Source organism: Streptomyces sp. NPDC050617, assembly GCF_040654795.1.
Lineage (GTDB): Bacteria > Actinomycetota > Actinomycetes > Streptomycetales > Streptomycetaceae > Streptomyces.
The window spans coordinates 111125-167636 of the sequence record NZ_JBFAIS010000012.1 but is presented as its reverse complement, the minus strand read 5'-3'; the positions used below and the strand labels follow the sequence as shown (position 1 = coordinate 167636).

47 protein-coding genes and 1 pseudogene (2 of these 48 cut by a window edge) are annotated in these 56512 nt (G+C 73.2%); 23 read left to right on the top strand and 25 right to left on the bottom strand.

The window, feature by feature from the left end; genetic code table 11:
• The 3 genes from AB0I49_RS18640 to AB0I49_RS18630 all read right to left on the bottom strand — a co-directional run.
• Positions 1–149, bottom strand: the 5' end (the start) of a protein-coding gene (locus AB0I49_RS18640) for an MFS transporter (protein WP_363228129.1). 1105 nt of this gene lie to the left of the window's left edge; 149 of the gene's 1254 nt are visible here — the first part of the coding sequence; its start codon is at positions 147–149; its stop codon lies off the left edge, out of view.
• A 394-nt stretch (positions 150–543) separates the two neighbouring features.
• Positions 544–738, bottom strand: a complete 195-nt coding sequence (locus AB0I49_RS18635) for a ferredoxin (protein WP_363129501.1) — start codon at positions 736–738, stop codon at positions 544–546.
• A gap of 20 nt (positions 739–758) precedes the next feature.
• A complete protein-coding gene (locus AB0I49_RS18630; RefSeq protein ID WP_363228038.1) occupies positions 759–1982 on the bottom strand; it encodes a cytochrome P450 in 1224 nt (407 codons plus the stop codon).
• A gap of 105 nt (positions 1983–2087) precedes the next feature.
• Here AB0I49_RS18630 and AB0I49_RS18625 point away from each other — a divergent pair, with 105 nt between their 5' ends.
• From AB0I49_RS18625 to AB0I49_RS18615, 3 genes are all read left to right on the top strand, one after another.
• Positions 2088–2729 (top strand): TetR/AcrR family transcriptional regulator, encoded by a 642-nt coding sequence (locus AB0I49_RS18625; RefSeq protein ID WP_363228037.1) that lies wholly within the window; start codon positions 2088–2090, stop codon positions 2727–2729.
• Between the two features lie 295 nt (positions 2730–3024).
• Positions 3025–4341 (top strand): serine-threonine protein kinase, encoded by a 1317-nt coding sequence (locus AB0I49_RS18620; RefSeq protein WP_363228036.1) that lies wholly within the window; start codon positions 3025–3027, stop codon positions 4339–4341.
• A gap of 359 nt (positions 4342–4700) precedes the next feature.
• Positions 4701–5258, top strand: coding sequence for a DUF3291 domain-containing protein (locus AB0I49_RS18615; RefSeq protein WP_363228035.1), 558 nt, complete (start codon positions 4701–4703; stop codon positions 5256–5258).
• Between the two features lie 110 nt (positions 5259–5368).
• Here the strand turns inward: AB0I49_RS18615 and AB0I49_RS18610 are convergent, their stop codons facing one another.
• On the bottom strand, positions 5369–6019 hold the full coding sequence (locus AB0I49_RS18610; protein WP_363228034.1) for a DUF4232 domain-containing protein: 651 nt from the start codon (positions 6017–6019) through the stop codon (positions 5369–5371).
• A gap of 158 nt (positions 6020–6177) precedes the next feature.
• Here AB0I49_RS18610 and AB0I49_RS18605 point away from each other — a divergent pair.
• Positions 6178–6708: pseudogene (locus AB0I49_RS18605) on the top strand (VWA-like domain-containing protein); the annotation flags it as partial.
• A 98-nt stretch (positions 6709–6806) separates the two neighbouring features.
• On the opposite strand, the gene AB0I49_RS18600 reads toward AB0I49_RS18605, so the two are convergent.
• The 3 genes from AB0I49_RS18600 to AB0I49_RS18590 all read right to left on the bottom strand — a co-directional run bounded on the left by AB0I49_RS18600 (position 6807) and on the right by AB0I49_RS18590 (position 10734).
• The gene (locus tag AB0I49_RS18600; protein ID WP_363228033.1) at positions 6807–8156 is read right to left on the bottom strand and encodes an MFS transporter; all 1350 of its coding nucleotides are present in this window, start codon (positions 8154–8156) and stop codon (positions 6807–6809) included.
• The gene (locus AB0I49_RS18595; protein WP_363228032.1) at positions 8153–9796 is read right to left on the bottom strand and encodes an AMP-binding protein; all 1644 of its coding nucleotides are present in this window, start codon (positions 9794–9796) and stop codon (positions 8153–8155) included. Before AB0I49_RS18595 ends, AB0I49_RS18600 begins: the two co-directional genes overlap by 4 nt.
• A 131-nt stretch (positions 9797–9927) precedes the next feature.
• On the bottom strand, positions 9928–10734 hold the full coding sequence (locus AB0I49_RS18590) for an enoyl-CoA hydratase/isomerase family protein (protein ID WP_363228031.1): 807 nt from the start codon (positions 10732–10734) through the stop codon (positions 9928–9930).
• Between the two features lie 181 nt (positions 10735–10915).
• Here AB0I49_RS18590 and AB0I49_RS18585 point away from each other — a divergent pair, with 181 nt between their 5' ends.
• Positions 10916–11851 carry a LysR substrate-binding domain-containing protein gene (locus tag AB0I49_RS18585; RefSeq protein WP_363228030.1) on the top strand — a complete coding sequence of 312 codons (936 nt, stop codon included), beginning with the start codon at positions 10916–10918 and terminating at the stop codon, positions 11849–11851.
• Between the two features lie 109 nt (positions 11852–11960).
• On the opposite strand, the gene AB0I49_RS18580 is transcribed toward AB0I49_RS18585, so the two are convergent.
• Positions 11961–14774 carry a penicillin acylase family protein gene (locus AB0I49_RS18580; RefSeq protein WP_363228029.1) on the bottom strand — a complete coding sequence of 938 codons (2814 nt, stop codon included), beginning with the start codon at positions 14772–14774 and terminating at the stop codon, positions 11961–11963.
• 183 nt (positions 14775–14957) lie between these two features.
• Here AB0I49_RS18580 and AB0I49_RS18575 point away from each other — a divergent pair, with 183 nt between their 5' ends.
• A complete protein-coding gene (locus AB0I49_RS18575; protein WP_363228028.1) occupies positions 14958–15569 on the top strand; it encodes a hypothetical protein in 612 nt (203 codons plus the stop codon).
• 212 nt (positions 15570–15781) lie between these two features.
• Here the strand turns inward: AB0I49_RS18575 and AB0I49_RS18570 are convergent, their stop codons facing one another.
• On the bottom strand, positions 15782–16198 hold the full coding sequence (locus AB0I49_RS18570) for a DUF4190 domain-containing protein (RefSeq protein WP_363228027.1): 417 nt from the start codon (positions 16196–16198) through the stop codon (positions 15782–15784).
• Positions 16199–16439: 241 nt separating this feature from the next.
• Here AB0I49_RS18570 and AB0I49_RS18565 point away from each other — a divergent pair, with 241 nt between their 5' ends.
• Complete coding sequence (locus tag AB0I49_RS18565) at positions 16440–16901, top strand: MaoC family dehydratase (RefSeq protein ID WP_363228026.1); 462 nt, start codon at positions 16440–16442, stop codon at positions 16899–16901.
• Here the strand turns inward: AB0I49_RS18565 and AB0I49_RS18560 are convergent.
• On the bottom strand, positions 16882–17586 hold the full coding sequence (locus tag AB0I49_RS18560; protein WP_363228025.1) for a TetR/AcrR family transcriptional regulator: 705 nt from the start codon (positions 17584–17586) through the stop codon (positions 16882–16884). The two genes, AB0I49_RS18565 and AB0I49_RS18560, sit on opposite strands and share 20 nt — an antisense overlap.
• Before the next feature lie 258 nt (positions 17587–17844).
• Here AB0I49_RS18560 and AB0I49_RS18555 point away from each other — a divergent pair, with 258 nt between their 5' ends.
• Positions 17845–18804 carry an urea transporter gene (locus tag AB0I49_RS18555; protein WP_363228024.1) on the top strand — a complete coding sequence of 320 codons (960 nt, stop codon included), beginning with the start codon at positions 17845–17847 and terminating at the stop codon, positions 18802–18804.
• A 336-nt stretch (positions 18805–19140) separates the two neighbouring features.
• Here AB0I49_RS18555 and AB0I49_RS18550 read toward each other — a convergent pair whose 3' ends face one another.
• Positions 19141–20559: an aldehyde dehydrogenase family protein gene (locus AB0I49_RS18550; protein WP_363228023.1), complete on the bottom strand. Its 1419-nt coding sequence runs from the start codon at positions 20557–20559 to the stop codon at positions 19141–19143.
• A gap of 223 nt (positions 20560–20782) precedes the next feature.
• Positions 20783–21409, bottom strand: coding sequence for a TetR/AcrR family transcriptional regulator (locus AB0I49_RS18545; protein WP_363228022.1), 627 nt, complete (start codon positions 21407–21409; stop codon positions 20783–20785).
• 126 nt (positions 21410–21535) lie between these two features.
• Between AB0I49_RS18545 and hmgA the strand changes: the two genes are divergently transcribed.
• From hmgA to AB0I49_RS18530, 3 genes are all read left to right on the top strand, one after another.
• Entirely contained in the window at positions 21536–22879 is a 1344-nt protein-coding gene (gene hmgA / locus AB0I49_RS18540; protein ID WP_363228021.1) for a homogentisate 1,2-dioxygenase, read from the top strand.
• 11 nt (positions 22880–22890) lie between these two features.
• The gene (locus AB0I49_RS18535; RefSeq protein WP_363228020.1) at positions 22891–23640 is read left to right on the top strand and encodes a GntR family transcriptional regulator; all 750 of its coding nucleotides are present in this window, start codon (positions 22891–22893) and stop codon (positions 23638–23640) included.
• A 128-nt stretch (positions 23641–23768) separates the two neighbouring features.
• The gene (locus AB0I49_RS18530; RefSeq protein ID WP_363228019.1) at positions 23769–24989 is read left to right on the top strand and encodes a type ISP restriction/modification enzyme; all 1221 of its coding nucleotides are present in this window, start codon (positions 23769–23771) and stop codon (positions 24987–24989) included.
• Positions 24990–25068: 79 nt separating this feature from the next.
• Here AB0I49_RS18530 and AB0I49_RS18525 read toward each other — a convergent pair whose 3' ends face one another.
• Positions 25069–25806, bottom strand: coding sequence for a TetR/AcrR family transcriptional regulator C-terminal domain-containing protein (locus tag AB0I49_RS18525; RefSeq protein ID WP_363228018.1), 738 nt, complete (start codon positions 25804–25806; stop codon positions 25069–25071).
• Positions 25807–25870: 64 nt separating this feature from the next.
• Between AB0I49_RS18525 and AB0I49_RS18520 the strand changes: the two genes are divergently transcribed.
• Both AB0I49_RS18520 and AB0I49_RS18515 read left to right on the top strand, forming a co-directional pair.
• The gene (locus AB0I49_RS18520; RefSeq protein ID WP_363228017.1) at positions 25871–26842 is read left to right on the top strand and encodes an ATP-binding cassette domain-containing protein; all 972 of its coding nucleotides are present in this window, start codon (positions 25871–25873) and stop codon (positions 26840–26842) included.
• Positions 26839–27648, top strand: a complete 810-nt coding sequence (locus AB0I49_RS18515; RefSeq protein ID WP_363228016.1) for an ABC transporter permease — start codon at positions 26839–26841, stop codon at positions 27646–27648. Before AB0I49_RS18520 ends, AB0I49_RS18515 begins: the two co-directional genes overlap by 4 nt.
• A gap of 160 nt (positions 27649–27808) precedes the next feature.
• Here the strand turns inward: AB0I49_RS18515 and AB0I49_RS18510 are convergent, their stop codons facing one another.
• The gene (locus AB0I49_RS18510) at positions 27809–28072 is read right to left on the bottom strand and encodes a hypothetical protein (RefSeq protein WP_363228015.1); all 264 of its coding nucleotides are present in this window, start codon (positions 28070–28072) and stop codon (positions 27809–27811) included.
• A gap of 328 nt (positions 28073–28400) precedes the next feature.
• On the opposite strand from AB0I49_RS18510, the gene AB0I49_RS18505 reads away from it, so the two are divergent.
• Entirely contained in the window at positions 28401–30119 is a 1719-nt protein-coding gene (locus AB0I49_RS18505; protein WP_363228014.1) for a serine/threonine-protein kinase, read from the top strand.
• Here AB0I49_RS18505 and AB0I49_RS18500 read toward each other — a convergent pair.
• On the bottom strand, positions 30108–30914 hold the full coding sequence (locus AB0I49_RS18500) for an SGNH/GDSL hydrolase family protein (protein WP_363228013.1): 807 nt from the start codon (positions 30912–30914) through the stop codon (positions 30108–30110). The genes AB0I49_RS18505 and AB0I49_RS18500 overlap by 12 nt on opposite strands.
• 357 nt (positions 30915–31271) lie before the next feature.
• On the opposite strand from AB0I49_RS18500, the gene AB0I49_RS18495 reads away from it, so the two are divergent.
• From AB0I49_RS18495 to AB0I49_RS18470, 6 genes are all read left to right on the top strand, one after another.
• On the top strand, positions 31272–31688 hold the full coding sequence (locus AB0I49_RS18495) for a hypothetical protein (protein WP_363228012.1): 417 nt from the start codon (positions 31272–31274) through the stop codon (positions 31686–31688).
• Position 31689: 1 nt separating this feature from the next.
• A complete protein-coding gene (locus AB0I49_RS18490; RefSeq protein ID WP_363228011.1) occupies positions 31690–32784 on the top strand; it encodes a GNAT family N-acetyltransferase in 1095 nt (364 codons plus the stop codon).
• A 394-nt stretch (positions 32785–33178) separates the two neighbouring features.
• Positions 33179–33994 carry a glycosyltransferase family 2 protein gene (locus tag AB0I49_RS18485; RefSeq protein ID WP_363228010.1) on the top strand — a complete coding sequence of 272 codons (816 nt, stop codon included), beginning with the start codon at positions 33179–33181 and terminating at the stop codon, positions 33992–33994.
• A complete protein-coding gene (locus tag AB0I49_RS18480) occupies positions 33991–35112 on the top strand; it encodes a glycosyltransferase family 2 protein (protein WP_363228009.1) in 1122 nt (373 codons plus the stop codon). The genes AB0I49_RS18485 and AB0I49_RS18480 overlap by 4 nt, the downstream gene beginning before the upstream one ends.
• 125 nt (positions 35113–35237) lie before the next feature.
• The gene (locus AB0I49_RS18475) at positions 35238–36020 is read left to right on the top strand and encodes a polysaccharide deacetylase family protein (RefSeq protein ID WP_363228127.1); all 783 of its coding nucleotides are present in this window, start codon (positions 35238–35240) and stop codon (positions 36018–36020) included.
• A gap of 88 nt (positions 36021–36108) precedes the next feature.
• Entirely contained in the window at positions 36109–40185 is a 4077-nt protein-coding gene (locus tag AB0I49_RS18470) for a lipopolysaccharide biosynthesis protein (protein ID WP_363228008.1), read from the top strand.
• Positions 40186–40264: 79 nt separating this feature from the next.
• Here AB0I49_RS18470 and AB0I49_RS18465 read toward each other — a convergent pair whose 3' ends face one another.
• A complete protein-coding gene (locus tag AB0I49_RS18465) occupies positions 40265–41686 on the bottom strand; it encodes a xylan 1,4-beta-xylosidase (protein WP_363228007.1) in 1422 nt (473 codons plus the stop codon).
• A gap of 167 nt (positions 41687–41853) precedes the next feature.
• Between AB0I49_RS18465 and AB0I49_RS18460 the strand changes: the two genes are divergently transcribed.
• Together AB0I49_RS18460 and AB0I49_RS18455 are read left to right on the top strand one after the other, a co-directional pair.
• Positions 41854–42990, top strand: coding sequence for a DUF5925 domain-containing protein (locus AB0I49_RS18460; RefSeq protein ID WP_363228006.1), 1137 nt, complete (start codon positions 41854–41856; stop codon positions 42988–42990).
• 48 nt (positions 42991–43038) lie between these two features.
• The gene (locus tag AB0I49_RS18455) at positions 43039–43845 is read left to right on the top strand and encodes an alpha/beta fold hydrolase (protein ID WP_363228005.1); all 807 of its coding nucleotides are present in this window, start codon (positions 43039–43041) and stop codon (positions 43843–43845) included.
• Between the two features lie 65 nt (positions 43846–43910).
• On the opposite strand, the gene AB0I49_RS18450 is transcribed toward AB0I49_RS18455, so the two are convergent.
• On the bottom strand, positions 43911–44288 hold the full coding sequence (locus AB0I49_RS18450) for a GntR family transcriptional regulator (RefSeq protein ID WP_363228004.1): 378 nt from the start codon (positions 44286–44288) through the stop codon (positions 43911–43913).
• Between the two features lie 109 nt (positions 44289–44397).
• The gene (gene asnB, locus AB0I49_RS18445; RefSeq protein WP_363228003.1) at positions 44398–46257 is read right to left on the bottom strand and encodes an asparagine synthase (glutamine-hydrolyzing); all 1860 of its coding nucleotides are present in this window, start codon (positions 46255–46257) and stop codon (positions 44398–44400) included.
• 193 nt (positions 46258–46450) lie between these two features.
• Between asnB and AB0I49_RS18440 the strand changes: the two genes are divergently transcribed.
• Positions 46451–47404: a GNAT family N-acetyltransferase gene (locus AB0I49_RS18440; RefSeq protein WP_363228002.1), complete on the top strand. Its 954-nt coding sequence runs from the start codon at positions 46451–46453 to the stop codon at positions 47402–47404.
• Here the strand turns inward: AB0I49_RS18440 and AB0I49_RS18435 are convergent.
• The 7 genes from AB0I49_RS18435 to AB0I49_RS18405 all read right to left on the bottom strand — a co-directional run.
• Positions 47347–48459: a methyltransferase domain-containing protein gene (locus AB0I49_RS18435; protein WP_363228001.1), complete on the bottom strand. Its 1113-nt coding sequence runs from the start codon at positions 48457–48459 to the stop codon at positions 47347–47349. The genes AB0I49_RS18440 and AB0I49_RS18435 overlap by 58 nt on opposite strands.
• A gap of 55 nt (positions 48460–48514) precedes the next feature.
• Complete coding sequence (locus tag AB0I49_RS18430) at positions 48515–49690, bottom strand: type III PLP-dependent enzyme (protein ID WP_363228000.1); 1176 nt, start codon at positions 49688–49690, stop codon at positions 48515–48517.
• Positions 49687–51477: an IucA/IucC family protein gene (locus AB0I49_RS18425; protein WP_363227999.1), complete on the bottom strand. Its 1791-nt coding sequence runs from the start codon at positions 51475–51477 to the stop codon at positions 49687–49689. Before AB0I49_RS18425 ends, AB0I49_RS18430 begins: the two co-directional genes overlap by 4 nt.
• Before the next feature lie 184 nt (positions 51478–51661).
• Entirely contained in the window at positions 51662–53569 is a 1908-nt protein-coding gene (locus AB0I49_RS18420) for an IucA/IucC family siderophore biosynthesis protein (protein ID WP_363227998.1), read from the bottom strand.
• Positions 53566–54801 carry a siderophore biosynthesis protein gene (locus tag AB0I49_RS18415; protein ID WP_363227997.1) on the bottom strand — a complete coding sequence of 412 codons (1236 nt, stop codon included), beginning with the start codon at positions 54799–54801 and terminating at the stop codon, positions 53566–53568. Before AB0I49_RS18415 ends, AB0I49_RS18420 begins: the two co-directional genes overlap by 4 nt.
• 136 nt (positions 54802–54937) lie before the next feature.
• Complete coding sequence (locus tag AB0I49_RS18410) at positions 54938–55267, bottom strand: hypothetical protein (RefSeq protein ID WP_363227996.1); 330 nt, start codon at positions 55265–55267, stop codon at positions 54938–54940.
• Between the two features lie 78 nt (positions 55268–55345).
• Positions 55346–56512: the 3' portion of a carboxyl transferase domain-containing protein gene (locus AB0I49_RS18405; RefSeq protein ID WP_363227995.1), read on the bottom strand. 456 nt of this gene lie beyond the right edge of the window; the window shows 1167 of its 1623 coding nt (coding positions 457–1623); its start codon lies beyond the right edge, outside the window; it ends in the stop codon at positions 55346–55348.

Below are 56512 nucleotides of genomic sequence, written 5' to 3'. Positions count from 1 at the left end.
GTGGAGAACGAGGCGAGCGTCGCGTTGACCGGCGTCAGCGTCGGGAAGAACGCGTCGTTGAGCACGAGGGCGGCGGCGGTGCCGTAGATGTAGAAGTCGTAGAACTCGATGGCCGTGCCGATGAAGCTGGCCACGGCCACCCGCCGCAGGCTCTCCGGACTCTCGGGGTGCTCCGGACCCGTTGCCGGGGCGCCCGAGCCTGTCGCGTCCGCCGGGCCCGCGCCGGGGCGGCCGTCGCTTTTCTCTTCCGCCGTCGCCGGCGTCGCATCGTTGAGCACGACCGGAACTCTCACGTCAGCGCCGTGTCCGCGTCAATACTCGCCCCGCGGCGTCTTGTCCGTTGAGACGCGCCGGGCGGTGCGTGGACACGCCCCGCGTCCTCCGGGCGGGCCGGACGGTGCGTGAACATGCCCCCGTCCTCCGGGCGGGCCGGACGGTGCGTGAACATGCCCCCGTCCTCCGGGCGGGCCGGGCGGCGCGTGGACACGCCCCGCGTCCTCCGGGCGGGCCGGCCCCGGGGGTGGGCCGGCCCCTCGGGACGGACTACTCGGCGATGCGCACGGCGCCGGACGGGCAGATGTTGCCCGCCTGGCGGGCGGCGGACAGTTCGGCCGCGCCCTCCGGCTCCTTCTTGAGTACGTCCACGAGCCCGTCGTCATCCTGGTCGAAGACGGTCGGGGCGGTCAGGGCGCACAGTCCGGCGCCGACGCAGACGTCCCGGTCGGCGGTCACTCGCATGGTCACTCCTTTCGCGGCGGTCACCAGGTGACCGGCAGTTCGTTGACGCCCTGGATCGTATGCCCCGGACGGAGGGTCAGCTCCTCCACCGGAACCGCCAGCCGCAGCGTCGGGATGCGGTCGAAGAGGGCCGTGAGGATGATTTCGAGCTCCAGGCGGGCCAGGTTCTGGCCGAGGCACTGGTGGACGCCGTAGCCGAAGGCGATGTGGTGCCGGGCCGGGCGGCGCACGTCGAAGTCGTCCGGGGCCTCGAAGACCGAACCGTCGCGGTTGGCTATCGAGTTGGAGATGATCACGCCCTCGTCGGCGCGGATCAGCTGCCCGTCGATCTCGATGTCGGCCGTCGCCACGCGGCCGCCCGCGATGTCGGCGATGGCCAGATAGCGCAGCAGCTCCTCGACGGCGCCCGGGATCAGGCTCGGGTCCTCGCGCAGCGCGGCGTGCTGGTCCGGGTGTTCCAGCAGGGTGATCACGCTCAGCGAGGTCATCGAGGCGGTCGTCTCGTGGCCCGCGACGAGCAGCAGGATCGCGTCCGAGACCAGGCCGTCGCGGTCGACGTCGCCCTTCGACAGCTGTTCGTTGGCCAGGTTGCTGAGCAGCCCGGTGCCGGGCTCGGCCACGAACTTGTCGACCAGCTCGCCCAGGTAGTCCGCGAGCTCCCGGCGCGCGGCGAGCGCGGCGTCCGCGTCCTCCCCCTGGATCATGCGCTGGGAGGCGCTCTGGAAGAAGTCGTGGTCGGCGTAGGGCACGCCCAGCAGCCGGCAGATCACCAGGGACGGCACCGGCAGCGCGAACTGCTTGACCAGGTCGGCCGTCGGGCCCGCGGCGAGCATGTCGTCGATGAAGCCGTTGACGATCTGCTCGATGTCCGGGCGCATGCCCTTGATGCGCTTGAGCGTGAACTCGCTGATCATCATCCGCCGCTTCGGCCCGTGCTCCGGCGGGTCCAGGCCGATGAACGCCTGCGGCGAGGTACGGAACGCGGCGAACCGCGGGGACGTGGCGGGGAAGTTGTCGTCCTGCCGGTTGGACGAGATGCGGGGGTCGGCGAGCAGCTTCCGGGCCGCCTCGTGCTTGGTCACCACCCACGCCTGGCGGCCGTCGAAGAGGGTCACCTTGCGGAGCGCGTCACCCGAGTCCCTTAACTCGGTGTACTCCTTGGGCAGTTGGTAGGGGCAGGTGCGGTTGCTCGGGAAGGCTGGTGCGTCTTCTTGGTGGATGGGAGCGGTAGTCGTCTCAGTCATCGATCTCCTCGAAGTCCCTGACGCATAAAGAACGACCAGTTCTCTAAGTGAGAGGCTAGGTCGCCCAGTTAGAGAACGCAATGACCCCTGAGTAAACTCTGTGGAATGACGCTGTCACCCAACGCCGATCCGGCCGCGGAACCGGCCCCTGACCACCGCAAAGGCCCCCGCCGACGCGGTCAGGAACTGGAACACGCCATTTTGAAGGCGACGTTGGAGGAGCTGGTCGAGGCCGGCTACGCCGGGATGACGATGGAGCGGGTCGCCGCCCGCGCCCGTACGAGCAAGGCCGCCCTCTACCGCCGCTGGCCCGGCCGCCCCGAGCTCGTCATGGACGCGATTCAGAAGTTCGGCGTCTCCGAGATGACCGTCCCGGACACCGGCGCGCTGCGTACGGACGTGATCGAGGCGCTGCGGCAGATGGCCGCGAAGATGTGCACCCCGTTCGGCGGCGTCATGCGCGGCCTGCTCGCCGAGGCGGCGCGCGAGCCCGAGTTCGCCAAGCTCATCCGGGAACGGGTGCACCCCGCCGGCCCGGCGGTGATCAGAACCGTCCTGGAACGGGCGGTCGAGAGCGGCGAGGTCGAGCCCTGGGTCCTCGGATCCCGCCGGGTCACGGTCGCCACGGACCTCCTGCGCAACGAGTTCCTGCTGTTCGGCGCGCCCATCGAGGAGGAGACGATCACGGACATCGTCGACGAGGTGTATCTGCCGCTCATCCTCAGCCCGGCGCCGCGCCGTCAGTGAGGTCTGGCGGCCGGGGGGCGGTGGGGCGCGCCCGGTCCGTACGTGGGCCGCGGGCTGTACGTGCGTCCCAGGGCTGTACGAGAGGCTGTACGAGGCCCCCGTACGCGCGCCCAGTCCGCACAAGTCCCGCCCCCCTGACCGTACGAGCTCCGCCCCGTACGCGTACGAGATACGGCATTCGGGATAAGGGATACGGGATACGGGCCCCTCCCCGGCAATTCACTTTCCCGGCGTATGGCCGGGCCCCCCGTGCGGCGGGAGGATGCGGCACATCGGACCGCTGAGGGGAACCGCCATGGCCGGATTCAGTGTGAAGCCGTTCTGGGAGCTCACATTCGACGCCGACGGGGATGTGAACGCCGGCCAGCGCGACGCGCTGACGCGGGACGTCGCCCGCGCGAACCTCACCGACCTGGTGCTGTTCGCGCACGGCTGGAACAACGACCGGTCGATGGCGACGCGGCTGTACGACCGGTTCTTCGCCGTCTTCCCCAAGCTGCTCGCCGACACGCAGGGCGTGCGCGTCGGCTACGTCGGGGTGTTCTGGCCGTCGATGCGCTTCACGGACGAGCCCGTCCCCGACTTCCCGTCCCAGGCCGCCGCGGCGGCGTCCGCCCCCGCCCGCCCCGGACTCGACAAGGACACCCGGCGCGCGCTCAACACCGCCTTCCCCGGCAAGGTCATGACCGTGGCGCGGCTGGCCGAACTGCTGGAGAAGCAGCCGGACACACGGGCGCGCTTCGAGGAGTTCGGCTCTCTGGTACGCCAGTTGACGGAGGTGCCGACGGATGGGCCGGCCGCGAGGTTCGCGGCGGACATGGACCACGACGGGCCGTCGGGCGCCGTACCGACGATGCTCACGGAAGACCCGGTCAAGGTCTGCGAGCGGTTCACCGAAGCCCTGGCGGAGGCCGGGGACACGCGGCCGGAACTGTTCGGCGGCGGGCTGAAGCGGCTGTGGAACGGGGCCCGCGAAATGCTGCGCCAAGCCTCGTACTACGGCATGAAGCGACGCGCGGGCACCGTAGGACAGCTGGGCCTCGGCCCGGTGCTGGGCCGGCTGGCCCGCTCCTCCCCCACCCTGCGCGTCCACCTGATCGGCCACAGCTTCGGCGCCCGCCTGATGTCCTTCGCGCTGCGCGGCCTGCCGGAGGGCGTGGGCAGCGTCAAGTCCCTGACGCTCCTCCAAGGCGCCTTCTCCCACTACGCGTTCGCCGAACGCCTGCCGTGGGCGGCCGGCCGGGGCGGGGTGCTGCGCGGGGCGCCGAGCCGGGTGGACGGCCCGGTGGTGTCCTGCCACTCCAGCCATGACACGGCGCTGAGCATCCTCTACCCGGCCGCCTCGAAACTGGCCGACGACGCCGAGTCGATCATGGGCATCGGCGACGAGCGCTGGGGCGCGATGGGCTTCAACGGCATCAAGGCCGTGGACCCCTGCGAGGAACTCACCCTGGCGGACGCCCTGCGCGGCCCCTTCCCCGCCTCGGGCTGCGTCAGCGTGGACGCCTCGGCGGTGGTGGCCCGCGGCCTCCCCCCGGCGGGCGCCCACAGCGACATCTGCCACGAGGAACTGGCCCGAGTAGCCCTGACAGCGGGCCGCGTCCTGTCCTGAGAACCTGATTTCGCCAGTCTCTGCCATCTTTCGTCCCGATGTGACCTGTTGTGCCGCTTGGAGGGGGTGGCGCCGGGGGACGTAAGCGGGCCCGTAGGCGAGCCGGGCCACCGCGCTTACCGGCCTGAGCCGGCCTGCCCCGCCCCTCCCGTCCCAGTCCCCGCAAGGGCCTGTGCCGGAGGCCACTTGGGCAGGGAAAACGCAACTTCGACACGGCCCGCGGAGGCGGCTACCTTCACCTGGTCTTCGGCGGTCGCCCACGGCCGCACCGGGGTTCCTTCAGGCTGAGCCGGCCGTGACGGGGATCGAGCAGGCCGATCAGGTCCATCAGGTCAGTCAGGTCAATCAGGGAGAGACGTATGCCCCATCTCGCGCTGTACACATTCGGCGTCCTGAAGTCGCCTCTCGCCGATCGCGCGCCTCTCACGCGCGAGTTCCTCGACAGCGCCGACGCCGTCTACCAGAAGATCAGCCAGAGCCCCGGATACGTCGCTCATGCCGAAGCGGCGGACGGCGGACGGGGCACGCACTTCGACTTGGACTGGGGCGCGTGGGGAGAGTTCGCCGTACCGGCCTGGTACGGCAAGGGCCGCACCGGGGAAACCATCGCCCTGGCCGCGACCCTCTCCCTCTGGACCGGCCTGCGCCCCGCCTTCGACGCCCTCTACACCGGTCTGCACCGTGAGGCGCTGAACAGGCGCTACGACTGGTTCGAGAGGACAGGCCGCCCGAGTCACGTGTTCTGGTGGGTCTCCGACGGCGCGACGCCCACCTGGCAGGACGGGGTTTCCAGGCTGGAGCGCCTCCACGACCACGGCGCCGCGCCGCACGCCTTCACCTTCCGCCACTCGTTCGCCCCGGACGGAACTCCGGCCAGGATCAAGGGCATCGGTCCGCAGAGCGCCCAGGTTCACTGACGACGAAGCCTGAACGCCTCCGCCGGCGCGGAGGAAGGCCCCGGTCGGGACGAGACCGGTGCCGCGCCTGCCGCCGCGCCGTGCGCGCCCCGTGGAGCGGGCGCGGCCTGTCAGTGCTCCTCGAAGACCGGGGTGACTTCCAGGCCCCCCTTGCCCGAGTCGCTCACCGGCAGGTTGACCTCGACCGGGACGGTGGCGTGGTGCGTCTCGTTCGGAGGTGTCACCACGAGGGCGGTGCCGCGGACGCCCGAGCCGCCGGAGTTGTTGACTGGGTAGACGACGTTGGCAGTGGCCGTTTTCCCCGCTTTGAGGGTGAACGGCGTCCCCACCTCCTGCTTGTTGCGGTCCACCGGCTGGGTGCCGTAGTTGGTCTTGAGGTCGACGCCCGGGAACCCGTTCATCCGGCAGTCGCCGCCGTTGTTCGTGAACCTGATGACGATCGAGCCCAGACCCTCGCGGGCCTCGCCCTGGTTCTTCGCCGTGATGCGCAGATTCGCGGTGCGGCACGTCGACGCCTCCTTCGATGAGGTCGAGGACGTCGAGGAGGAGTGCGAGCCGTTCCCCGACGATGCCCCGGACCCGCTGGAGGAGTCGGCCGACGATCCGCCGCGCGACTCCGAGGACGACGCCGCGGTCGAGGAGGAGCCGTCCTTGGCCTTCGAGTCCGAGGAGTCGCCCGCCTCGCACGCGGTGAGCGCGACGGTCGCCGTCAGCGCGACAGCGGTGGCGACAACGGCCCTGCGGACGGATATGCGGTGCATGGTGTGCTCCTCGGTAACTGCGGGCGTGGCGCCCGGCGCAAGTCGGTGTCCGTTGCCGATCCTCTCGCCCCGGACGGCAGCCAATATTCCAGCCCGCGCTGTCGTCCGGCTAACGCGCGCGGGTGCGGGGCCTTTGGCCACAGGCGCAGGCGCTGGGCGCCCGGCTGGCGCGCTGGTTCGACGAGTTCGTGCCCCGGCCCGAGCCGGTGCGCAGCTACTCCCGGCCCGCCCGGCGCCAGGCGTCGACCCCCGACATCCCGCGCGCGGGCCGCTCCTTCCCGCCCGAGGAGGTCGCCCGGTGCACCTTCGGCGTCGTCCTGGACACTTCGGGCTCGATGTCCGGTCCGCTGCTCGCCAAGGCGCTGGGCGCGATCGCCTCCTATGCCGAGGCCCGTGACGTGCCGGCCGCCCGAGTGGTGTTCTGCGACGCCGCCGCCTACGACGCCGGGTATCTGGCGCCGACGGAGATCGCCGGGCGGGTACGGGTCAGGGGGCGTGGCGGCACGGTCCTGCAACCCGGCGTCGACCTGCTGCGGCGGGCCGATGACTTCCCGCCGGCGGCCCCCGTCCTGGTGATCACCGATGGCTGGTGCGACGTGCTGCGGATCCGTCGCGAACACGCCTACCTGATCCCGGAGGGCGCGGGCCTGCCGTTCACTCCGCGCGGACCGGTCTTCCGGGTGCGCTGAGCGGTGCCACCGCGTCATCGACCGCACCGGCCCATGCCGGTCCTCCGGCCCCGCGAGAGCCATGCCTTCTTCGAGCGCGGGCTCCGGGGCCGCCGCCGCTACTTCTCCAGCACGGTCGTCCGCGTCAGCGGCAGTCGCAGGGTCTCCCGGAAGGAGAACAGCACCACCAGGGCCGATACGGCCGCGAGGGCCATCAGGTAGAAGCCGGGGGCGAGCGGGGTGCCTGCCAGGGAGACGAGGCCGGTTGCCGCGAAGGGGGCGGTGCCGCCGAAGAGGACGTACGCGGCCGTGTAGCCGATGGCGGAGCCGCTGGCGCGGAGCTGGCCGGGGAACATCTCGACCATCGCCGCCACATTGGACGTGCCGATGATCGACACCAGCACCGCGAGGACGATCGAGCCGACGGCGGCGCCCGGCAACCCGGTGCCGATGAGCCAGAACGCGGGCAGTGTCAGCACCGCGAAGCCGCCGCACGCCACGAGCAGCATCGGTTTGCGGCCGAACCGGTCGCTGGCGGCTGCTGCCGCCGGACACGCCGCGCTGTAGGCGAGCATGGCCAGCATGCTCGTCAGCATGGCCTGCGATTTGGTGTAGCCGACCTCCTCCGACATGTACGCGATCATGTAGCTGCTCATGAGGTAGTAGCCGACGGCGTTCGTGATGCTGTAGCCGAACAGCGTCAGCACCTGTCTGCGGCAGACCCGCCATGCCTCGCGCAGGGGGGCCTTCTGGACGTTGTCGCGTTCCTCCATCGCCCGGAAGACGGGGGTGTCGTCGATCCGGCGGCGCAGGAACAGGCCGATGGCTCCGAGCGGGCCGGCCAGCAGGAACGGGATGCGCCAGCCCCAGCTCCGCAGCGCCCCGTCGTCGAGCGCCGACGTGATCAGGAGCCCGGTGAGCGCTCCGGCCACGGACGCCAGGCCGACGGTCAGCGGCACCACGCTCGCGTACCGGGCACGGCGGCCCTCCGGCGCGTACTCCATGATGAACGCCGAGGCGCCGGTGTACTCGCCGCCCGTGGAGAAGCCCTGCACGGCCCGCAGCAGGAACAGCAGGATCGGGGCGGCGATGCCGAGCGCGGCGTAGCTGGGCAGCAGGCCGATGAGGAGCGTCGAGCCGCTCATGCACAGCACGCTCAGCGCCAGCATGCGGTTGCGGCCGATCCGGTCGCCGTACCGGCCGAAGAACGCCGCGCCGACCGGTCGGGCGATGAAGCCGCCCGCGAAGACGGCCCAGGTCGCGAGCAGCGCCGCGGTCTTGTCGTACTGCGGGAAGAAGAGCCCGGCGATCGTGGCGGACATGATCGCGTAGGCCCCTGAGTCGAACCACTCCACGAAGTTGCCGACGGCCGTCGCCATGGCCACCTTCCGGTGCACGGACGGCGGTGTGCCGGGGGCCTCCTCGGCGGCGGCGGGCGGCGCCGAGGGCGAGTGGCTGTCGGTGGTCATGTCCGGCCGTCCTTCCGGGGTGGCGTCACGGCCGCGGGGGCGGCGGAGTCGAGGTCGCGGGCGCGCAGGGCGGCCCGCTGGATCTTTCCGGTGGCCGAGCGTGGCAGTTCGTCGACGAACTCGATCAGCCGGGGGTAGGCGAACTTGGAGTGCGCGGCGCGGGCGAAGCCGGTGATGTCCGCGGCCAGGCTCTCATCCGGCTCGTGGCCGGGGTTCAGTTCGATCCACGCCTTGACCGCCTGGCCGCGGACGGGGTCGGGAACGCCCACGACTCCGGCGTCGGCGACGGCGGGGTGGCGTCGCAGTACCGCCTCCACTTCGTACGGGCCGACACGGTACCCGGACGTCTTGATGACGTCGTCGGTGCGGCCGAGGAACCAGAAGTATCCGTCCTCGTCCCTCACGGCCTGGTCCTTGGTCCGGTACCAGGTCCCGCCGAACGACTCGGCGGAAGCCTCGGGCCGCTTCCAGTAGCCGAGCGGGAACTGGGGGTTGGATCCGGCCCGCAGACAGATCTCGCCGGGCTCCCCGGTGGGGACCTCCTGGCCGTCGGCGTCCAGCAGCGCCACCTCCCATCCGGGCAGCGGCCGGCCCATGGAGCCGGGCTTGACGGGTACCCCGGGGAAGTTGCCGAGCAGGGGGTAGGACTCGGTGGAGCCGTAGTAGTCCAGCGGCGTGACGTCGAACTGGGCCTGGAACCAGTCGATCAGATCGGTGGTGAGCGGTTCGTTCGAGCAGCACACCACGCGCAGCGACTGGGGGTACCGGCTGCCCGCGTCCGGGACGTCCTGCTTCATCTTGCGCAGGAAGGTCGGGTTGACCAGGGCCGTGGTGACCTTGTTGCGGGCCATGCTCGCCAGCAGCCCTTCGGGGTCGAAGCCGCGGGCGGGCCGGTACACGAGGTGCACGGCGCCCGCCCGGAGCGGGCCCATGAGCTTGGCCATGGACCAGGCCCAGTCGCCGGCGCCGTAGAAGACGTCGCCGGGCCGCAGGTCGTGGCAGTAGTGGAACTCGTTGTGCCCGAGCAGGGTGCGGTGGGCGTGCACGATGCCCTTGGCCTCGCCGGTCGTGCCGGAGGTGTAGAAGATCAGGGCCGGGTCGTCGGCGGCGGTGTCGGCCGTCTCGTACTCCGCCGGTCGCGCGGCGATCGCCGGGTCGTCGACGTTGACGACGGTGCCGTCGAATCCCTCCGTCCGGTCCAGTGCGGCCGTCTCGGTGATCAGCACCGCGGCGCCGGAGTCGGCGAGCCGGTAGCGGATGGGCTCGTCGGCCCAGAGCAGGGACATCGTCACCAGGACGGCGCCGGTGCGCAGGACGCCGAGGTAGGTGGCCGGGGTGTCGGGGCGCTGCGGCAGCAGGACCGCGACCCGGTCGCCCTTGCGCACGCCGAGCGCGTGGAGGTGGGCGGCGATCTGCCGCGAACGGTCCTGGATCCGCTGCCAGCGGACCTCTTCGCGGTGGCCGGTGTGGTCCTCGAAGACGAGCGCGAGCCGGTCGCCGGGGTGGCGGTCGGCGACGTCCGCCGCCATGTTGTACCGGTCCGGGACCTGCCACTGATGGTCTTCGACGAGGCGGCGGTAGGCCTGATCGCCGTCGCCGGGGAGGGCTGCGCCGGGGTGCGGCGATGCGGTGGTCGTCATGGGAGTTCCTCTTGTACGCGGGAGGGGGTGCCCGAGTGGGAGCACTGCGCCACCCGCATCGAAAGCTGCTCTGGTACGCGGAAGCGGGACGGTCGCGGCGCAGCCCTGCGGCTGCGGCCGATGCGGTGGGTTCAGCGGCGGCGGCCCGCGAGGAATCGGGCCATCTCGCGCTGCGGCTCCCCGGTGGCGTAGGCGGCGATGTGCACCTTCTTGGCGGCGTCGATCGCGTCGTCGAGCCCGGCGTCGTCCAGCTCGCGGAGCCGGCCCTTGGTCAGCGCGAGGGCGCCCGCCGGCAGCTCCGCGAGGCGGGCGGCCTCGGCGAGCGCCTCGGCCCTGACCTGGTCCTCGTCGACGAGGAGGGACAGCAGGCCGAGCCGCTGCGCCTCCGCCCCGCCGACGAGCCGGCCGGTGAGGGCGAACTCGGCGGTCTTGGCCCGGCCGAGGATGCCGCGCATGGCCCAGATGCCGGTGATGCTGGGGATGCCGGAGAGCACCTCGGGCTGCCCCATCCGGACGCCGGCGTGGCCGATGCGCAGGTCGGCGAGGAGAGCGAACTGGAATCCGGAGCCGGCGGCGACTCCGTTGACGGCGGCGATGACCGGCTTGTCCAGGGCGCGCACGGTGCGGAACAGCAGGCCGAAGTCGTCGATCCACGCCTCGGCGGCCGCGTGGTCGTCGGGGTCGATGGCCGCGGTCTCGGCGAGGTCCTGTCCGGCGCAGAAGGCGCGTCCGGCGCCGGTGAGGACGACCGCGCGGCACGCCTCGTCGCGGCCGGTCTCCTCCAGCGCCGCGACGAGACGGGCGCGCATCTCGCCGGTCCACGCGTTGAGCTTGTCGGGGCGGTTGAGGGTGACCTCGGCGACGTGGACGTCGCCGGGCACGGAGGTCACGGGGTGGCGGGAGACGACAACGGTGTCGGCGGTGCTGTTCTCAGTCATGGGGCGGGCCTTTCGGTAGGCATGCGGAGGCCGCCGGTGCGGGTCCGGGGCCGGGGCGGGAGAGTGACGGGTCGGTGTCCGGTGGAGGACGTCCCGTGGGCAGCCATGCAAACAGGCGTTGATGTGATCCAGCCAACACCAATGGGGACTGACGGTGATATCGCAGCGATATGGTGCGCTCATGGAGCTCCGTCACCTGCGGTACTTCGCCGTACTCGCCGACGAACTGCACTTCGGCCGGGCCGCGGCACGCCTGCAAATGGCCCAGCCGCCGCTCTCGCAGCGCATCCAGGACCTGGAACGGGAGTTGAACGTCCGGCTCTTCGACCGCACCCGGCACCGCGTCCAGCTCACCGAGGCCGGCGCCCTGCTCCTGGAGCACGTACGGCCGGTGCTCGCCGGGGTCGAGGACGCCCGGGACGCGATGCGCCGGATCAGGCCCGGCGAGGCGGGCGTGCTGCGGGCCGGCGTGCCGCCGGACACCGAGCCGCGGGTGCTGCGCACTCTGACCGCCGAGTTCGCCCTACGGGCGCCGGATGTGCTGCTCGACATTCACGAGTTCACGACCGACGAGCAGCTGGCGCGGCTGCGGAACGGCGAACTCGACGCCGGTGTCGTGCGCCACCCGTCCGACACCGTGGGCCTCGAATCCGGCCCGGTCGCCCGCCGGGAGCTGGGCGTGGTGCTGCACGCCGACCACGCCGCGGCGGCGGGCGACGGCCCCCTGCGCCTGCGTGACCTGGACGGGGCGCCGCTGGTGATCTTTCCGCGGGCGATGGCGCCGCGCCTGTACGACCACATGCTGACCGTCTGCCGCGACGAGGGCTATCTCCCGGGCTCCATCCGCCACGCGCGCAACCCGAACTTCGTGCACGGACTGGTGCTCGCCGGCCGCGGCATCCACCTCAACGAGGCCCCGTCCGCCCCGCTCACCGAGGGACTGGTATGGCGTCCGCTGAACGGGACGGCGCTGACCTGGCAGACGTCCGTGGTGTGGGTGCCGAGCCGCCACAACGAGTCGATCGCCGCGTTCGCCGAGGCCGTGCCGAAGGGCCTCGCGGAGGCGGGCCACCGCTTCGACCAGGCGGGCGGCGACCAGGGACCCGCGTCGGCCTGAGCCCCCCGCTCCCCGCGACCGCGGCCGGGCGGCCGTACCGCCGTCACTCCGGCGACAGCCGCGGTGACGGCGATACGGACCGCCCGGCCCCGCTCATGTCCTCTCCCGGTCAGCGGTGCGCCGGGAACTCCACCACCTGCTGGTAGGTCGGGCGGTTCTGCCAGGTGATGGATTTGTGGGTGAGGCCGCCGACGGCGCGCTGGATGATGGAGTCGGCGCACCACTGGTCGCCGGCCTTGCAGCTGTCGTCGCCCGGGTAGACCTTCTCGGCGGGCTGGGAGGCGGCTTGGCGGAGGGTGTCGAGGAGGGCGGTGCGGCAGGCGGAGAGGTCGCCGTCGCCGCAGTACTGCTTGGCCAGGGGGCCCTTGACCGGTTGACCCAGTACGGAGCGCAGGTCCTTGTCGACATAGCTCCACCAGCCGGTGAGGAAGGCGGAGCCGGCGTGGGAGCCGGTGGGGCCGTGGCCGGCCGAGGGGGATTCGTCGATGCCGGCATTGGCCTGAAGCGCCTGGTAGAGGTCGCCGCCGAGCCCCGGCTCGTACTCGGCCTTCACCAGCAGGGGCCACCAGGCGTCCATGGTGCGTACGGCGTCGGCGTGCGCGTAGGAGTGCGAACCCGGCGTGGTCTCGCGGCGCTGCGCTCCGTCCGCGCGCCAGGACTCCAACTGCTGGACCACAGAGGAGAGTTGCGGGTCGGGGATGGGCTGCGAGCGCAGCACCTTGATCAGGTCGGGCAGTACGTCCTCGCCCCGCAGGTCCGTGACGGCGGCGTCCTCCATGGCGCGGGTGAGGGACGCGCGCGTCACCCCGCCCTCGGCCACCAGTTTGCGCACCCGGTCATCCAGCAGATTGGCGCGGTGCACCGAGCCCGCCGCGAAGTTGGCGGAGGTGTAGTCGTCAGATTGCTTGTTATTCCACGAAATGTAGTAATCCTGATCGATGTCGTTGGGGTGCTGGGCCGCCGGGGTGTAGTCGGCCGTGTTGCCCGCCGGGTCGAAGCCCTTCCACTCGTACGCCTTGTCCGCTGTGATGGGCAGCGACGGGTCCACGTCCGGGTTGCGCACCGGGTTCAGGCCGCTGTTGAAGTACGCGGTGTGCTTCGAGTCCGCGTAGAACCAGTTGAAGGCGTAGCCGATGTGGTCGGCCGCGCTCTGGAAGGTCTTGGCGTCGCGTACGTAGCCGGGGTCGTTGAGCATCTGGAAGCCGATGATGGAGTCGGCCTCGTGACGGTAGGTCGAGCGCAGCGCGGTGTAGGCGACGGGCTTGCCGCCGACGGTCGCGCGGTGGGTGACCGTGCCGTACTCGGTGCGCAGCACCTGCATGCGGTATGAACCGGCGGCGCTGGAGTCCGCGAGGGTGGGCTTCCAGGAGTTGGTGCGCTCCAGCTTCTCCATGGGGAGGCACGTGCCGTGGAATAGGTAGTGCTCGGAGCGCTCCGTGGGTTTGCCGCCGTTCGGTTCGCAGAGGTCGACGGCGTACGTGTCGGTGATGTCCTGGGCCGCGGAGGTCGCGCTCCACGCGTAGTCCGCTCCGCGCCCCAGCTCGACGTACATGCTCACGCCCGCGAAGGACGCCCCGCGCGCGCTGATGCCGGGGCCCTGGATCTCCTGGAGCATCAGCAGCTGCGGGGCGAAGTAGCCGGTCTGCGGGCCGAATACGGCGACGGGATGGCCACTGGCGGTGTGCTTGCCGGAGACGAGCAGGGCGTTGGACATGCCGTGCCTCTTGCCGAACAGGTCGCCGGGGAGCACGCCCTTGTCGAACATGCCCTGCGCGGGCTTCAGTTTCTCCGGCGCGTCGACCGGGGTCTTGGCGGGTTTCTTGGCCGCCGCCGCGCCCGTACGGTCGTACACCAGCGGTTCTTCCTTGACCGACCCGGCGTCGGGCAGCGCGACGCCCTTGGCGTTCTTCGGCTTGCCCGCGTAGGGGAAGCTCTGGCCGTCGTGCAGGGTCTGCACGGCCTCCGGGTCGTTGCGTTCGCGGAAGGACTCCCAGACCTTGGTGCCCTCGGCGGCGCCGTACCGCTTCTGCGCGGCGAGCAGGGAGAGCGCGGCCTGGACCTCGCCCCCGCCGCCGTTGCCGAAGAGGCCGCCCACCACGGAGGCGAGGGCGATGAGGTCGGTGAGTTTGAAGGGGGCGATCTCGCCCTTGTTGGTGATGGCGTCGATGTGGCCGGTGAGGACGTATTCGCCGGGGAAGTACCGGCCGTCCTTGGACTGCTGGCGGTAGGCGTTGATGCCGTCGACGTACGCCTGCGCGTCCTTCATGGCCTGCTCGCCGCGCGGACCGCTGGCGGCGATCTTGTCGACCTGGGCCTGGAGGTCCTTCTCGGTGTACGGGGCGGTGCGCCAGAACTGCTGCTCAAGCCCCTGGTTGGCGGCGGCGCCGCCCGCGAAGGAGGTGAGTTCGCCGCGGCCGATGTGGCGGAAGAGGTCCATGAGCCAGAGCCGGTCCTGGCCCGCCGCGTAGCCCGCGCCGTACTCGGTTCCGTACCGCGTGGTGCCCTGGATGTGCGGGACGCCGGTCTGCTTGTCGCGGGTGATGGTGACGTCGTCGCGCGGCTTGTCGACCTTGGCGACGTTCTCCTCGGCCACGCCGAAGGAGGAGTCGTTGAAGAAGTCGCGCAGCTTGTCGTCGGTCAGCGACCGGTAGCCGCCGGCCAGGTCGCCGTACGGGCCGAGCTGGTCGGTGCTGTGCTCGGGGTGGGTGCCGAAGGCGCGGTTGCCGAGGATCTGGACGAGGGTGGCGTTGCCGTTCTCGCCGGGCGGCAGGATGTCGCCGCACTGGCCCCGGCAGTAGTCCTCGGCGGGGGCCGACGCCTGCTCGGCCGGGGCCGCCTGCGCCGCCGGGGCGACGAGGGCCGCGCCGAGCGCCAGCAGCGCCGCGGTCGCGGTCGTTCTGAGTTTGCCGATGCGCCGTCGCATTCCTGCTCCTCCCGGTGACCGTCGCGGCGGACGTTACCGCCGGTACGGACGTGCCGGAAGATGAGCATCAGTCACCTTTCCAAATCCTCACAACTGAGTGGGGCGAAAGCCGTGTGGAACGGATCGGCCTCGGTATACGTCCATTCCACAACGGTCCGAGTCCGCTTGTCGGAGGTGGGAGCATTGGCCGGTTTCAGAGCGCTCGCACGAGAAGTGCGCAATCCACGCAACAGCACGGCGCTACGACGGACGTCACTGCGTAAATGCCTCGAACGATTCGCCCCCTACGGACACCGGGCCACCTGGCACCACCTGTGCTCCCGCGCCGGACTGGCCCCCGACGACCGCGGCCCCGACCCGGCCCGGCTGATCATCGCGCTGGAGGAGCTGGAGGAGGCCAGGGCGGTCTGGCTCGCCTACGAGGCCGAGTTCGCGGAGCGGCGGCGGCGCGAGAAGCACGACGGCATCCGGCAGCCGAGCGCCATCGACGAGTGGCACCGCCGCACATGGGGCGGGTGCGACATCGTGCCGTGCGCGACCCCCCTGCACCATCCGACCGCGCGCCTGGCCGACGTGTTGCGGCGCATGATCGCGGCCATGGAGTCGGGTCCGGGCGACGGTTGCCCGGTCTGCTCGCAGGGGCCGCTCGAATGGCACGACGACCTGGAGCGCTACCCGCTGTCGGGCCCTGTCTGCACGGGGTGCGGCGTCGTGGTGCCGCTGCCCGTGCTCACGCCGGAGGCACTGTCGATGGCCCGGCGACCGCAGTTCGAGAGGCGCTACGCGGGGGTCTGACCGATGGAGGCCCGGCCCCGCCCCGGCCGTCGGGTGCGGCGGGGCGGGGCTCCTGTTGCCGCGGAGGGCCGACTGTCGCCGCGGAGGGCCGGCCCGTGCCCGTACGCCCGCTTGAGCCGGTACGCCCGCTTGAGCCGGTACGCCCGCCTGAGCCCGTCAGACGTCAGGAGCCCGTCAAGCGCCAGGAGTCCGTCAAGGCGTCAAGGCGACCGTCAGGCGCTGGTGGCTGCCGAGATCACGATGACGATGATTCCGATCGCCGCGAGGGCGCAGCCGATGATGCCGAGCACGATCCCGGCGACCGCCTGGCCGCGACCGCCCGCCTCGCCCCGGTCCGCCTTGCGGCGCGCGGAGACCCCGAGGCACAGCGCGATGACCGGCAGGATCAACGGCAGGAACAGCAGCCCGAGGATGCCGAGCACCATGGACGCCGTGGCCTGGCCGCTGGGCAGCGGGGCCTGCCAGCCGTAGCCGTAACCGGCCCCGGGTCCGGGCGCGTAGTGCGGCAGTGAGCCGGAACCGCCGTACGGCCGCGCCTCCGGCTGCCCTTCGCCCGGTGCTCCCCAGGGGTCCGCGGGCGCGCCCTCCGCCCCAGGAGTACCGCTGGGCTTGCCTGGCTCGTCAGCCATGTCTTCCTCTCCTCGGAACGAGATGAACGTCCATGCTAGGCGTCCGGTGTCGCTGCGCTCGGCAGCTCTGCCATCGGGTGCCCGCCGTCGGGACATTGATGCCGGGAGCCGCGGCTCCGAGGCAGGTCGGCCGTGCCCTGGCGGCGCGTTGACAGGGGAGCGTCAGCGAACCATGCTGAGCAAGCGCTTAGACATCGTAGAAGAACGCTATGACCCGCACCGCTGCTTGGGAGGCCACGACATGGCAGAGCCCCGGATCTTCACCTCGCTCGACGAACTGCGCGCCGCCGTCGGCGAGGAGCTGGGCACCAGCGACTGGCTGGAGGTCGACCAGAAGCGGATCGATCTGTTCGCGGAGGCCACGGGCGACCACCAGTGGATCCACGTGGACCCGGAGCGGGCGGCGGAGGGCCCGTTCGGGTCCACCATCGCGCACGGCTATCTGACGCTGGCGCTGCTGCCCGCGCTCGTACCGCAGGTGATGCGGGTCGACAACATCAAGATGGGCGTCAACTACGGCACCAACAAGGTCCGCTTCCCCTCCCCCGTACCGGTCGGCTCCCGGCTGCGGGCCTCGGCGCGCGTCGCCGAGGTGACCGAGGTGCCGGGCGGCGTGCAGCTGACGACGACGGTGACGGTGGAGCGCGAGGGAAGCGAGAAGCCGGCCTGCGTCGCGGAGACCGTCAGCCGCTTCTACCTCTAGTGCGGGCAGTGCGGGCAGTGCGGGCAGGCGGGGCCTGATCCGGGCCGCCCGCATCCACATCCGCGTCCGCGTCCGCGTCCGCACCGACCATCCGCAGTGCCAGGCCCGCGTAGAACGCGCCGACCTCGTCCGGGGTGCGCCGGCCCTCGGCGTTGAACCAGCGGGAGACGTCGATGCAGAGCGAGAGCACCGCGAGCGCCGTGCCGGGGATGTCCGGCACATCGAAGTCGCCCGTCCGCACGCCGTCCTCGATGATCGAGCGGACCGCGCCGTCGCTGCCCCGGCGCAGGGCGACGATCTCGGCGTAGTGGTCCTCGGCCAGCGCGCCCAGCTCGTACTGGACGACGCGGGCGGTGGTGTGGTGCTCGGCGTGCCAGCGGACGAAGGAGCGTACGGCCTCGGTGAGCCGCTCGACGGGGGTGCCGCCGCCGTCCCGCGCGGCGGTGAGGAGGTCGAGGGCGAGCCGGTGGCCGACGCTGCTGATCCGGTAGAGCAGCTGCTCCTTGGTCTTGTAGTGGATGTAGAGCGCGGCGGGGCTCATGCCGGCCCGGCCCGCGATGTCGCGGGTGGTCGTCGCGTGGTAGCCGCGTTCGGCGAACGCCTCGACGGCGGCGGTGACCAGCCGTCGGGCCGCGTCGGGCGTGACGTCGGCCCACTCCTCGCCCCGCTGCGCCTCCGCGTCCATCGCTCGCCCCGCTTCTCCGTCCGGCCGGGGACCCTCCACCGGCCGGACGGACACCATACCCCGAAGCTGAGCAAGCGCTTAGGTGTCCGGTCGCGGACGGAGGCGTCGGCCGTACCGACGGCACCCGCCGACAATTTTACTGTCCTATACACACAGTTGACCGGAACGGCCGCGGGACCACCATGATCGTCCGGTATGAAGGGAGTCGCGCGCCGCGATCCCACGGCGGACGACTCCTCGTAACGCCGGAGAAAGAACGTGCAGCAGACAGCCCGAGCGGGCCGGGCGCCGATCCCCCCGTACCGGTTCCTGACCGAGGTCCTCAAGGGCCAGGGCCAGGTCACCTTCATGCCGAGCGCCGTCACCGGCCTCTTCTTCGCCGCGGCCCTCTTCGCCGCCGGCTGGGAGTACGGGCTCTACGGGCTGCTGGGCACCGCCGTCGGCACCGCCACCGCCCGGCTGCTGGGCGTCGACCGGGGGCGGGTGGAGGCCGGGCTCGAAGGGTTCAACGCCTGCCTGGTCTCCACCGGCTGCGCCGTCTTCCTGGGGGCCGACCGGATCTCGTCCGTGCTCCTGGCCATCGGCGGCGCCGTCGTCGTGACGGTCGTCACCGGGGCGCTCACCCACGTACTGGCCTCCTGGAACCTGCCGACCTTCACCCTCCCGTTCTGCCTCGTGGCGAGCGCGACGACGATGGCCGCGCCGGGCTTCCACCGGGTCTGGGAGGGGGCCGCGGGGACCGCCGCGCTCACCCGTCCGGCGACCGGGGCCACGTCGCTGAGCTGGACTCAGTTGTGGCACGCCTTCTTCGCCGACATCGGCCAGATCTTCTTCATGCCGCAGTGGTATGTGGGGCTGCTGTTCCTGCTGGGCATCTTCGCCGCCAGTCGCTCCGCGGGTTTGGCGGCCTGTCTCGGCAGCGTGGTGGGGATCGGCACCGCCTGGGCGCTGGGGTCGCCGGCGGACGGCATCGCGCAGGGGCTGATGGGGTACAACGCCGTGCTCACGGCGATGGCGGTGTACGGCGTCTTCATCGTGGCCGACCGGTGGAGCTTCGGCTACGCGGTGGTCGCGGCGGCGACCGCCACGGCTTTGACGGATGCGGTGACGTCGTTCTTCGCGCCGTCGGGCGGGCATACGTTCACGTGGCCGTTCGTGCTGACGTCGCTGGTGTTCGTGGCCGCCGTGCCGGCGTTTCCGCGCCTCCGCAGAACGTGACCACCGGGGCGCCGCCCCGGACCCCGGTCCTCAATCGCCGGACGGGCTGGATGGTGCGGCCTGTGCGCCGGGCGCGGCAGCACGCTTCGTCCTCAAACGCCGGACGGGCTGGACAGCGCAGGCTCGTACGCCAGGCGCGGCGACGCACTTGTCCTCAAACGCCGGACGGGCTGGATAGCGCCCCCTCGTACGCCGGGCGCGGCAGCACGCTCTGTCCTCAAACGCCGGACGGGCTGTGTGGTGCCGGGCCGTATGCCAGGTGCGCCGGACGGGCTGAGTGGTGTCGGCCCGGGCGGGTTGGGTTCAAGCCCGTCCGGCGATTGAGGACGTCTTTCGTCAGAACTGGAGCGATTTCGTCTGGAGGTACTCCGTCAGGCCGTGGGCACCCAGTTCGCGGCCCACGCCCGAGCGCTTGTAGCCGCCGAAGGGGGCGAGGATGTTGAAGCGGCCGCCGTTGATGTCGACCTGGCCGGCGTCGAGACGCCGGGCGAAAGCGGCGGCGGTGGCCTCGTCGGCGGCCCAGACGGCGCCGGCGAGGCCGTAGTCGGTGCCGTTGGCGATGCGGACGGCGTCGTCCTCGTCCTCGTACTTGAGGATGGAGACGACCGGGCCGAAGATCTCCTCCTGGGCGATGGTCATCTCCGGGGTGACGTCCGCGAAGACCGTGGGGCTGACGTAGTAGCCGTTCTTCTGTCCCTCGGGGGCCTCGGCGCCGCCCGTGACGAGGCGGGCGCCCTCCTCCATGCCCTTGGCGATGTAGCCGCGCACCCGGTCCCGCTGCTTGGCGTTGACGAGCGGGCCCAGCCGGCTCTCCGCGTCGCGCGGGTCGCCGGGTACGTACGTGCGCGCCGCCTCCGCCGCGAGCGCGACGGCCTCGTCGTACTGGTCGCGGTGGACGAGCATGCGGGTCAGCGCGTTGCAGGACTGCCCGGAGTTGCGGACGACGTCGGCGACATTGACGGCGACGGCCTTCGGCAGATCGGCGCCGGGCAGGATGACATTGGCGGACTTGCCGCCGAGTTCGAGGGCGACGCGCTTGACGGCGGCCCCGGCGATCGCGCCGATCTTCCGGCCGACGGCGGTGGAGCCGGTGAAGGAGACCAGGTCCACGCCCGGATGCTCGGCGAGCGCCTGGCCGGCGACCGTGCCGAGGCCGGTGACGAGGTTGAGGACACCGGCCGGAATCCCGGCCTCCGCCGCGCACTCGGCGAAGAGCTGCGCGGTGAGCGGGGTGTCCTCGGCGGGCTTGACGACGATGGTGCAGCCGGCGGCGAGCGCGGGGGCGACCTTGTTGGTGATCTGGTGCAGCGGGTAGTTCCAGGGGGTGATCGCGCCGACCACGCCGACCGGTTCGAGCAGGACGGTCGAGTTGCCGACCTTCTCCTCGAAGGCGTAGTTGGCGGCCAGTTCGGCGTACGAGCCGGTGACCGCCACGGGTACGCCGACCTGAACGGCCTTGCTGAACGCGAGCGTCGAGCCCAGTTCGGCGGTGATCGTCTCGGCGATCTCGTCGGCGCGGGCGACGAACCGGTCGCGCAGCGCGGCCAGGCGCTCGCCGCGCTCGGCCGGGGCGGTGGCGGCCCAGCCGGGGAGGGCCGCGCGGGCGGCCCGTACGGCCGCGTCCACATCCGCCGCCGTGCCGGCCGGTACGGCCCCGATCTCCTGTTCGTCGGCCGGGTTGACGACGGCGATGGTGTCCTTCCCCGCCGCCGGACGCCAGGCCCCGTCGATGTACATACCGTCGTGCGCCTTCATCGCGTCGACCTCCTGTGAGTCTGCCGTGAGTCTGCGGGTGCGCGGGCCCTTCGGCCCGACAGGGCCGGGCCGCGCGGCGTACGCCCACGACGAGGGTGCCACGCGCCGCCGCGCCGGGGACCGGCGCGATCGGGCCCGTACCCGCTCCGGCCGTCGGTGTCAGCAGCCGACCGTACGGCCTCGGGGCCCGGCCGCGCCCCGCCTCGTGCGGCCGATACGGGGTTCAGTCGAGCGTACGGGCCAGATACGCGCGCAGCAGCGCCTTGGTCTCCGCCACGATCGCCGGGTCCCCGGCCGGGTCCAGGCGGAAGGCGAGGCGCAGCAGCGCGTCCGCGCTCTCGACGGCGACGAGGAAGGCGACGCGCAGCCGGGGGTCGTCCGGGTCGAGGCGGAGCCGGTCGGCGAGCAGGGTGCGGAGGCGGTCGGCGACCAGGTGGTTGGGTTCGACGGGGGCGGCCGTGGCGGGGACGGGCATGCCGAACTCGACGAGGCCGAAGCCGGGGGCGCCGCGCTTCATGGCGAGGTATTCGTCGACGACGACGTCCATGGCGTGCCGCCAGTCGCCCTCCAGGCCGGGCGGGGCGGCGGCGAAGCGGTCGGCGACGCGCGCCGCGTACACGTCGAGGTTGCGGTGGGCGAGCGCCTCGGCCATGGCGCGCTTGTTGGAGAAGAAGCGGTAGACGGATCCGATGGGGACCTCGGCGCGGGCGGCTACGGCGCTGGTGCTGAGATCGTCGTAGCCGCTCTCGTCGAGGAGTTCGGCGCAGGCGTCGAGGATGCGGCCGAGCCGCTCGGCGCTGCGCCGCTGTATCGGGACACGGCGGAGGGGTGAGGTGGACACGCGCCCCATCCTGCCGTCCGAAGTCGCCTGAAACGGAACCGCGTCCGGGGCGCCGGGGCCCCGCGATGTCATTGACGCGCCCCTCCCGCATTCCTATGGTCTTGCACAGGAATCGTTGAGCGTCGGGAGCACACGATGAGCGGTACGGACAACGAGCGGGCGAGGAAGACGGCCGAGGGGCTGGCGTACTCGTCCGGGTTCGGTAACGAGCACAGCAGCGAGGCCGTTCCCGGCGCGCTGCCGCACGGCCGCAACTCCCCCCAGCGCGCGCCCCTCGGGCTGTACGCGGAGCAGCTCAGCGGCACCGCGTTCACCGAGCCGCGGAGCAGCAACCGCCGGTCGTGGCTGTACCGTGTCCGGCCGTCGGCGGCGCACCCGCCGTTCTCGCGGATCGACAACGGCGCGCTGCGCGGCGCGCCCTTCACCGAAGTGGAGGCGGACCCCAACCGGATGCGCTGGGACCCGCTGCCCGAACCGGCCCCCGGCACCGACTTCCTGGCCGGCCTGTGGACGCTCGGCGGCAACGGCGACGCGACGCAGCGCACCGGCATGGCCATCCACCTCTACGCCGCCGACGCCTCGATGACGGACCGGGTGTTCAGCGACGCGGACGGCGAGCTGCTGATCGTCCCGGAGCGCGGCGCGCTGCTGCTGCGCACGGAGTTCGGACTGCTGCGCGCCGCTCCGGGGCATGTCGCGCTGATCCCGCGCGGGGTGCGGTTCCGCGTCGAGCTGCTGGAGGAGAGCGCCCGCGGGTACGTGTGCGAGAACTACGGGCAGCCGTTCACGCTCCCCGACCTCGGCCCGATCGGCGCCAACGGGCTGGCGAACGCGCGGGACTTCCTCGCGCCCGTCGCCGCGTACGAGGACTACGAGGACGGCGCGGGCCCGGTCCAGGTCGTCAACAAGTTCTGCGGCAACCTCTGGTCGGCGACGTACGGCCACTCGCCGCTGGATGTCGTCGCCTGGCACGGCAACCATGTGCCGTACGTCTACGACCTGCGGCGCTTCAATGTGATGGGGTCGATCAGCTACGACCACCCCGACCCGTCGATCTTCACGGTGCTGACCTCGCCCTCGGACACGCCGGGGCTCGCGGGCGTGGACTTCGTGGTGTTCGTGCCGCGCTGGCTGGTGGGCGAGGACACGTTCCGGCCGCCGTACTTCCACCGCAATGTGATGAGCGAGTACATGGGGCTGATCGAGGGCGCGTACGACGCGAAGGCCGCCGGGAAGGGCGGCTTCGTGCCGGGCGGCGGCTCGCTGCACAACATGATGTCGGCGCACGGCCCGGACCGGGACACCTTCGAGGCGGCCAGCGCCGCGGAGCTGGCCCCGCAGAAGGTCTCCGACGGGCTGGCCTTCATGTTCGAGACGCGCTGGCCCGTCACCGCCACCGCGCAGGCGCTGGCGGCGGACCACCTGCAGAGCGGGTACGACACGGTGTGGCAGGGTCTGGAGCGCCACTTCCGCAGCTGACCGGAGCCGATGTGACCACCTTCGCCCCCGACTCCCTCGCGCTCAACCGCAAGCTGCCGCTCTGGTATCAGGTCTCGCAGTCCCTGCGGGCCTCGATACTGGGCCGCAGCCCGCAGGACCCGCTGCGGCTGCCCACCGAGGACCGGCTCGCCGAGCACTACGGCGTCAGCGTCCTGACCATGCGGCAGGCGCTCAAGGAACTGGAGGCGGAGGGGCTGATCAGCCGCCACCGGCGGCGCGGCACGTTCATCGAGCCGAGCGCCCGGCGCACGTCGCCGGTGCGGCTGCTCGGCTCGGTGGACGCCATCGTCGCCCAGCAGTCCGGCGAGCGGACCACGCTGCTCGGGCACGGCCCGGCCCCGGTGCCGACCGGGCTCGCCGAGTACTTCCCCGGCGTCGAGGAAACGGTCCGCTACCGGCGGCTGCGCTGCGCCGAGGGGTCGGGCGAGCCGACGAACTGGGCGGAGAACTATCTGCGCCCCGACGTCGCGGACCGCGTCGACCCGGCCGACCTCGCGCGGTGGCCGATGACGAAGGTACTGCGGGACGCGGTCGGGGTGCGCATCAGCCGCATCACGGACACGGTGGAAGCACGCCTCGCGGACCCGGAGACCGCCCGCCTCCTCAAGGTCCCGCTGCTCAGCCCGATCCTGCACTACACGGGCGTCACGTACGACGAGGACGGGGCGGTGGTGGACGTGGTGCTCATCCACTACCGGGGCGACCGCTTCTCCTTCACGGTGACGATGGAGGCGCGCTGAGGGCGGGCCCGCTTCCGGGCGTCGCGTATACGGCGTGCCGAGCGTCCCGCTTCCGGTCCGGCCGTAAGGCCCGGCGGGTGCCTCGGCCCGCTCACCGGGCCCCTCCCCCGCCGGAGGCACTGGGTAGCATGCGTGCGGTGAGCGACGACGTGCCTCTCCTGAGCGACCTCATGCCCTGGTCCGTCGGCCCGCTGCGGCTCGGGCGCGGCTGGGTCCTGGGGCCCGACGCGGCGGCGCTGAAGGCGCGGTGGGAGGCGCTGACCGGCGGCGGGAGCGAGGCGGAGCGCAGCGCGCTGTTCCGGCCGACCCGCGCCCGTACGCTGCGCAGTTCGGTGCCCCAGCTGCCCGGCCGGCCCTCGTCGACGGGCCGGCTCGCGCGCGATCCGGGGCCGTGCCCGGAGCCGGTGCGGGTGCTGCACGGGCCGTACGACCAGCAGTGGCTGCTGCCGGACCACCGGCTCATCGACGTGGCCCGGCCCGAGCTGTGGCGGGTCGCCGACGACGGGCATCAGCTCTTCGCCGTCACCCAGCCGCGGCTGCCGGGGACGCCCGGCCCGGCGCTGGTCTTCTCCGCGCTGCTGCCCGACGGGCACGCCCCCGCGGGGCGGCCCGGTCGCGTCCATCCGCTGTACCGGCGCCCCGGCGGCGCGGAGCCGAACCTCGCGCCGGGGCTGCTGGACCACCTCTCCCACCGCCTCGGGCAGCCGGTGTCCGCGGCCGACTTCCTCGCCTGGACCGCCGCCGCGGCCCGGCACTCCCCCGCCGGGTGCGCGGTGCCGCTCACCGCGGCCCCGGACGTCTGGGCGGAGGGCGTGGAGCTGGGCCGCCGCGTCCTGTGGCTGCACACCCGCGGCGCGCACGGCGGCGAGCGGCCCCGGATGCCGGGCGGGCGGCGGCCGTACGTACGGGCCGCCCCGCCGTCCGCCGTACCGCCGGGTGCGCTGTCGTACGACCCGGACGGCGAGGCGCTGCACTTGGGCGAGGGCCGGATCGCGCCCGTGCCGGCGGACGCCTGGGAGTTCCACGCGGGCGGGGCGCGCGTCCTGGAGAGCTGGTTCGCGAGCCGTACGGAACCGGCCGAGCCCGGCACGCTGGCGGCGGTGCGTCCGGCGGGCTGGCAGCGGGAGTGGACGTCGGAGCTGCTGGAGCTGGTCACGGTGCTGGCCCTGCTGGCCGAACTGCGGCCGGAGCGCGCGCGGCTCGGCGAGCGCATCGACGCGGGGCCGCCGCTCGGGGCGGCGGGGCTGCGCGGCGCGGGCGTGCTGCCCGCGCCGGAGGGGGCCCGGCGGCCGGCGTCCGTGCTGGACCATCACGAGGAGGGCCCGGAGGGGCAGTTCGCGCTGCTGTGAGCGCGCGCGGGGCGGCGCGTCCCGGCCCCGTAAAGCGCTACGGCCCGAGGCCGCCGCCCCGCTGCCGCGGCCCCGTCCGCTACGCCCCCCGCCCCCCGCTCTCCGCCGCGAAGCCCGCGAAGAGGCGGCGCATGGCGCGTTCGAAGATCGCGTCCTGGTCGGCCGGGCCGGACGCGCCCTCGAACGTACGGGCCATCCTCGGGTACCGTCCGCTGGCCAACTCCCGCGCGAGGTAGGCGGAGCGCGCCGCGCGCTCCTGCTCGGGCGAGTGCGGCGAGGTGCGGTGCCGTTCGGCGGCGGTGAGTTCGCTGCCGACGAAGGAGGTGACGACGGCGGTGACCATGGCGAGCAGCTCCATCTTGGCGCCGTCCTCGACGTCGAGCCCCTCCAGCACCCACAGGACGTACTCGAAGTAGCGCAGCGCGTTCGGGCTGAAGCCGTAGACGGGGGACATCAGCCCCGGCATCCAGGGGTGACGGTGCATCATCGCCCGTGACTGCCGGGCGAGTCCGAGCAGGTCGGCCTGCCAGTCGCCGGAGGGCCGCTCGGGCAGCTCGTACTCGGCGGCGGCCGCGTCCACCATCAGCTCGTACAGGTCCTCCTTGCGCGGCACGTAGTTGTAGAGCGACATCGTGCCGCAGCCGATCGCGGCCGCCACCCGCCGCATGGAGACGGCGTCGATGCCCTCGGCGTCGGCGATGCTCATCGCCGCCGCCGCGATCTCGGCGCGGGTGTGCGCGGGGCGGGGTCCGCGTCCGGCGCGCTCGGGCCGCGCCCAGATCACCTCGGGTCCTGCCGTACGGCCGCTGGCTGCCATGGATCATCACCTCGCCCCCCATCCTAGTTACGTACAGCGTACGCAGTGCGGTACGGTGGGCCGCATGACAACTACGTACGCTGTACTTAGTGAGGGGCTGCACAAGCGCTACGGCGAGGTGCACGCGCTGCGCGGGCTGGATCTCGCGGTCCCCGAGGGCACCGTCTGCGGGCTGCTCGGGCCCAACGGCGCGGGCAAGACGACCGCGGTCCACATCCTCTCGACGCTGCGCGCCCCCTCCTCCGGCACCGCCCGCGTCGCGGGCCACGACGTCACCGCCGACCCGCGGGCCGTCCGCCGCAGCATCGCCCTCACCGGCCAGTTCGCCTCGGTGGACGGCGACCTGACGGGCCGTGAGAACCTGCGGCTGTTCGCCCGCCTCCAGCGGCTGCGACCGCGCGCCGCCGCACTCCGGGCGGACGAGCTGCTGGACCGCTTCGGCCTCGCCGAGCTCGCCGGACGCCCCGCCCGCACCTACTCCGGCGGCCAGCGGCGCCGGCTCGACCTGGCCGCGTGCCTGCTCACCGACGTGCCGGTGCTCTTCCTCGACGAGCCCACCACCGGCCTCGACCCGCGCAGCCGCGGCGACATCTGGGACGCCGTCCGCGAGCTGGCCGCGGGCGGCACGACCGTGCTGCTCACCACGCAGTACCTGGAGGAGGCCGACCGGCTGGCCGACGACATCGTGGTCATCGACCACGGCCGGGTCAGCGCCACCGGCACCCCCGAGGAGCTGAAGGCCGCCATCGGCTCGTACGTCGAGGTCGTCGTCGGCGACGAGAGCGAACTCGCCGGGGCGGCCGTCGCCCTCGGCCGGCTGACGGGGGCGCAGCCCGCCGTCGACCCCGAGCGGCGCACGGTCGGCTCCTCCTGCGCCGACCCGGCCCTCACCCTGCCCCGCGTCGTCCGGGAACTCGACTCGGCCGGCATCGGCCTGGCCGACGTGTCCGTACGGCGGCCCACCCTCGACGAGGTCTTCCTCCGCCTCACCGCCGACGGCGGGACCGACACCACTGCGAAAGAGGACGCGGCATGAGCGACACCTCCCTGACCTGGGCCGCCCGCGACGCGTCGGCCATGATCGGCCGGCAGACGACCAGGCTGCGGCACGCCCCCGGCCTGCTGGCCATGACGCTGACGGCGCCGCTGCTGATGCTGGTGCTCTTCGGCTACCTCTTCGGCAGCGCCATCGACGTGCCCGGCGGCGGCGACTACCGCGAGTACCTGGTGCCCGGCCTGCTCGTCTCCGTCTCCACGCTCGGCATCTTCACCGGGACGCTCCAGGCCGTGCAGGACCGGCAGCGCGGCGTCATGGACCGGTTCCGCACGCTGCCCATGAGCCGCTCGGCGGTGCCGGTCGGCCAGGCTGTCGCGGAAGTGCTGCTCGCCGCCGTGGGGCTCGTACCGCTCGCGCTCGTCGGGCTCGCGATGGGCTGGCGGATCCGGAACGGGGTGGGGCCCGCGCTCGGCGCGATCGGCCTGCTGCTGCTCTTCCGGCTGGCCACGGCGTGGATCGGCCAGTACCTGGGGACGGTGGTCAAGAACGAGGAGGCCGCGGGGCAGCTGGCCGCGCTGACCTTCGTCCTGCCGATGCTCTCCAACACCTATGTGCCGACCGCCGGCATGCCCGGCTGGCTGCGCTTCCTCGCCGAGTGGAACCCGATCAGCGCGGTCGTCGGCGCCTGCCGCGACCTCTTCGGCAACACGGCGGCCTCGGCGGCGGCCGCGCACCCCTCCTGGCCGGCGGGGCATCCCGTCGCGGCGTCACTGCTGTGGTCGGCGCTGCTGCTCGCCGTCTTCGTGCCGCTCACCATCCGCCGGTACGTACGCGACGGGCGCTGAGCCGAGGAGGGGGCGTCTCTCGCGGGACGGCTGTTCTCTCGTACGACGGCGCGGCGGACACACCGAAGCGCTCCCCGAGCGCCCTGGGGATATCGGGCTCTCAGGTCTCAGCGCTGTGCCGGGTCGGTGTGGCCGCCGGGCCTCGGATGTCCGCCCGCCGTCAGTGGCGGCTGCCGAACAGCGAGCGCCGCAGCCGCCGCAGCGGCGCGAAGAGCGACACCCTGGCGGTCCGGCTCTGCTTGGCGCGCGAGTGGTCGCGCGTCGTCAGCTCGCGCATCAGCACGGTCGCCGACTCCGTCTCGCGCTGCGGCGCGGCAGGGCCGCCCAGCACCGCGAGATGGCGGTCGAGGCGCGCGCTGGACGCACCGCTTCCGCAACTGATGGCAGGCACGCGTGGCCTGCTGCGCATTGCTATCTGCTCCATGAAACTCCCCACCCGTACGAGATACCCGGCTCGGGCAGAGTAACCCTACCGCCCCTTCACGTCACCTGCGCATCCGCGGGCCGGATTCACCACTGCGTCAAGGGCGTTGACGCGACTGGCCCGAACCGGTCGCGACGCGGGGCCAGTTGGGGTATACGGGGCCCTCCCGGCAGGGGGCGATCACGCTGCGTCGCGGTACATTCACCGACGTCCGGCCGGCGGAGGCGGCCACCGCTCCGCGCGGACCCGCATGTTCTCCGCGGGGCGGGGGATTCTCCCCCAAAGAGCACACGGCCGTGGATCGCTCTCTCGCGGGAGGGGCTCGTCGATGAGCGGAATTCCTTCGGATGAGCACGGCGGAGGCGACCGGCCCGGCCGCGTGCTGGCGGGCCGCTACCGGCTGCTGGGCGAGCTGGGCCGGGGCGGCATGGGCGTGGTCTGGCGCGCGCGGGACGAGGTGCTGGGCCGCGAGGTGGCCGTCAAGGAGGTGCGCGCACCCTCCGGGCTGCTCGACCACGAGGTGCGGCAGCTGTACGCGCGCCTGGAGCGCGAGGGCCGGGCGGCGGGCGCCGTTTCGCACCCCAATGTCGTCACCGTCCATGACGTGGTCTCCGAGGCCGGCCGGCCGTGGATCGTAATGGAGCTGATACGCGGGCTGTCGCTGGCGGAGGTGCTGGAGGCGGAGCGGACCCTCTCCCCCGCGCGGGCGGCCCGCATCGGCGTGGAGGTGCTGGCCGCGCTGCGGGCGGCGCACCTGGCGGGGGTGCTGCACCGGGACGTGAAGCCGGGCAATGTGCTCCTCGCCAACGACGGCCGGGTGGTCCTCACCGATTTCGGCATCGCGATGGTCGAGGGCAGCACGGCGCTGACCATGACCGGGGAGCTGGTCGGCTCCCCCGAGTACCTGGCCCCCGAGCGCGTCATGGGCGAGCCGCCCGGTCCCGCCTCGGACCTGTGGTCGCTCGGCGTCACGCTGTACGCGGCCGTGGAGGGCGGCTCCCCGTTCCGCCGGGAGACGCCGCTGTCCACGATGCGGGCGGTGGTCGACGAGGGGCTGCCGCCGCCGCGCCGCGCGGGTCCGCTCACGCCGGTGCTGGACGGGCTGCTGCGCAAGGACCCCGCGCTGCGGGCGGACGCCGCCGCGACGGAGCCGATGCTGCGCACGGTGGCGGCCGGGGGCACGCCGCGGGCGGCTCCGCCGCCGACGGTCCCGATGACGCCTCCCGCGACGGTCGCCGAGGGCGGGGACGGGGACGGCGGTACGGGCGTCGGGGGCACGCAGCGGTCGCCGCAGGACGCGCCCGGCGGTGACGTCCCGCCCTCCGCGGCCGGGCGCGGGAGGCGCCGGACCGCCGTGGCGGTGGGGGTGCTGGCGGCCGTGCTCGTGGCGGGCGGCGTCACGTGGGCGCTGCTGGCCGGCGGCGGATCGGGCGGCGGGTCGGACGGCGGTTCCGGGAGCGGGGCGGCGTCCGGCGGCAAGGGCGGTACGGACGGCACGAGCGGCGGCTCAGGGTCGAAGTCCGGGTCCGGCTCGGGCGGTACGGACGGAGGGGCGAAGTCCGGTTCCGTGGCGGTCTCGGTGACGGCGGCGCGCGGTCAGTACACCGGCGCGTGTCCCCCGTCGGCGGCCGAGGCCCCGTACTTCGTGGCGACGCTCACCGTGAACAGCACCCCGGCGCGGGTCTCGTACCGGTGGATCACCGGGAGCGGGAAGGTCACCGACGGCGGCTGGAAGTCCGTACGGATCGACGGCGCCACGTCCCGGACGGTCGGCCACACGGAGCTGAACTACCACTCGGGGGCCACGGACGACGACTGGATCGCGGTGGAGGTCAGGAGCCCGGCGCGGGTCGTCTCGCGCCGGGTCCCCTTCAGTGTGTCGTGCGAGGCGACCCCGACGGGCGGGGCCTCCTCCACGGATTCCACGGATTCCACGGATTCCGCCGGGACGTCCGCCGGCGGCGGGCCCAGCGTCAGCGACGGCCCGACGGGCGCGTCGCGCGGATCGAACCGCGGATCAGGGGGTGCTGACGGGTCAGGCCGCTGACGAGAAGGCCGGCAGATAGCCGTTGGCCTGGCCCGTGGCGGTGGGGTGGTAGGACTCGTCGACGGGGAGCGTCACGCTGTGCAGCCAGGCGTCGCCGGAGCAGATCTCGTGCCCGGTGAACGGGGCGCCGACATCGCCGAAGGCGAAGCCGTGGTCGGCGGCGCGCTTGGCGGTGACGGTGTTGATCTCGTCGGCGGCGCCGTTGATCGCGGTGCGGGACTTCTCGCTGAGGCCCACCGAACAGCTGCCGCCGAGCTTGTAGAACCGGGGGTAGCCGACCACGACGACGTGCGCGGAGGGCGCCTTCGAGGAGATCGCGGAGTAGACCTTGTCGAGCTGGGCGGGCAGGGTCTTGTCGATGTACGCACGGGCCTTGGCCACCCCGCTCAGGCAGGCGGCCTCGCCCTTGAGGACGCAGGTGGACATGGTGTCGGCGAACCCGGCGTCGTTGCCGCCGACGCTGATGCTGACGAGTCCGGTGGAGGCGGTGAGCGATCCCAGCTGGCCGTTGAGGACATCGCCCGTGCGCGCGCCCGAGCAGGCGGCGAAGGTGAACTTCGAGGGCGCGTGCTGGGCTGCCCAGAGAGCGGGGTACGCCTTGGTGCTGCGCTTGCAGGCGCCGCTCGCGCTGTCGTAGCTGCCCGAGCCGACCCCCGCCGAGTAGGAGTCACCGAGCGCCGTGTAGGCGGGCGTTGCGTTCTTCTCTCCGGCATGCGCGGCGCCCGCCCCGGTGAGGGCGAGCGCGGTGGTGAGGGTGATTGCGGAGACGAAGCTCGCAATTCTGGACAGTTTCATGAAACCTCCCGTTAGCAGGATCTCTGCTTACATCCGTCGTACCAGGCCACATGCGTAACGGGAAGTGTTCATGCCAACGACACGGGGACCGTAACCGACAGGTTGTGATTCCCTGTCACTTTCGTGACGTGTCGCTGGTGGGACCGGCTATGGGGGCGCGCACCCCGGCGCGCGGGGCGCCGGAGAGGCGCGCGACGTCTACTGACGTACCGTCAACTACGGGCGGCGGATGGGCGAATGAACGGTCAACTGCCGGTAACCGGAGGCCGTTTGCACACCCTTCACATCTTGACGCGCATCCGCCGATTGCGCGACATTGAAGCCCGGCATCCGGCGCTTCGGGGGGCAAAGTCGCCAATGCAGAACATCACTGGAAAGAATGACGCCGACAGAGGATCCGCGCTCGGGGACTCGCTCCCCGCCGTCGCGGGCGCGGCCGTCGGCGTCGGCGGGGTCGGCGCGGCGCTGGCGCTCGGCGACGTCGCCTCACCACTGCGCGCGCCGTTCGCGCTCTTCTTCCTGCTCGCCGCGCCCGCGTGCGCCGTGGCGGTCGCGCTGCGCGGCCTCGACCCGCTCGGCAGGTGGGTGGCGGCGGCGGGCGGGGCCGTCGCGATCGACCTGCTGATCGCCCAGGCCATGCTCGCGCTGCACATCTGGTCGGTCACCGGCGGGATCGTCGCCGTCGCCGCCGTGAGCCTCATCCTCTTCGCCCTACCCCTGCTGGCACACGCGCGGCATCACCGCGACCGCGCGGCGAGAAGTCGGACCTCTTGACGTGAGCATCAGCGTGTACCGCCCCGGTGAGCTGACCGCCGGGGACCGTGCGGCGTGGACCGCCATGCAGTCGCAGTCCTTCGAGAACGGCACGCCGCAGCTCGCCAACCCCTTCCTCGCCCCCGAGTTCGCCCTCGCCGTCGGCCGCTGCCGGCGCGGGGTGCGGATCGCGGTCGCGCGCGAGGAGGGCGAACCGGTGGCCTTCCTGCCGTTCCAGCGCTCCGCGTCAGGGGTGGGCCGGGCGATCGGGCTGGGCGTCTCGGACGCCCAGGGCCTGGTCCACCGGCCGGGGTTCCAGTGGGACGCGCGGGAGCTGCTGTCGGCGTGCTCCCTGTCGGTGTGGGAGTTCGACCACCTGGTGGAGGGGCAGAAGCCGTTCGAGGTGGGGGCCCCCGGCTCGTACGCGTCCCCGGTGATCGACGTCGAGCAGGGGTACGAGGCGTATCTGGCGCAGCTGCGCAAGCAGGCGGGGAAGTTCGCCCGCACGACCCTGGCGAAGGAGCGCAAGCTCGGCCGGGACGTCGGCGAGGTGCGGTACGAGCACGACGAGCGCGATCCGGACGTCCTCGCGACGCTGATCGGCTGGAAGTCCGCGCAGTACCGAAGAACCGGGCGCAGCGACCGCTTCGCCCACGCGTGGATCGCGCACCTGGTCGAGCAGCTCTTCCACACCCGGACCCCCTCCTTCGCGGGGCTGCTCTCGGTGCTCTACGCGGGCGGCCGGCCGGTCGCGGCGCATTTCGGACTGCGCTCGGAGCGGGTGCTGGCCTGTTGGTTTCCCGCGTACGACCCGTCGTTCGCGAAGTTCTCGCCCGGCCTGGTGCTGCATCTGCGGATGGCCGAGGGCGCCGCCGCGCAGGGCATGGCCTATCTGGATCTCGGGCGCGGCGAGAAGGAGTACAAGGACTCCCTCAAGACACGGGAGCTGACCGTGTCCGAGGGCTGGGTGACGCGCCGCCATCCGGTGGCGCTGGCGCATCGCGCGCGGCGCGCACCGATACGGGCGCTGCGCAATACGGTTCTCTCCCGGCCCGAGCTCTTCGACCCGGCCGACCGGCTGCTGAAGCGAATAGGCCGTTTTCGGTCGGTCGGCTGACAGGCGGCCGGGGGAAGAAAGGACTCCGAATGCGCCATCGGAATCCGGCGCAAAAAACATCGAAGGAGGGGTCTCGGCTCAGGGTCTTGCCTTAGAGTCTCAACCGTCAATACCGTCGTACATCCACCCGCATCGGTCCATCACGCAAAGCGGCGCAAGGGGAGGGCTCAAGCACCGCGAGGGATACCGGCGCGGGGCGCGGTGGGGGGGCACCGTACACGGCCGAGCCAGTCGTGCCGAGCTACGGGCCGCGCGGCCAGCACCACACGCCAACTCGCCCTGCCCGTACGGCGATCCATGCCGTCGGACACAGGGTGAGGACCCCCCTTTCGAACCGGAAAACCAACGGACCGCTCTGGGCGGGCGGTCCACCGGACGAGAGGGAAAAAGACTCATGAGTTCAGTTCTGCGTCCTGCGGCAACCAGCCAAGATCCATTAATTCCCGGTCAATATAGGCCGGTGACCTCGGATTTCGCAATAGCACCGCCGGTGAGCGTCGTCATACCGGCGATGAACGAGGCCGAGAATCTTCCCTACGTCTTCAAGACACTGCCGGACTGGATACACGAAGTAGTCCTGGTCGACGGGAATTCGACAGACGACACCGTGCGAGTGGCCCGGGAACTGTGGCCGGAGATCAAAGTCGTGGAACAGCGCGGCAAGGGCAAGGGGGACGCGCTGATCACCGGGTTCGCCGCCTGCACGGGCGAGATCATCGTCATGGTGGACGCCGACGGCTCCGCGGACGGCGGCGAGATCGTCTCCTATGTCTCCGCGCTGGTGGGGGGCGCGGACTTCGCCAAGGGGTCGCGGTTCGCCAACGGCGGCGGCACGGACGACATGACGCCGATCCGCAAGCTCGGCAACCGGGTGCTGACCTCCGTGGTCAACCACAAGTTCGGCGCCCGCTACACCGACCTGTGCTACGGCTACAACGCCTTCTGGAAGCGGTGCCTGGACGAAATCGCGCTGGACTGCGCCGGTTTCGAGATCGAGACCCTGATGAACATCCGGGTGGTCAAGGCCGGGTTACGGGTCCAGGAAGTGCCCAGTCACGAGTTCGAGCGCATCCACGGCGTCAGCAATCTGCGGGCGGTCCACGACGGGCTGCGGGTGCTCAGAGTGATACTGCGCGAACGGGCCGCCCGGCCGCGCAGGCAGCGGACCGCGGCCATGGCGCCGGGCGCGAGCCGCGGGGAGGTGTCTTGAACCAGCCCACCGGGCCGGGCACGGAGGGGTCCGGCCCGCCGGCCGTCTCGGTGGTCGTCTGCGTCTACACCGAGGACCGCTGGGAGGACATCCTGGCCGCCGTGGCCTCGGTGCGCGACCAGTCGGCGCCGGCCCATGAGACGTTGCTGGTGGTCGACCACAACGCCGCGCTGCTGCGGCGGCTCGCCAAGCACTACGGCGACGACGGGGCGGGGGCCGTGTCCGGCCCCGGCGGCGAGGTGCGGGTGCTCGCCAACGCGGGGCCCCGCGGCCTGTCCGCGGGCCGCAACACCGGTGTCGCCGAGTCCACCGGCGAGGTCATCGCCTTCCTCGACGACGACGCCGTCGCCGAGCGGGACTGGCTGCGCCGCTTCGCCGCCGCGTACGCGGACCCGCGCGTGATGGCCGTGGGCGGCCGGACCGCGCCCGTATGGGAGTCGCGCCGCCGGCCGGCCTGGTTCCCCGAGGAGTTCGACTGGGTCGTGGGCTGTACGTACCGGGGGCTGCCGCCCGGCCGGGTGCGGGTCCGCAACGTCCTGGGCGGCAACGCGTCGTTCCGGCGCACCGCGTTCGAGGCGGCCGGGGGGTTCGCCTGCGGCATCGGGCGGGACGGCCACCGGCTGCCGCTGGGCTGCGAGGAGACCGAGATGTGCATCCGGCTCTCCCGCGTGCTGCCGGACGCGGTCCTGCTGATCGACGACCGGGCGGTGATCCACCACCGGGTGCCGGCGCTCCGCGAGCGGTTCCGCTACTTCCGTACCCGCGCGTACGCCGAGGGCCTGTCCAAGGCGCTGGTGGCCGGCAGCGTGGGGGCGCGGGCGGGACTGGAGACGGAGCGCCGTTATGTGACGCGGGTGCTGCCCGCAGGCGTCGCGCGCGGTGTGCGCGACGCGCTGCTGGCGCGCCCCGGTGGGGCGGGGCGCGCCGGCGCCATCGTGGCCGGGGTGGCCGCGGCGACGGGCGGGTACGTGCTCGGCACCGTACGGGCGCGGCGCGGGGCCGGCCGGTTCGTGATCCCGGCGGCGGTCGCGCCGCCGGGGCCGGAGGGCGGCGACGGCGACGGCGCGGGCGGCGGAGAGCAGGGGCAGAACCGGTCGCGGGGAGGCGAGCGGACATGAACGGCGCGAGAGACAGCGCGAGAGACACGGCGGGAAACGGGGCGGGAAACGGGGCGGGAAACGGGGCGAGGAGGGGTACGGGCGCGAACGGCGCGGGGCGGGACACCCGCCCGGTGCCGATCCTGATGTACCACGCGGTGGCGCACGCCCCCGCACGGGCGGCGCGCCGTCTCTCGGTGTCGCCGGACGCCTTCGCCGAGCAGCTGGAGCTGCTCGGCGACCGCGGCTTCACCCCGCTCACGGCCGGGCAGCTGGCCGGGGCGTGGCGGGACGGCTCCCCGCTGCCGCCGCGGCCGGTGCTGATCACCTTCGACGACGGCTACGAGGGCGTGCACCGGCACGCCCTCCCGCTGCTCGCCCGGCACGGTTTCGCGGCGACCCTGTTCGCGTCCACGGGCTGGCTGCGCGGCCCGTACGAGGACGGCCACCGGGGCGACGGGCCGCCGGACCTGATGCTCGACTGGGACCAGGTGCGGGAGCTGGCCGCCGCCGGGGTGGAGATCGGCGGGCACAGCCACACCCACCCGCAGCTGGACCAGCTCACCGATGAACGGCTGCGGTTCGAGGTGGAGCGCTGCCGGGAGGTGCTGGCCCTGGAGCTCGACGGCCCGCCGGTCTCCTTCGCCTATCCGTACGGCTACTCCAGCCGCCGGGTGCGGCGCGCGGTCCGGGAGGCCGGGTTCGGCGTCTCGCTGGCGGTCGGCAACGCCCTCGCCGCGCGGCGGCAGGGCCCGTACGCCCTGGAGCGGGTCACGGTGCGCCGCTCCACGGGCATCGGGGAGTTCGAGCGGCTCGTCGAGGGGCGGGCGCTGCGCCGCGGCTTCGCCGTGGACCACGCCCTGACCAAGGGGTACGCCGTCGTCCGCCGGACCCGTGGGGCCGCCCGGCGCTGTTTCCCCGGCGGGTGAGCGCGCCCCGTACCCCCCGTGCGAGCGACAGCCTCCGGTCCGCCCGGAGTCCCAGCGTGAGGCATTCCTAGGAAGGCAGCCGAAGCCCGTGTCTGACACGACCACCCGGACCGAGGAGCGACAGGAGGAGCGGCCGGCGGGCCGCATACTGCGGCTGCGGGGGCGGGGCGGCGGCTCGCCGCTGTTCCGCAACGCGTACGCGCTGATGCTCAACACGGGCATCAGCGCCAGCCTCGGCATGGGCTACTGGCTGGTCGCAGCCCGCTACTACTCGGCGGACTCGGTCGGCCAGGGCTCGGCGGCCATCGCCGCGATGAAGCTCCTCGCCGGGCTGACCGCGGTGACGCTGACGGGGGCGCTGGCCCGCTTCATCCCGATCGCGGGGCGGGCGACGGCGCGCCTCGTCTTCCGTACGTACGCCGGGAGTTCGGTCGTCGTGGCGGTCGCGGCGTCCGTCTTCCTGCTGACGCTGAACCTGTGGGGGCCGTCCTACCGCTTCCTGCACGGGCCGCTGCACGGCTTCGGCTTCATCATCGCGGTCGTCGCCTGGTCGCTGCTCACCCTCCAGGACGGGGTGCTGACCGGGCTGCGCAGCGCGCTGTGGGTGCCGGTGGGCAACACCGTCTTCTCGGCGGTGAAGCTGGCGCTGCTGGTGGGGCTGTCGGCGGCCATCCCGACCACGGGGGTCTTCGTCGCCTGGGTCGCCGCCATCGCGGTGTCGGTGCTGCCGCTGGGCTGGCTGGTCTTCCGGCGGCTGGTGCCGCGCCATGTGGAGCGCACCAAGGAGACGGCGCGGCCCGTCTCGTACCGGGAGATGGGGCGCTTCCTGGCCGGTGACTACACCGGCTCGCTGTTCTCGCTGGCCGTGGTCTACCTGGTGCCGGTGATCGTCGCCGCGCAGGTCAGCTCGGCGGACAACGCGTACTTCTACATCACCACCACCATCGGCGGCACCATCAACCTGCTCGCCATCAACATGGGCGCGTCGCTGACGGTGGAGGGCTCGCACGACCCGGCGCGGCTGGCGGAGAACTGCCGGGCCGCGCTGCGCCGGATGGCCCGGATCATGCTCCCGGTCTGCGTGCTCCTCTTCGTCCTGGCCCCGTACATCCTCAAGGTCTTCGGCGCGGGGTACGCGCAGGCGGCGACGCCGCTGCTGCGCTGGTTCGCGGTGGGCGCGGCGCTGCGCGTGGTGATGGAGGTCTACTTCGCGGTGCTGCGCGCGCAGAGCCGTACCTCCGGACTGGCGTACCTCCAGGGGCTGTTGTGCGCCCTGGTGCTGGGGCTCACGCTGGTGCTGCTGCCGCGCATGGGGCTCACGGGCGCCGGCGTCGCGGAGATCTCCAGCCTGGCCGTGATCGTCTCCATCGCGACGGTCAAGCTCCGCAGGATTCTCGCCGCCCATCCCTCGGCCCCGCCCGTCAAGATCACGGCGGAGGTGGCCGCGCCCGACGGCGACCTCGCGGACCTGGCGGTGGACGGCGACAAAGGGGACGCGGGCACGGTGATCCGGCCCCGGCCCGGTACGGGCGAGGGGAAGAGCGGCGCGCACGGCACGCGGTGGGCGCTGCGGCAGGCGCTGGACGCCGACACGGTGCCGCTCGGGGTGCGGCTGGACTTCGACCACCCGGAGCGGCGGCCGGATGTGCGGCACACCCCCGAGGGCATCGGGGAGCCGCCGGTTCCTTCGCAGGACGGCGGGCCGCGGTGGGCGCACACCCTGCGCTCGACGCTGCCGCTGGGGACGAACCCTTGGCGGCGGCCGTCCGAGGCGCTGAACAAGCCCGTAGGGCTGGAGAAGTCCGAAGGGCTGAAGAAGTCCGAGAAACCAGAGCAGCCGGAGAAGGCGGAGAAGCCCGAGAAGCCGGATAAGGCCGAGAAGGCGGAGAAGGCCGAGAAGGCCGAGAAGGCGGAGAAGGCGGCGGCAGATCAGGAGGGGCCAGGGCGGTCGGAGCGGCTGGAGCGGTTCGAGCGGCTGGTGGGGTCGGAGCCTCCGGCGCCGACGGAACGTCAGGAGAAAGTGGAGCCGACCGAGCAGAAGAAGGAAGCCAAGCGGCTGAAGTGGCCGGAGATGAAGATGCCCTCCGCGCCGCTCCCGTCCGCCATCGCCCCGCCCTCTCCCCCTCCCCCGCGCCCCGCCGCCCCCGGACAGGCGCCGGAGCCGGCTCCGGACCGGGCCCGCGCCCCCGAGCTGGGGATCTGGCTGCTGCTGGCCGCCGCGCTCGGTCTGTACTGGCTGCCGCTGCGCACGCTCGGCGATGTGTCGCTGGACGACATGGGCGGGCTCGGGCTGATCTCCGTACTGCCGGGGGCGACGCTGCTGGGGGCCGCGCTGCTGGTCCTGGCGTTCGCCTCCGCGCTGTGGCTGGGGCGGCCGAGGCGCGGGCTGCTGCTGGCGATCGTGCTGCTGACGGTCCTCTCGCTGCACGCGGTGCCCGCGGTGCTGGAGAGCGAGCCGAGGTTCGCGACGGCATGGCAGCACGTCGGCTTCCTGGACTTCATCGACCGGACCCATACGACGGCGCCCGACCTGGACGCCCGCTGGAGCTGGCCGGGGTTCTTCGCGGCGGCGGCGTTCGTCGCGAAGGCGTGCGGCGTCGACGATCTGTCCGGGGTGCTGCGCTGGTGGCCGCTGGCCGTCCAGTTGCTGTACCTGGCCCCGTTCATGCTGCTGCTGAAGGCGGTACGGGCGGGCTGGCGGGCGAAGTGGACGGCGGTCTGGCTGTTCGCGCTGTGCGGCTGGGTCGGCCAGGACTACTTCTCGCCGCAGGCCCTGAACTATCTGATCTACCTGCTGTTCGTGGCCGTGCTGCTGGTGTGGTTCCGCTGGCCGCGGCAGCTGCGCGGCAGGCGGCTGCCGGGCGAGAGCGAGGTCGAGCCGGTCGGCCGCCGGGAGCAGGCGACGCTGCTGGCAGTGCTCATCGGACTGTTCGCGGCCTCGGTCGCCAGCCATCAGCTGACCCCGTTCGTGATGCTGGGCGTGCTGACCGTGCTGGTCCTGACGCGCCGCTCGACGCTGCGCGGGCTGCCGCTGCTGTGCTGCGTGATGCTGGTGGTGTGGGTGGGGTTCCTCGCGGAGCCGTACTGGTCCGGCCACTTCGACGAGCTGTTCGGCGGGCTCGGCTCGCTCGGCGGCAACCTCAACTCCTCGGTCTCCGGCCGCATCCAGGGCGGCAGCAGCACCCACAAACTGGTGCTGTACGCGCGGGTCGCGCTCGCGGCGGGCATGCTGGCCCTCGCCGGGTACGGCTGGCTGCGGCGGCGCAAGGCCGGGCTGAGCGATGTGTCGCTGCTGGTGCTGACGGCGGTGCCGTTCCTCGCCTTCGGCCTCCAGTCGTACGGCGGCGAGGTCGCGCTGCGCGTCTTCCTGTTCGCGCTGCCCGGCGCCTGCGTCCTGGCCGCGCTCGCGATCTTCCCGCGGACCGGCGGCGGGCGCGGCGCGCTCGCCCCGGCCGCCGCGCTGCTGGCGGGGCTCGTCCTCATCTTCGGCTTCCTGGTGGCCCGTTGGGGCAACGAGCCGTTCGAACGGGTGCGGCCCGGCGAGGTCGCCGCGATGGACTACGTGTACGCGCACGACAAGCCGACCGCGCAGGTGCTGTGGCCGAGCAGCGACCCGGTCAACAGCGTCACGCCCGCCCTGCCGTGGGGCGCCCGCGACATGGAGCGGGTGAACTACCGGGCGACGCAGGCGCCCCGCGACCCGGTGCTCGTGGACGGCCTCGTCGAGGCGCTGCGGGACGCCGGCCCCAACGGCTATCTGATGATCAACCGCAGCCAGTCGGTCTCCCTCCAGCTCGACTCCGGGTACGCGCCGACCTGGGAGCAGCGGCTGCTGCGCGCCCTCGACGGGCGGCCCGAGCTGCGCCGGGCGATGTCCAACGCGGACGCCACTGTCTATCAGTTGGCCCAGCGCCCGGAGGGCCGGGCCCCGGAGCCGGACCCCGGACCGGTCGGGCCGAAGATCACGTGGACGCCGATGTCGGTGGTGGGCGGGCTCGCGGCCGCGGCGCTGCTGGTCCTGCTCTCGGCGCGCGAGCTGGTGCGCGTCGCCATGCGGCCGGGCGTGCGCCAACTGCGGTGGCTCCAGGGCAGTTTCTGGTTCTCGCTGCCGCTGCTCGCGGTGCTGCTGGTCTCGCTGATCCACCGGCTCTGGACCATGTCGTAGCAGACCGGCGTACGCCCGTACGGCCCGCTCCCGGGTCCGTACGGGCGCGAGCGGGCCCGTACGGCCGGTCAGGTGGGGGCTACCGCCGCAGCCAGCGCACGTCGTAGGCGTCCATGTCGAAGCTCCGACCGTCGACCGACGCCTTGATGGGGCGGTCGAGGGTGTTGACGACCAGCACGTCCTTGTCGGAGGCGAGGGTCAGGACGTTGGGCCGGTCGTCGGCGGCGACATCGACCTGGCGCAGCCGGGTGCCGGGCGGGAACGCCTTCTCGAAGCGGGAGAGCAGCTCCATCATCGGCAGCTCCCGTCCGCCGCCGTCCAGTTCGGTGCTGCGCCACAGGCAGCCGGGGCAGTCGGCGCCGGTGTTCTGCGGGTTCCAGTAGAAGGCGGCGGCCACGCCCGCGCGGGCCATCCGCAGCAGCGCGGCGGCCTGCACGGCGGTGCGGTGCTCCTCGCTCCAGCCCTTGCGGTCGTCGTTGGCGTCCGGGGGCTCCACGTACCACTCGGCCCACCAGACGGGCAGCCGCGTGGTCCGCCGCAGCCACGTGGTGACGTCGGCGAACTTCTGGGTGGCGGTGAACTCGTCGGGGATCAGCTCGTCGCCCTCGCGGGTGTAGCTGGAGCCGTCGACGGCGACGAAGTCGGCGCCGTCCTTGTGCCGGTTCCAGTACTCGACGGCGTCGAGGGAGCGCTGGTCGATGACGCCCCAGGGGCCGCTCAGCGCCGAGGCGTCGGTGGCGTCGCCCGGCGGATCGCTGTCCATCACGGCATAGGGGCCGCCGACCTGGTTGTCCTCGTTCTGCTTCTTGAGCTCCCGGTAGACCAGGTTGTAGAGCTCGGTGTAGCCCTCGTAGTCCCAGCGGTTCTTCGCGTTGTCGTAGAACCCCTTGAGCTCGTTCCAGACGATGAAGTGGCGGATGTCCGGGTAGCGTGCGGCGATCTTCCCGACGAGGTCGGCGAAGTCCTGGTAGTGGTCGGGGTCGGGCGCCTTCTCCAGCGACTTCTTCGACCAGTCGGTGTCCCCCTTGGAGCCGCCCTTCATCCAGTCGGGGGCGCAGCACAGGGTGAGCACGGGCGTCGCGCCGGTCTTGCGCATCAGGTCGACGCGCCGGTCGAGGTCGCTGAAGTCGTACTGGCCGGGCGCGGGTTCGGGGTTGTCCGCGCCCCACCCCATGATGTGCTGGTTCTGCGGCATGGGGTCGGCGGACAGCAGCTCGTCGGCGGACTCCTTGGCGGCGCTCTCCCCGTGGTCGGCGCTGTACTGGGTGTGGGTGAACCCCCACCCCAGCTCGGTCGACGAGGGGCCGCCGGGCTTCTTCGGAGTGCCGTACACCCCGGTGCGGGAGGAGGGCCCCGGTTCGGCGCCGCCGCCCGGCCAGCCGCTGCACATCGTGAAGACGACCGCGAGCGCCACCGCGGCCGCCCCCATCAGGGTGAGGATCCGCCACCGCGCCCTCACCCGCGCCCGTAACCCCGACCGTCCCCCACCATGACGCCCCATGAAGGGCAAGGGTATCCGCGGGCGTACCCCTTCCGGGGGCTTCCGGCCGAACAGTTCGCCAACTCCCCGGCCCGCCCTCCCGAGCCGCGCTGCCGGGCCGGGCTCCGGGCCGGGCGGGAACCCGAAAATCTGTATACGCCGGGCGTTACGTGCCGGATCATGGGGGCATGTGCGCCGAGAACGACCCCGCGATCAGGAGGCAGACCCTGCCCACGACCCCCGCCGAAGCAGCCCTCCCCATCCGGCTGACCATGGACGACAGCGACTCCTGCTCCGATGTCGTCGACGCCCTGTTCCTGGGCCGGTTCGCGGCCGGCGAGCAGCCGTACGCCCGCAGCCACTCCGTCGACCGGGTGCGGTCCGGCGCGACGCTGCTGCCCCCCGCGGCGACGGTGCTGCGCTCGGCCCGCGACGACGACCGCAGCGCGACCCTCGCGGAGGGCGACGGCTGGACGCTGCTGGTCTCCCGCTGGAACCGCGGCGCGGACGTCACGGTGACGGCCACCACCGACGAGCTGGCCGAGCGCGTGCTGGGCCAGGCGGTGGACGGCGCGGAGGACGAGCCGGAGCCGCAGCCCGACCACGTCACCATGGGCTTCTGGTACGTCTCCCCGCGGCGCGGGCCGCACCGCACCACCCGGCAGATCACCGCCGGGACGTGGGACGAGATCCGCCCCAACTACACGGCGCCGGTCGCCGACGCCATGGACCGTCTGATGAAGGTCACCCCGGACGACATCGCGGGGCGGCTGCTGCTCCTGCACGGCCCGCCCGGCACGGGCAAGACCTCGGCGCTGCGCACGCTGGCCCGTTCATGGCGGGACTGGTGCCAGGTGGACTGCGTGCTGGACCCGGAGCGGCTCTTCAACGACGTCGGCTATCTGATGGACATCGCGATCGGCGAGGACGAGGGCACGGCGAAGGGCCGCTGGCGGCTGCTGCTCCTGGAGGACTGCGACGAGCTGATCCGCGGCGAGGCGAAGCACACCGCGGGCCAGGCGCTGTCCCGGCTGCTGAACCTCACCGACGGGCTGCTCGGCCAGGGCCGCAACGTCCTGGTCGGCGTCACCACCAACGAGGACCTGGAGCGGCTGCACCCCGCGGTCGTCCGGCCGGGCCGCTGCCTGGCCCGGATCGAGGTCGGCTCGCTGACCCGCAAGGAGTCGGTGGCCTGGCTCGGCCACGAGGACGGCGTCGGCCGCGACGGCGCGACGCTCGCGGAGCTGTTCGCGCTGCGCCGCGGCACGGGCCCGGCGTCGGTCCCGGCGCAGCACGACAGCGCGGACGCGGGCCTGTACCTCTGAACAACTCCGCCGGAACGTCCGGCACTTCTTCGAAACAGGAGACGCACAGTGAGTTCGACCTCGGTCAACGGCATAACGGTCGGCTACGACGACGAGGGCGGCGGCGCGCCGCTGCTGCTCGTGCACGGCCATCCCTTCGACCGCTCGATGTGGGCGCCGCAGGTCGCGGCGTTCGCCGGGCCGTCGCGGCGGGTGATCGCCCCGGACCTGCGGGGCTACGGCGCGTCGGACGTCGTGCCGGGGGTGACGCCGCTGTCCGTCTTCGCCCAGGACCTCGCGGCGCTCCTCGACCACCTGGGCGTCGAGGGCGCGGTGGTCGGCGGACTCTCGATGGGCGGCCAGATCGTCATGGAGTTCTACCGGCTCTTCCCGGACCGGGTGCGGGGGCTGCTGCTCGCGGACACCTTCCCGGCCGCGGAGACCGAGGCGGGGAAGGCGGCGCGCAACGCGATGGCGGACCGGCTGCTGCGCGAGGGCATGGCCGGGTACGCGGACGAGGTGCTGGCCAAGATGGTCGCCCCGGCCAATGTGGCGGCGCTGCCGGAGGTCGCCGGGCACGTGCGCCGGATGATGGCGGGGACCTCCCCCGAGGGCGCGGCGGCGGCGCTGCGGGGGCGGGCCGAGCGCCCCGACTACAGCGAGCTGCTCACCCGCGTGGCGGTGCCCGCGCTGGTCGTGGTCGGGCGCGACGACGAGTACACGCCGGTCTCGGACGCGGAGGCCATGCACGCGCGGCTGCCGGACTCGGAGCTGGTGGTGGTCGAGGGCGCGGCCCACATGCCGAATCTGGAGCGGCCGCAGGAGTTCGACAAGGCACTGGGGGCGTTCCTCGACCGCGTTCAGCCGGTGCCGTAGGCGGCGCGGGTTCAACCGGTGCCGTAGGCGGCGCGGGTTCAACCGGTGCCGTAGGCGGCGCGGGTTCAACCGGTGCCGTAGGCGGCGCGCAGGGCGTCGTGGACGGCGGCCTTCGCCGCGCGTTCGTCGAGGCCGAGGCGGTGGACGCGGTGCGCGTACGCCTCGGCGGCGCTCGCGGCCTCCTTCTCGGCCGAGTCGCCGGCGGCGGCGACGAAGGTGCCGTTGCGGCCGCGGGTCTCGATCACGCCGTCCGCCTCCAGCGCGCGGTACGCCTTGGCGACGGTGTTGGCGGCGAGGCCCAGTTCCTCGGCGAGGCCGCGTACGGTCGGCAGCTTGTAGCCGGTGGGGAGCGCGCCGGAGCGGGCCTGCCCGGCGATCTGGGCGCGGAGCTGTTCGTACGGCGGGGGCTGCGTGCCCTGGTCGACGGTGAGGTGCAAGGCCACGGTGGGACTCCCGGCTGGGGGGTGGTTTGTCGCACTCATTGTGCGCCACGCGCCACCCGCCCCGCCCCGCCCCGCGCGCCGGTCGCCCCGCCGTGGCCGTCAGGTGTGCTTACAGCTCCAGCTCGACCCCGTAGCCCCGCAGCCAGGTGTCGAGGCCGAGGACGAGTTCGGTGCCGGCCCGGTTGACGGCGCCGGTGGGGTCGGCGAGGGCGTCGGCGACGACGCCCGTGTCGAGCAGCGGCTGCACCGGGGAGTTCTTGTCGGCGGTGACCTGCTTCAGCTCGTCGCGCAGGGCGAGGGCGTAGCGCGGGTCCTGGGTGCTCGGGTAGGGGCTCTTGACGCGGTCGGCGACGGCGTCCGGGAGGACGTCGCGGACGGCGGCCCGCAGCAGGGACTTCTCGCGGCCGTCGAACGTCTTCATCGCCCAGGGGGTGTTGAAGACGTACTGGACGAGGCGGTGGTCGCAGAACGGCACGCGGACCTCCAGGCCCACCGCCATGCTGGCCCGGTCCTTGCGGTCGAGGAGGATCTGCACGAAGCGGGTCAGGTGCAGATAGCTGATCTCCCGCATGCGGCGCTGGAGCCCGGTCTCGCCGTCCAGGTGCGGGACTTCGGCGAGCGCCTCGCGGTAGCGCTGGTGCTCGTAGCCGGCCAGGTCGAGCTTGGCGAGCAGGCTGCGGTCGAGGAGCCCCTCGCGGCCGGGGTTGCGGCTCTTGCCGCCGGCGAAGCTGCTGGCGACGCCCGCGGCTATCCAGGGGAAGGTGTCGGCGTTCACGGCCTCGGGGTCGTGGAACCAGCGGTAGCCGCCGAACACCTCGTCCGCCGACTCGCCGGACAGCGCGACCGTCGAGTGTTCGCGGATGGCCTTGAAGAGGAGGTAGAGGGAGGTGTCGCCGTCGCCGAAGCCGATGGGGAAGTCGCGGGCGGTCAGTACGGCGCCGCGGTGGGCCCGGCTCATCAGGTCGGCGGTGTCGAGCGTGATGTCGGCGTGGTCGGAGCGCACGTGCTCGGCGAGCGCGTGCGCGTACGGGCCGTCGGGCGTGGGCCGCAGGTCGTCGGCCTGGAAGTTCTCGGTGTAGCCGGTGAAGTCGACGGCGAAGGAGCGGACGGGTCCGGCGCCGGCCTTGCCCAGTCCCTGGGCGGCGAGGGCGGTGATGGCGGAGGAGTCGAGGCCGCCGGAGAGCAGGGTGCACAGCGGGACGTCGGCGATGAGCTGGCGGGTGACGATGTCGTCGAGCAGTTCGCGGACCGTGTGGACGGTGGTGTCCAGGTCGTCGGTGTGCTCGGAGGACTCCAGGGCCCAGTAGCGGTTCACGGTCAGCTGTCCGCGGCGTACCCGCACGGTGTGGCCGGGGCGGACCTCGCGCATGCCCTTGTAGATGGCGTGGCCGGGGGTCTTGGTGAAGGCGATCAGCTCGGAGAGGCCCTCGGCGTCGACGGTGGGCCGTACGGAGGGGTGGGCGAGTATGGCCTTGGGCTCGGAGCCGAAGAGGACGCCGTCGGGGGTCGGGTAGTAGTAGAGCGGCTTGATGCCCATGCGGTCGCGGACGAGCAGCAGTTCCTCGGTGCGCGGGTCCCAGAGGGCGAAGGCGTACATGCCATTGAGCCGTTCGGTGAACGACTCGCCCCATTCGAGGTAGGCGTGCAGCACGACCTCGGTGTCGCTGCTGGTGCGGAAGGCGTGCCCGAGCCCTTCCAGTTCGGCTTTCAGCTCGCGGTAGTTGTAGACCTCGCCGCTGTAGGTGGTGGCGAGCAGGGTGCGGCCGTCGCGCTCGACGAGCATCGGCTGCTTGCCGCCCTCGATGTCGATGACGGCGAGGCGGCGGTGGCCGAAGGCCGCGTGGGAGTCCAGCCAGACGCCGGCGGCGTCCGGGCCGCGGCAGCTCATCGTCTGCGTCATCGCGTCGAGCGTCCCGCGCTCGGCGGTCAGGTCCTTGTCGTAGGAGATCCAGCCGGTGATCCCGCACATAGTCGCGGTGTCCCCTTTCGGTCGGCCGGCCCGGACGTGCCGGGACACAGCTCTGCCCCCGTCGGTTACGGTCTGCCACGGCTCGGAGGCCGACCGCGACGACGACCGTACGCTCCGTTTAGATGCATTCACCATCTATGGTTGGCAAAAACCTGTTGGAACCGGCCACGGCGGGCCCGTACCGTGCACCGCCATGGCCCTGGTAATCAGAGATCTCGCCCTGCCCGACGCGGAGGCCGCCGCCGCGATACGGCGTTCATCCATCCCCTTCATGGCGACCACCGCCGATTCGATCGTCTGGGACGTGGCGAACGCGCCCGCCGAACAGCGGTACCGGATGCTGGTCGCCGAGTCGGACGGCCGGGTGGTGGGCGTCGCCACGGCATGCCTCTTCCGCGACAGCGCCGAGCCGGGGCAGGCGCTCGCCCAGCCCTACGTCCTCCCCGAGGAGCGCGGACGCGGCGCGGGGCTCGCGCTGCTCCGGGCCGCCGAGGAGTATCTGAGCGGCGTCGGGGCGACCGCCGTGTACACCTGGGTGCTGGACGACGGGCACGCGCCCGGCTTCGCCGAGCGGCGCGGCTACCAGCGCCGCCGCCCGAGCCTCGTGCAGCGGCTCGATCTCGACCGTGCGCCGCTGCCGGAGCTCTCGCCGCCCGCCGACGTCGAGCTGCGCTCCTTCGCCGACTTCGCCGACGACCCGCGTCCGCTGTACGAGGCGGACGTCGAGGCCATCGAGGACGAGCCGAGCGACGTGGCAGTCAACGGCGGCACGTACGAGAACTGGCTCCAGTGGACCTGGCGAACCCCCCTCCTCGACCGCGACTTGAGCACGGCGGCCGTCGTGGACGGCACCGTCGTCTCGCTCACCATCGCCCACACCGACGACGGCACCCGCTACTTCTCCGGCGGCACCGGCACCCGCCGCGCCTTCCGCGGCCGGGGCCTGGCCAAGCTCGTCAAAGCCCGCTCCCTGCACCTGGCCCGCGCCGCCGGCCGCACCGAGGCGTTCACCGGCAACGACGACGAAAACGCCCCGATGCTCGCCATCAACAAGTGGTTCGGCTACGAGCCGGCCGCCGCCGAATGGCACTACGTACGCGAGCTCGGCGGCAGCGCCACGGCCCGCGAGGGCGCGCCGGGCGCGTAGCCGATGCCGTCCCCGCTCTCGTGCAGATGCAGCACGAACCGCTCGCCCCGCCGATAGGCGTCCAGCGCGGCGCGGCAGTACGCGACCATGTCGTCCGGCAGCCCGTCGAGCGGAAACCACCCCAGCTGCGAGCACTTGTGCGGCTCGCGATTGACCGGCTCCCCGCACCCCTCCGCCACATCCGCCTCGAAGAACCACCCGATCCGCGCCGCGCTGTCGGGCGCCCGGTGCTGCATCACCAACGCGACCCGCAGCAGACCCGGATCAAGCTCGACCCCCACCTCCTCCCACGCCTCCCGCACCACGGCGGCCCGCACATCCTCGCCCTCCTCAAGATGCCCCGACGGCGCGTGCAACAGCCCGTCCGCATACCCCGTATCCACCCGCCGCCCCAACAGCACGTCCCCGCCGCGCCGCAGGATCAGATGAACGTCGACGATCTCCTTGTGGCGGGCGGGACGCGCCGGGTGGGCGACCAGGGCGTACCGCTCGTCGTCGACCGGGCGCCCCCACAACCGCGGGTCGTGCGCGAGGTGTTCGACCTGGGTACGGGCGGCGACCGGAGCGAGGAGACGCGTCAGGTCATCCGCGGGAATGCCGACCCGCTCGGACTCGCCCCAGCGGCCCTCGATCAGCACGAGCCGGCCGCCGGGGCGCAGCAGCGCGGCCCAGTTCGCGAGGGCGCGCCCGGGGTCGGGGAGCAGCCACAGCACGTGGCGGGCGAGGACGACGTCGAACCGCCGCTCCCCCACGGGCGGTTCGGCCGCGTCGCCGACGAGCACGTCAGCCGTCTCACCGGCCGCCGCGAGCTTGGCGCGGGCCCGCTCCGCCATGCGGGGCGAGCTGTCGACCCCGGTGACCCGGTGCCCCTGCTCGGCCGCGAGCAGGGAGAGGGAGCCGGTGCCGCACCCGACGTCGAGCACGTCACCTGGCTCCCGCGGCAGCCAGGACCGCAGCCGGGCGGCCCACGCGGCCCGTACGGACGGATCGCGCAGGCCGTGGTCGGCGGCCTCGTCGAAGTCGGTCGCGGCGGCGTCCCAGTACTCGGTGGTCATGGACCGATCGTCGCATCCGCCACTGACAACGGGGCCGGCGCGACGGCCCGGCAGGTCAGGGCAGGTAGTGGAAGGACGGCGGGGGGTGCATCAGGAAGTCGTGGTGGGAGATGTTCCAGGCGTAGGCGCCGGCGAGGGCGAAGGCGACGCGGTCGCCTACGCGCAGTTCGGGTACGTAGGTGCGGGTGGCCAGGACGTCCTTGGGGGTGCAGAGCTGGCCGACGAGGGTGACGGGGGTGTCCCTGACGCCGGGGCGGGGCCAGGGTCTGGTCCAGGTCTCGCGGGGGAGGACGGTGAAGGGGTGGCTGTGGGCCTTGGCCGCCGGGGTGCGCATGTGGTGGGTGCCGCCGCGGAGCACCGCGAAGGGTTCGCCACGGCTGTGCTTGATGTCGAGCACGTCGGTGACGTACCAGCCGCAGTAGGCGGTCAGCGCCCGGCCGGGCTCGACGCGGAGCGTGCGGCGCGGGTGGCGGTCGGCGAGGGCGCGCAGGCCCGCGCCGTACGCCGCCCAGTCGAAGCGCTCGGCGGGGCGCGCGTAGTCCACCGCCATGCCGCCGCCCACGCCGACCTCGGTGAGGTCGAGGCCGTGCCGGGCCTCGACGTCGCGGGTCCAGTCCGCGATCCGGGTCGCCACGGCGAGCTGCGCGGCCGCGTCCAGGCCGCTGGCCAGGTGCGCGTGGATGCCGCGCAGCCGCAGCGGGCCGTCGCCGGCGAACAGGGGCAGGCACGCCTCCACGCGGTCCGGGTCCAGGCCGAAGGGGCTGGGGCGGCCGCCCATGGCCAGTGCCGCGCCGCCCAGTTCCGCCGCGTCCAGCGGCAGGTTGACGCGGAGGAGGACCCGCACCTCGCGTCGGGGCGGGGCCAGGGCGGCCAGCAGGCGCAGCTCCTGTTCGCTCTCCACGTGGAAGCGCTCCACGCCCGCCTCCAGCGCGAGCCCCATCTCGTCCTCCGTCTTGCCCGGTCCGCCGAAGGCGAGCGGCGCCCGGGGAGCGGCCTTCCGTACGTGCGCGAGCTCGCCGCCCGAGGCCACCTCGAAGCCGCTGACGTGCGGGGCGAGGGCCGCGAGCAGCTCGGGGGCCGGGTTGGCCTTCGCCGCGTAGTACAGCTCCACGGAGGCCGGGAGCGCCGCCCGTACGGCTCCGGCGTGCGTGTCGAGACTGGCCACGTCGTGGACGTACGCGGGGAGTTCCGTCAGCGTGTGCGCACACTCGGCGGCTCGGGCAGTGATCATGTCGCGCTCCGGACCTCGGCGCCGGCCGCGCCGGACAGCAGGTCGCCGACCAGCGGCGACGCGATGCGCACATACCCCGCCTCGCGGTCGGCCCGCCGCTCCCACCGCGTCAGCAAGTTGGCCTTCGCGGGCAGCGGCACCCCGGCGATCAGCGCCCGCAGCGGCGGCGGGTTGCCGTGCGCGGCCGAACGCTCGGCGAGGACGCGGCGGACGGCCGCCCACAGCCGGGGTTCGAGCGGCGGGTGCCGGTCGGCGAGCGCGGCGACGAATTCGGCGAGGTGGTTGACCAGCAGGCAGTAGACGACGCGGTCCCAGCCGCGCTGCCGCCCGTACGTCATGGGCTCCGCCACCTCCCGCGGCAGCCCCGCGAGCGGCGCGGCGTGGTGCTCGGGGAGCAGCTTGGCGCCCTCCAGGTCGCGCAGCAGGACCTGGCGCGGCGTGCCGTCGGCGCCGACGCCGACGACGACGTTCTGGAGGTGCGGTTCGAGGACGACGCCGTGGTCGAGGTAGGCCGCGAGCACCGGCGGCGCCAGCAGCTCCAGATAGGCGTCCCACCAGGCCAGGGCCGCCTCGGGGCCCGCGTCCCCGAGCAGCCGGGACAGCTGCGCGGAGCCGGTCGGGTACTCGTCGGCGACGGCCGCCGCGAGCAGCCCGGTGACGCCGGGCCGCAGCCGGGCGCCCAGCCCCTCGCGGACGATCACCCCGAACCCCTCGGCCAGTTCGCGGCTGCCGAGGTCGAGCGTGCGGTAGCCGGGTTCGCGCAGCAGCTCGAAGCCGGGGAAGCGGGCCGCGAGGTCGCGCGCTACGGGCTCCAGGATACGGGTCAGCGCGACGGCCCCCGCCAGCTCGTACTCGGCGTTCTTGCGCAGGCAGTTGGTGATCCGCACATTGAGGCTGAACTTGAGGAAGTCCCGGCCGTCGTAGAGCGTACGCACGGACGCGGTGGGCGCGAACTCGGGCCCGCCGGGGCCGAGGTCGAGGACGTCGCCGCGCTCGACGGCGGAGACGAGGCCGGGGTGGTCGCGGAGCATGGCGTACTGCCAGGGGTGCGCGGGCAGCAGCCGGTACCCGTCGGGCACGGCCCGCTGCCGGTCGAGGGCGTCGAGGGGGCCGGGCCGGGCCACGCCCGTACGGACGTGCTCCTCGCGTACGCACCGCTCGCGCACCGCGAGATGGTGCAGCGGGAAGCGGGCCCCGTTCTCCGGCGCGTACCGCGCCCAGTCCTGGTCGCGGCCGGTGCGGGCCTTGGGCGTGGGGTGGAAGCGGTGGCCGAAGAGGAGGGACTGCTCGGAGTCCAGATAGGCGTCACCGCCGGCCGCGCGACACACGTGGCGGTCGCCCGGCAGCAGGGCCGCGGACACGCCCGCGTGCGTGGCGGCGACCTGGTCGAGGAACTCGTCGTTGCGGACCCCGGTGCGCAGCTCCAGTTCGCGGTGGATGTACTCGGCCAGGGTCCGCCAGGACACCTCCCGCCAGACCCCGTCGCGCTGCTCGGCGGGCGGCCCCGTGAACCGGTGCGCGCCGATCAGCGAGGTGCGGCGCAGCCCGATCCCCAGCAGCACGCCGCAGCGCGGCATCCGCAGCAGCAGCCGGCCGCCGGTCACGGCCGTCTGGTGCTCGGGGCCGGAGACCTCGCGGAGCAGGCAGTTGAGGAGGGTGTGGGCGACGACGTGGTCGGCGTGCGCCACAGCGGTCGCGGCTGTCGTGGCTGCCGTGGCCGTCGTGGCTGTCGTGGCTGCCGTGGAGGGTGTGACCGGCGCGGTCGTAGGGGTGGGGGCGGTTGACATGGAGCGGCTCCAGCGGGTGCGGAGGCGGACGGGGTGCCGGGGGCCGCCGCGGGCGCGGCGGCGGGGGCGGCCGGGCTCCGCCCGCCTGGGGAGGCGGCGGGCCCGGCCTGGGGTATGGACTCCGGACGGCAGCGCGCCGCCGCCCCCCGCTCCCCCGTCCTCCCGCGATCGGGTAACGCTCTCGTCATCGCCCCGCCGCCCGCAGGTAGTTGGGGCCGCTCGCGTAGTACTTGTTGATGTCGGCGGCGCCGGAGCGCTCCTTGGTGAGCAGGGTCCCGGCGGTGACCATCGCCTTTATCGGCAGCCGGTCGGCGTCGAGCACGCGGGCCCGCAGGACGGACGCGGGCGCGCCCGGCACCCCGGAGGCGTGCTCCAGCCGGTCCACGGCCTCGCGCAGCCGGTCGGCGAGCTGCCGCAGGAGTACGTCCAGGGGCGCGCGGCCGGCCTCGGCGAGCCCGAAGGCGAGGGCGCCCGCGCACAGGTGGACGGTGATGGTGGCGAAGACGTCGGCGACGGGCTTGTCCGCGCCGACCAGTATCCGCCGGTCGTCGAAGCCGCACAGATCGGCGGCGGCGCCGCCGGTGACGGCGGCGAGCCGCACGGAGTGCACGCGCGGCCCGTCGTTGTCCTTGAGCAGCAGCCGCAGCCGGGTGCGCCCGGCGCCGTCCTCGTCGAGGACCAGGGAGGTGTTCTGCTGGTGCGATTCGAGGGCGATGCCGTACCCGAAGAGGGTGGTGTGCCAGTCGAGGAGCAGCGTCAGGTAGGCGTCGAGGAGGGCGGTGAGCGAACCGCCGTAGTAGCGGTCGGCGAGCGCGTCGATGACGAGCGTCCCGTCCGGGCCGGGCGCCAGGAGCGCGGCGACGGGGACGATCTGGGCGCCGTCGAGCCCGGCCGGGTAGCGGCGGACCAGGGCCGCGAGCAGTTCGTGCCCGGCGGTGAGGTGGGTGCGTTCGTCGGCGAGGAGCACGGAGCGGGCGAAGCGCGGCTGCCGGGCGATGACCGACTCCAGGAGCCGCTGCCCGGTCGCGCCGTCCACGAGGGTGCCGGGCTTGATGGTGCGGCGGTTGCGCAGGCCGAGGGTGGCGGTGGCGAGCGGGAGTTTGAGGTGGACGGCGGGGTCGTCGGCGACGGCGACGGTGCGGGTGGACAGGGTCGGCCGGACGTCGAGCCAGGGCCGGTCCGCGAGGCGCGCGGAGCCGTCGAGCCCGGCGGCGCGCAGCGCGTCGGCGAGGGAGCGGCGGGCGGTGAGCGGGTGGACGGGCAGCGCGAGGTGGGTGGCGTCGAGGTAGGGCAGGCCGACGTCGCCGGGGGCGGGCCACCAGGCGGGCAGCGTGTCCGGACGGCCGCGCACGGCCTCACGCGGCAGGGCGAGCCAGCGCAGCGCGAAGGAGGGGTGGAACTCCGGTGCGTAGGCGCACAGTTCGGCTTCGGAGAGGCCGGAGCGGCCGCGCCCGGTCGGGTAGACGGGGTGGTCGCGGAAGGCGGCGAGGGTGTCGTAGGCGAGGGTGCCGCGCAGCCCCGTCCAGTCGCGGGCGGGGTCGGGTCCGTAGCGGACGGCGAGGTCGGCGGTGACCTTCTCGCGCACGCGGCCGTGCAGCCGCATGGCGTCCAGCGCCTCGTCGCACTCGACGAGGAACGCGTCGAATCCGGGCCGGTCCTCGGGTTCGGCGGCGCCCCGCAACCGGGCGAGGACCGGGCGCAGCCCGGTGAGGGTGCCGCCGGGCGTCTCCAGTTCGGGCCGGCGGGGCCCGAACTCGCACTGGAACCCGTCGGGTTCCACGGGCAGCAGCAGCGCCTCACCCGCCACGTCGAGGCGCAGCCAGTCGCCGTCGGCGCGCCGCTCGGGGCGGGCGGCGGCGCGGAGCCCGTAGGCGTTCTCGCGGAGGAGGGCGGCGAGGACGCGGCCGAGCAGCTCGCTCTCGCAGGCGTCGGGGACGGATTCAGGGGCGGGTTCAGGGGCAGGTTCAGGGACGGTTTCAGGAACAGCGCCGGGGACGGTGCCGGGCTTGTCGGCTTCCACGGCCTCAGCCACCTCCACGACCTCAGCCGCCTCCACGACCTCAGCCGCCTGCGCGGCCTCCGCGGCGCTCATGAGGCGATCTCCCAGCGGTGGGAGGCCAGGAACTCCTCGACGGCGCGGTCGATGCGCTCCTGGTCCCGGCCGGTGGCGCGCAGCACGCCGAGGTAGTCGCGGTTGGTATGGCGCAGCGGATGGTCCTCGTTCAGTTCGCGCAGCGGCCGGTAGTCGAGGCGTACGCCGTCGGGGGTCGTACGGTCGCTGGCGGCGGGCGCGGCGACCAGTCGCCCGCCGCGTTCGGCGCGTATGTACTCCAGGCGCGCCCGGCCGTCGGTACGGGCGTCCAGGGCGTCGGGGAGCGGGGTGCCGAGGTGAGTGCGGAGGATGTGCTCGAAGAGAGGGATGCCGAGCACGTCGGCGAGCACGAGGTCGCACTGGTCGCCGATGGCGCGGTAGTTGACCTCGATGAGGCGGGCCCGGTCGCCCTGCACGACGTACTCGGTGTGGCAGGCCCCGAACCCGACGCCGAGCGCCGCGAGCTGGCCGAGCACCTGGGCGGTGTACGGCTCGGGCGGGGCGGGGAGCAGGGTGAGCCGCTCCTCCATGAAGTACGGGAGCGGGGACATGTCGGTGCGGAACGAGCCGACGGCGTGCAGGGTCCGGCCGTCCCCGAGGGTTTCGAGGGTGTGCAGCGGCCCGGCCAGGTACTCCTCGACGACGAGCGCCTCGCCGGGCCGCCGCGCGCCGATCTCCCGGCAGTGGCGGACGAGTTCCGCGGCGTCGGCGGCCAGTACGACGTCCTCGCTGGCGACGCCCTCGCGCGGCTTGATCACGCAGGGGTAGGTCAGGCCGGTCGCCGCGATCGCCGCCGAGGCGTCCTCGGGGTCGCCGCCGGGGGCGAGTTCGGCGGCGCGTACGGCATCGAGCCCGGACGCGGCGAGGGCGCGGCGCAGGTGCGCCTTGTTCTTCGTGCGCAGCGCGGCCCGCCAGTCCTTGCCGGGCAGCCCGAAGTAGGCGGCTGCGAGGGCGGCTTGCGCCTGGAGGTGGTCGCTGTTGGTGAAGACGGCGTCGGCGGGGCCGAGCTGGGCGCCGCGGCTGATGACATCGCGGAAGTCGCGTACGTCGCAGTGCCGGACGTCGAGCGCGGGCAGCGCGCCGCCGCCGGCCGCGTACCGGTCGTACGCGGCGCGGTGGGCGTCGGGCTGGTCGGTGAGCAGCGTGACATCGAGCCCGAGGCGGGCGGCGGCGGGCAGGAACCCCTCGGTGACGGAGTCGGTGGGGTTGAGGGCGAGAAGGTGGAGGCGCACGACATTCGTGCCTTTCGAACGAAGGGGGCGTCAGCCTGCGTCGCGTGGGGGCTCGGTGCGGCTGAGGGGTGGCGCGGGGCCGGTGGGCCGGTTGTGCCGGGGGCCGGGAGGCCGGGGTGGTGCGTGTCGGTGCGTGTCAGACGGGCGCCGGGAGGCCGGTGGGGGTCGCGGCGGCGCGGCCGTGGGTGCGCGTACCGGGTGTTCGGGGTCCGCGTCCACCGTACGAGCGCGGGGGCGCGGCGGAGCCGCTGGTCGTACGTACCGCGGCGCTGTGCGTGCGTACGGCGGCGCGGGCGGGCGCGGCCGGGGGCGCGGCGGGGGACGGCGGGATGCGTGAGCCGGTGGCGGCCGGGCTCGGCGCCGTACGGACGGCGGGCGCGGCGGGCGCCGCGATCGACGGGCGGCAGCCGCGAGTCGCAGGGCGCGCGGCGGCATGCCGGGCGGTTCCGAGATCGGTCCGGTTCACAGGAGAGACACTAAGTTAGGCATACCTAACCTTGTCAATTTGCCCTGAGTGTATGCCCCTCGATGCACCGTTTCCGGCCTATGCCAGCCCCACGCGCCGATACCGGGCCCGCCTGGCGGCGAGCCGTTCGCCGCGCTCCCGCGCACGCAGAGCGGCCAACTCGCCCGCGAGAACGGCGCCGAGCCGGTCGGTGAAGGCGCCGCCCGCCTCGCCGTCCTCCTCCACCACGCGGTCCACGATGCCGCTCGCGAGGAGGTCGGCGGAGCGCACGCCCTGCCGGGCGGCGACCTCGTACGCCCGTTCCGTGGTCCGGTGGAGGATGGCCGACGCGCCCTCGGGCGGCAGCGGCGACAGCCAGGCGTGGCGGGCGGCCACGACCCGGTCGGCGGGCAGCAGCGCCAGCGCGGCGCCGCCGGCGCCCTGCCCCAGCAGCAGGCACAGCGTCGGCGCGGGCAGCGTCACCAGGTCGGCGAGCGACCGCGCGATCTCCCCGGCCAGCCCGCCTTCCTCGGCCTCGCGGGACAGCGCGGCCCCCGCCGTGTCGATGACGGTCAGCAGCGGCAGGTCGAGTTCGGCGGCGATCCGCATGCCGCGCCGCGCGGCCCGCAGCCCGGCGGGCCCGAGCGCCTGCCCGGCGGGCGCCCCGCCCGCGCGCCGGCTGCCGCGGTCGTGCCCGAGCACCACGCACGGCACGGACCCCACCCGCGCGAGCGCGAGCAGCAGCCCGGGGTCCCGCTCCCCCGCCCCTGTGCCGCTGAGCGGCGTCACCTCGGCGGCGACGGCGTCCAACAGCTCGCGTACGCCGATCCGTTCCGGCAGCCGCGACCGCCGAATCGACTCGGCGGCGGAGGGCGGCCCGGCGATGGTCAGCGGCTCGGCGGCAGAGGGCGGCCCGGCGGCGGAGGGCGGCTCGCCCGCAGCGTCAAGCGGCTCGCCCGCAGCGCCGGCCGGGTCTCCCGGCCGAGCGCCTGACTCGGTGGCCTCCCCCGCCGCGGCGCCGTCCCGCGCCCCGTCCGCGCACAGGACGTCCAGCGCCCGCGCCGCGACGGCCCCCAGCTCTCCCGCGGGGAGCACGGCGTCGATGAGGCCGTGGGCCAGCAGGTGTTCCGCGACCTGGACGCCCGGCGGGAACTGCTCGCCGTAGAGGGCCTCGTGGACGCGGGGGCCCAGGAAGCCGATGAGGGCGCCGGGTTCGGCGGCGGTGAGGTGGCCGAGGGAGCCCCAGGAGGCCAGGACGCCGCCCGT

Bases quoted from the DNA above. Each gene is read 5' to 3' on its own strand.
- AB0I49_RS18635 (WP_363129501.1), bottom strand. From the start codon at position 738: ATGCGAGTGACCGCCGACCGGGACGTCTGCGTCGGCGCCGGACTGTGC.
- AB0I49_RS18630 (WP_363228038.1), bottom strand. From the start codon at position 1,982: ATGACTGAGACGACTACCGCTCCCATCCACCAAGAAGACGCACCAGCC.
- AB0I49_RS18625 (WP_363228037.1), top strand. From the start codon at position 2,088: ATGACGCTGTCACCCAACGCCGATCCGGCCGCGGAACCGGCCCCTGAC.
- AB0I49_RS18620 (WP_363228036.1), top strand. From the start codon at position 3,025: ATGGCCGGATTCAGTGTGAAGCCGTTCTGGGAGCTCACATTCGACGCC.
- AB0I49_RS18615 (WP_363228035.1), top strand. From the start codon at position 4,701: ATGCCCCATCTCGCGCTGTACACATTCGGCGTCCTGAAGTCGCCTCTC.
- AB0I49_RS18610 (WP_363228034.1), bottom strand. From the start codon at position 6,019: ATGCACCGCATATCCGTCCGCAGGGCCGTTGTCGCCACCGCTGTCGCG.
- AB0I49_RS18600 (WP_363228033.1), bottom strand. From the start codon at position 8,156: ATGACCACCGACAGCCACTCGCCCTCGGCGCCGCCCGCCGCCGCCGAG.
- AB0I49_RS18595 (WP_363228032.1), bottom strand. From the start codon at position 9,796: ATGACGACCACCGCATCGCCGCACCCCGGCGCAGCCCTCCCCGGCGAC.
- AB0I49_RS18590 (WP_363228031.1), bottom strand. From the start codon at position 10,734: ATGACTGAGAACAGCACCGCCGACACCGTTGTCGTCTCCCGCCACCCC.
- AB0I49_RS18585 (WP_363228030.1), top strand. From the start codon at position 10,916: ATGGAGCTCCGTCACCTGCGGTACTTCGCCGTACTCGCCGACGAACTG.
- AB0I49_RS18580 (WP_363228029.1), bottom strand. From the start codon at position 14,774: ATGCGACGGCGCATCGGCAAACTCAGAACGACCGCGACCGCGGCGCTG.
- AB0I49_RS18570 (WP_363228027.1), bottom strand. From the start codon at position 16,198: ATGGCTGACGAGCCAGGCAAGCCCAGCGGTACTCCTGGGGCGGAGGGC.
- AB0I49_RS18565 (WP_363228026.1), top strand. From the start codon at position 16,440: ATGGCAGAGCCCCGGATCTTCACCTCGCTCGACGAACTGCGCGCCGCC.
- AB0I49_RS18560 (WP_363228025.1), bottom strand. From the start codon at position 17,586: ATGGACGCGGAGGCGCAGCGGGGCGAGGAGTGGGCCGACGTCACGCCC.
- AB0I49_RS18550 (WP_363228023.1), bottom strand. From the start codon at position 20,559: ATGAAGGCGCACGACGGTATGTACATCGACGGGGCCTGGCGTCCGGCG.
- AB0I49_RS18545 (WP_363228022.1), bottom strand. From the start codon at position 21,409: ATGGGGCGCGTGTCCACCTCACCCCTCCGCCGTGTCCCGATACAGCGG.
- hmgA (WP_363228021.1), top strand. From the start codon at position 21,536: ATGAGCGGTACGGACAACGAGCGGGCGAGGAAGACGGCCGAGGGGCTG.
- AB0I49_RS18530 (WP_363228019.1), top strand. From the start codon at position 23,769: ATGCGTGCGGTGAGCGACGACGTGCCTCTCCTGAGCGACCTCATGCCC.
- AB0I49_RS18525 (WP_363228018.1), bottom strand. From the start codon at position 25,806: ATGGCAGCCAGCGGCCGTACGGCAGGACCCGAGGTGATCTGGGCGCGG.
- AB0I49_RS18520 (WP_363228017.1), top strand. From the start codon at position 25,871: ATGACAACTACGTACGCTGTACTTAGTGAGGGGCTGCACAAGCGCTAC.
- AB0I49_RS18515 (WP_363228016.1), top strand. From the start codon at position 26,839: ATGAGCGACACCTCCCTGACCTGGGCCGCCCGCGACGCGTCGGCCATG.
- AB0I49_RS18510 (WP_363228015.1), bottom strand. From the start codon at position 28,072: ATGGAGCAGATAGCAATGCGCAGCAGGCCACGCGTGCCTGCCATCAGT.
- AB0I49_RS18505 (WP_363228014.1), top strand. From the start codon at position 28,401: ATGAGCGGAATTCCTTCGGATGAGCACGGCGGAGGCGACCGGCCCGGC.
- AB0I49_RS18500 (WP_363228013.1), bottom strand. From the start codon at position 30,914: ATGAAACTGTCCAGAATTGCGAGCTTCGTCTCCGCAATCACCCTCACC.
- AB0I49_RS18495 (WP_363228012.1), top strand. From the start codon at position 31,272: ATGCAGAACATCACTGGAAAGAATGACGCCGACAGAGGATCCGCGCTC.
- AB0I49_RS18485 (WP_363228010.1), top strand. From the start codon at position 33,179: ATGAGTTCAGTTCTGCGTCCTGCGGCAACCAGCCAAGATCCATTAATT.
- AB0I49_RS18475 (WP_363228127.1), top strand. From the start codon at position 35,238: ATGTACCACGCGGTGGCGCACGCCCCCGCACGGGCGGCGCGCCGTCTC.
- AB0I49_RS18465 (WP_363228007.1), bottom strand. From the start codon at position 41,686: ATGGGGCGTCATGGTGGGGGACGGTCGGGGTTACGGGCGCGGGTGAGG.
- AB0I49_RS18460 (WP_363228006.1), top strand. From the start codon at position 41,854: ATGTGCGCCGAGAACGACCCCGCGATCAGGAGGCAGACCCTGCCCACG.
- asnB (WP_363228003.1), bottom strand. From the start codon at position 46,257: ATGTGCGGGATCACCGGCTGGATCTCCTACGACAAGGACCTGACCGCC.
- AB0I49_RS18440 (WP_363228002.1), top strand. From the start codon at position 46,451: ATGGCCCTGGTAATCAGAGATCTCGCCCTGCCCGACGCGGAGGCCGCC.
- AB0I49_RS18435 (WP_363228001.1), bottom strand. From the start codon at position 48,459: ATGACCACCGAGTACTGGGACGCCGCCGCGACCGACTTCGACGAGGCC.
- AB0I49_RS18430 (WP_363228000.1), bottom strand. From the start codon at position 49,690: ATGATCACTGCCCGAGCCGCCGAGTGTGCGCACACGCTGACGGAACTC.
- AB0I49_RS18425 (WP_363227999.1), bottom strand. From the start codon at position 51,477: ATGTCAACCGCCCCCACCCCTACGACCGCGCCGGTCACACCCTCCACG.
- AB0I49_RS18420 (WP_363227998.1), bottom strand. From the start codon at position 53,569: ATGAGCGCCGCGGAGGCCGCGCAGGCGGCTGAGGTCGTGGAGGCGGCT.